Genomic DNA, 57,671 nt, shown 5'->3' on the forward strand with positions numbered 1-57,671 from the left:
TGGCGAGGCGGAAGGGACGCCGGGCCTCCTCGTCGGCCAGCTTCCGAGCCGCCGTCTCCCGCGCATCCCCGGGCAGCGAAGAGAGATCCATGAGCGGCAGCGTCCATGCCGTCGGAGCCTGGATCCGCTGCGTGGGCTGACCCTGATGCTCGTGGAAGGTGGTGCGCAGGGCCTCGTGGCGGGCGACGAGTGCCTCGAAGGCACGGCGCAGGGCTTCGACGTCCAGGTGCCCCGAGAGCTGGAGTGCAACCGGGAGATTGTAGGACGCATCCTCCGGCTGGAGTTGATCCAGGAGCCACAGCCGCTGCTGAGCGAAGGACAACGGCAGTGGGCCGTCATGCGAGACGCGGGCGAGCTTCGGGGCATGGGTGCTCGCGCTCCCATGCAGCCGCGCGGCCAGGGCTCCCACCGTGGGGGACTCGAAGAGAGCCCGCAGGGGCAGTTCGACACCCAGCTCCGCGCGCACGCGCGACACGACCTGGGTGGCCAGCAGGGAGTGCCCGCCCAGCTCGAAGAAGGAGTCCTTCACGCCCACCTGGGGCAGACGGAGGACCTCGGCCCAGATGGAGGCCAGCTTCGCTTCGACCTCCGTGCGAGGCGCTTCGTAGGTGCTGCCGGACTTGGGTGCCTCCGGCTCCGGCAGGGCCTTGCGGTCCACCTTGCCGTTGGAATTGAGGGGCAGGGCGTCCAGCACGACGAACGCGGTGGGCACCATGTACTCGGGCAGCCCCTGGCGCAGGTGCGTCTTGAGGGCTTCCACTTCCAGGGAGGCCTTGGGAGAGACGTAGGCGACGAGGCGCTTGTCGGCGGCCTCTCCCTTGGCGACGACGACCGCGTCCTTGACGCCTGGGGCACGACGGAGCGCAGCTTCGATTTCACCCAGCTCGATGCGGAAGCCGCGCACCTTCACCTGGAAGTCGACGCGGCCGAGATACTCCAGGCGCCCATCCGGGCGGTACCGGACGCGGTCACCCGTGCGGTACATGCGGCCGCCCGGAGGACCGTAGAGTTCGGGGAGGAATCGTTCGGCCGTGAGTTCCGGACGCAGCAGGTATCCACGCGCCTGGCCTTCACCCGCGAGGTACAGCTCGCCGGCGACACCCACGGGCACCGGCTGCAGTGAAGCGTCCAGCACGTAGGCCCGCGTCGCCGGCAGGGGCCTGCCGATGAGAGGCACTTCGTCACGACCAACGAGAGAGGCCGTGGAGTAGGTGGTGTCTTCGGACGGACCGTAGAGGTTGTAGAGCTTCTGCACCGTCGGGACGGCGTAGACCTGCTTCGCGAGCGTCTCGGGCAGGGCTTCACCCGCGAGGTTGATGACTCGTACGGAAGGCGGCACCGCGCCCAGGCGCAGGAGCTGCGCCATGGCGGAGGGCACCGTGTTGACCAGGGTGACGTGAGACGCGGTGGACAGCTCCGCCAGGTGCAGGGCGTTGCGTGCCACCACCACCGCGCCACCACTGCTCAACGGGGCGAAGAGCTCGAAGACGGAGAGGTCGAAGTTGAGGCTCGTCACGGCGAGCGTTCCCTTCAGCTCCTCCTGAGTGAAGGTCTCCAAGGCCCAGTGGAGGAACGTCACGGCGTTGCCATGGGAGATAGCGACGCCCTTGGGGCGGCCGGTGCTGCCGGAGGTGTAGATGAGGTAGGCGAGGTGCCCCGGGTGAATGTCCACCACGGGAGCCGTCGTCGGCTGCTTCGCCAGCTCCACGTCCGAGTCGAGGCACACGGGCATCGCGGACGTCTCGGGCAGTGCCGAGAGCAGGTGCGAATGCGCCACGAGGGCAGGGCCCTGAGCGTCCTCCAGCAGCCAGCCCAAACGCTCACGCGGGTAGCTGGGATCCAACGGCACGTAGGCGCCACCGGTCTTGAGGATGCCGAGAGCTCCGATGACGAGGTCCTCGGTGCGTTCAACGCACAGGCCGACGCGGACTTCGGGCCCGACGCCCAGGCCGCGCAGCCGGTGGGCGAGCTGATTCGCCTTCGCATCCAGCTCCCGGTACGTCAGCTGCCGCTCGGGCGTGATGACGGCCAGCGCGTCCGGCGTGCGACGTACCTGGGCCTCCACCATCGCGGGGATGCTGGACTCACGAATCGCCAGTGCCGCTTCCGGATTCCATTCAACGAGGAGCTGCCGGCGCTCCGCATCCGTGAGCAGCGGCAGGTCGCCAAGCCTCGTGTCTGGCTTCTTCGCGATGGCCTCCAGCAGGACGCCGAAGTGGCCCGCCATGCGCTGGATGGTCGCCGCGTCGAAAAGGTCCGTCGCGTACTCCAGCGTGCCGACCAACCCTGTTTGAACCTCCTGAAGGGCAAGCGAAAGGTCGAACTTGGCGAAGTGGGCTTCCAGCGGCAGGGCCTGGAATGACAGGCCCGGCAGGCGCAGTGCCTCGGTGGGCGTGTTCTGCAGGACGAACATGGCCTGGAAGAGCGGGCTGCGGCTCAGGTCACGCGCGGGCTGCACGGCTTCGACGAGCTTCTCGAAGGGCAAGTGCTGATGCTCGTAGGCTGCGAACGTCGTGCCTCGCACCTGGGCGAGCAGCTCCCGGAACGTCGCGCGCGGGTTCAAGTGGGCGCGCAGGACCAGGGTGTTGACGAAGAAGCCGATGAGGCCTTCGGTCTCCGCCTGGGTGCGGCCCGCGATGGGCGAACCCACGCTCACGTCGTCCTGTGCGGAGTAGCGCGACAGCAACACCTGGAACGCCGCCAACAGCGTCATGAACGGAGTGGCGCCTTCTCGCTGCGCCAGGGCCTTGAGCGCGCTGGCGACGGGCTCGGGGATGCGCACCTCCACCGTGGCGCCACTGTGGGACGGCACGGGTGGACGCGGCCGGTCCGTGGGCAGCTCCAACGCCGCGGGCGCTCCGGCGAGCTGCTGCTTCCAGTAGCGGATCTGCGCCTCCAGGGCTTCACCCTGGAGCCAGTTCCGCTGCAGCGTCGCGAAGTCCGCGTACTGGACGGGCAGCGGCGCGAGCGTCGGCGTGCTGCCCGTGGAGAAGGCCTCGTAGAAGGTCACCATCTCCCGGACGAGGACACCCATGGACCAGCCGTCGGAGACGATGTGGTGCATCGTCAACAGCAGCACGTGCGAGTCGCCGCCCATTCGCACCAGGGTGCTGCGCAGCAGCGGTCCCGTGGCGAGGTCGAACGGCTGTCGCGCTTCTTCATTGGCCAGCCTTCGAGCCTCTTGCCGCCGCTCATCCTCGGGCAACGAAGAGAGGTCCACGAGCGGCAGCGTCCATCCGCCAGGCGCGTGGACGGACTGGATGGGCTGGTCCTGGTACGCGTGGAAGGTGGTGCGCAGGGCCTCGTGGCGATGGACGAGTGATTCGAAGGCACGGCGCAGGGACTCCACGTCCAGGTGTCCCGAAAGCTGGAGCGCAGCCGGGAGGTTGTAGGACGCGTCCCCAGGCTGGAGTTGATCCAGGAGCCACAGCCGCTGCTGCGCGAAGGACACAGGCCGCAGGCCGTCAGGCGAGAGACGGGTGATCTTCAGCGCCTGGGAGGCAGCGCTCCCTTGCAGTCGACCCGCGAGCGCCTCCACCGTGGAGGACTCGAAGAGAGCGCGCAGGGGCAGTTCCACGCCGAACTCCGCGCGCACGCGCGACACGACCTGGGTGGCCAGCAGGGAGTGTCCGCCCAGCTCGAAGAAGGAGTCTTTCACGCCCACCTGGGGCAGACGGAGGACCTCGGCCCAGATGGCGGCCAGCTTCGCTTCGACCTCCGTTCGAGGCGCTTCGTAGGTGCTGCCGGACTTGGGGGCCTCCGGCTCCGGCAGGGCCTTGCGGTCCACCTTGCCGTTGGAGTTGAGAGGCAGCGCCTCAAGCACCACGAAGGTGGCGGGCACCATGTACTCGGGCAGGCCCTGGCGCAGGTGCGCCTTGAGGGCTTCGACCTCCAGCGAGGCATTTGCCTTGGGAGAGACGTAGGCGACGAGGCGCTTGTCGGCGGCTTCGCCCTTGGCGACGACGACCGCGTCCTTGAGGCCCGGAGCGCGGCGGAGAGCGGCTTCGATTTCGCCCAGCTCGATACGGAAGCCGCGCACCTTCACCTGGAAGTCGATGCGGCCCAGGTACTCCAGGCGCCCGTCCAGGCGGTAACGGACGCGGTCGCCCGTGCGGTACATGCGGCCACCGGGAGGACCGTAGGGTTCAGGGACGAAGCGCTCCGCGGTGAGTTCCGGGCGCAGCAGGTATCCGCGAGCCTGGCCTTCGCCCGCGAGGTACAGCTCGCCTGCGACACCGACGGGCACCGGCTGGAGTGAAGCGTCCAGCACGTAGGCCCGCGTTGCGGGCAGAGGACGGCCAATGAGAGGCACTTCGTCACGGCCGACGAGAGAGGCTGTGGAGTAGGTGGTGTCTTCGGAAGGCCCGTAGAGATTGAAGAGCTTCTCAACCGTGGGCACCGCGTAGACCTGCTTCGCCAACGTCTCGGGCAGGGCTTCGCCCGCGAGATTGATGACGCGCACGGAGGGCGGCACCGCGCCCAGGCGCAGCAGTTGCGCCATGGCGGAGGGCACCGTGTTGACCAGGGTGACGTGAGAGGCGGTGGACAGCTCCGCCAGGTGCAGGGCGTTCTTCGCCACCACCACCGCGCCACCGCTGCTCAACGGTGCGAAGAGCTCGAAGACGGAGAGGTCGAAGTTGAGGCTTGTCGCGGCGAGCGTTCCCTTCAGCTCCTCCGGTGAGAAGGTCTCCAAGGCCCAGTGGAGGAATGAGACAGCATTGCCGTGGGAGATGGCGACGCCCTTGGGCCGACCGGTGCTGCCAGAGGTGTAGATGAGGTAGGCGAGGTGACCGGCGTGGATGTCCACCACAGGTGCTGTCGTCGGCTGCTTCGCCAGTTCCGCATCCGAGTCGAGGCACACGGGCGTCGCGGACGTCTCGGGCAGTGCCGAGAGCAGATGCGAATGCGCCACGAGGGCGGGGCCCTGGGCATCCTCCAACAGCCAACCCAAACGCTCACGGGGGTAGCTGGGGTCCAGCGGCACGTAGGCGCCACCGGCCTTGAGGATGCCGAGGGCTCCGATGACGAGGTCCTCGGTGCGTTCAACGCAGAGGCCGACGCGGACTTCGGGCCCGACACCCAGGCCGCGCAGACGGTGCGCGAGCTGGTTGGCCTTCGCATCCAGCTCCCGGTACGTCAGCTGCCGCTCCGGCGTGATGACGGCCAGGGCATCCGGCGTGCGACGTACTTGCGCTTCCACCATCATGGGGATGCTGGACTCACGCGGCGCCTGCGAGGCAGGGGGATTCCATTCGACGAGGAGTTGCTGACGCTCCGTACTGGTGAGCAGCGGCAGGTCGCCAAGCTTCGTGTCCGGCTTCTTCGCGATGGCCTCCAGCAGGACGCCGAAGTGGCCGGCCATGCGCTGGATGGTCGCCGCGTCGAACAGGTCCGTCGCGTACTCCAACGTGCCCGTCATGCCCGTGGGGGCTTCTCGCAGCCCCAGGGAGAGATCGAACTTCGCGAAGCGCGTTTCCAGCGGCAGCGTCCGCATGGACAGGCCCGGCAGGCGCAGCTCTTCACCCGGCATGTTCTGCAGGACGAACATCGCCTGGAACAACGGATTGCGGCTCAGGTCGCGCGTGGGCTGCACGGCCTCCACGAGCTTCTCGAAAGGCAGGTGCTGGTGCTCGTACGCCGTGAGCGTCGTGCCCCTCACCTGGACCAGCAACTCACGGAACGTCGCGCGCGGATCCACCTGGGCCCGCAGGACCAGGGTGTTGACGAAGAAGCCGATGAGGCCTTCGGTCTCCGCCTGGGTGCGGCCCGCGATGGGCGAACCCACTGTGATGTCGTCCTGCGCGGCGTAGCGCGACAAGAGCACCTGGAACGCCGCGAGGAACACCATGAAGGGCGTGGCGCCTTCCCTCTGGGCCAGGGCCTTGAGTGCCTCCACGAGGTGGGCGGGAATCCGCACGTCCACCGTGGCCCCCCGGTGCGACTGCACGGGCGGGCGCGGCCGGTCCGTGGGCAGCTCCAGCGCCGCCGGAGCTCCGGCCAGCCGCTGCTTCCAGTAGCCCAGCTGCGCCTCCAGGACCTCTCCCTGGAGCCAGTCGCGCTGCCACGTGGCGAAGTCCGCGTACTGCACCGGCAGCGGTGGGAGGGCCGGCGTGCTTCCCGTGGAGAAGGCTTCGTAGAAGGCCGCCATCTCGCGAACGAGGACGCCCATGGACCAGCCGTCGGAGACGACGTGGTGCATGGTCACCAGCAGCAGGTGCTCTTCCTCTTCCAAGCGCACCAGCAGCCCGCGCAGCAGCGGTCCCGTGGCGAGCTGGAACGGACGGCGGGCCTCCTCGGCCACGATGCGCCGGGCTTCTTCCTCGCGCTGCTCCTGGGGCAGCGCGCCCAGGTCGACGACGGGCAGCTCCCATGCCGCTGCCGCCTGGACTCGCTGCGACGGCGCCTCGTGGGACGCGGCGAGCGTGGTGCGCAAGGACTCGTGGCGAGCGATCAGCGCTTCGAAGGCGCCTCGCAGCGCATCCGCGTCCACCCGGCCCGTCAGCCGCAGGGCCGTGGGGATGTTGTACGACGCATCCCCGGGTTGGAGTTGATCCAGCAGCCAGAGGCGCTGCTGCGCGAAGGAGAGCGGAATGTCCCCTTCACGGGTCGCGGGCCGCAGCGGCGGAGCACGCAGCGCGGAGGACGGAGCCTTCTCGAGCAGCGGCGCGAGCGCTTCGACCGTGGGTGCTCCGAATAGGGCCCGCAGTGGCAACTCGACGCCGAACGCGGCGCGCACGCGCGAGACGAGCTGGGTGGCCAGAAGGGAGTGTCCACCCAGCGCGAAGAAGTCATCCTGGAGGCCCACGCGCTCCACACGGAGCACTTCGGCGAAGAGAGTCGCGAGCTGAGTCTCGGTGGCGGTGCGCGGCGCGACGTAGGAGGCCGCGCGCGGTGCGTCTCCCGGCTCGGGCAGGGCCTTGCGGTCCACCTTGCCGTTGGCGTTGAGGGGCAGCGCGTCCAGCACCAGGAGCGAGGCGGGCACCATGTACTCCGGCAGCCGCTGCCGCAGGTGGACCCGCAGCGCCTCCATGTCCAACGCGTGGCCTTCGTGCGCGGTGAGGTAGCCGATGAGGCGCTTGTCCGCATCCGCGCCCCGGGCCACGACGATGGCCTCGTTGACGCCCGGGAAGGCGCGCAGGGCGGATTCGATTTCGCCCAGCTCGATGCGGAAGCCGCGCACCTTCACCTGGAAGTCGACGCGGCCCAGGAAGTCGAGCGTGCCGTCCTCCAGCCAGCGGGCCTTGTCACCCGTGCGGTAGAGACGCTCGCCCGGCGTGGTGGCGAAGGGGTGGGGGACGAAGCGCTCCGCGGTCAGGTCCGGGCGGTGCAGGTAGCCCCACGCGAGGCCCGGGCCACCGACGTACACCTCGCCCGCGACGCCCACGGGGACCGGGTGAAGGTGCGCGTCGAACACGTAGGCCGTGGAGTTCGGGATGGGCCGGCCGATGGGGACCGGTCCCTCCACGCGCGTGTCGCGGTGCAACGGCAGCGTGGTGGAGAACGTCGTGTTCTCCGTCGGCCCGTAGGCGTGGAACAGCGTCGCGCCCTCGGCGAGGCGGGGGAGGTGGTCGCGCAGTCGCGACCAGGGCATCACGTCTCCGCCCGTGAGGACCTGGCGCACGTTCGCAAGGGCTTCGCCCTGGTGAAGGACCATCTGCTCGAACAGCGCGGTCGTGATGAACAGCGCAGTCACGCGGTGGCGACGCAGTTGATCCGCCAGTTCTTCCAGCGACAAGGCATGAGGCGGCGCGAGGACGAGCTTCCCGCCGTGCAGCAGCGCGCCCCAGAGCTCCAGGGTGGAGGCATCGAAGGCGATGGGCGCGATCTGCAGCCACACCTCGTCGGGCCCGAAGTGCATGAAGGTGCTTCCGAGCACCAGACGGGTGATGCCACGGTGGGGCACGCTGACGCCCTTGGGGCGGCCCGTGGAGCCCGAGGTGAACATCACGTAGGCCAGGGACTCGCCCTCCACGAAGACGTCGGGCGCGTGCGTGGGCAGCCCGGCCAGGACGTCCTGCTGCGCGTCCAGCCAGACACGGGTGCCGGAGGCCGGCAGCCTGGAGGCGAAGGGCTGGTGAGTGACCACCACGTCCACGTCCGCGTCCTCCAGCAACATCGCGATGCGCTCCACGGGCGCATTGCGGTCCACGGGGACGAAGGCCGCGCCCGCCTTGAGGATGGCGAGGAGCGCCGTCACCAGCTCGAAGGAGCGCTCGAGGGCCAGGCCGACGCGCGCGCCGGGGACGATGCCCAGGGCGCGCAGGTGATGGGCGAGCTGGTTGGCGCGGGCTTCGAGCCGGGCGTACGTCAGCGTCGCATCCCCCAGCACCAGGGCCACCGCGTCGGGCGTGCGGCGGGCCTGCTGGGAGAAGTGAACGTGGACCGGGACGTCCATGGGGCTGGCGACGGTGGTGTCGTTCCAGTCCACGAGGATGCGCTGGCGCTCCTCTCGGGAGAGCAGCGGCAGCTCGGACAGGGCTTGGTCGGGCTTCGCGGCCACGGCCTCCAGCAGCGTGCGCAGATGGTGGACCATCCGCTCCACGGTGCTCCGCTCGAAGAGCGCGGTGCTGTACTCCAGCCAGCCCACGAAACCCTGACCCGAATCCTGAAGCGTCAGGGTGAGGTCGAACTTGGCGGAGCGCGCGCTGGACGCCACCTGCTGGAAGGTGAGGCCGGGGACTCGCAGGTCCTCGGTGGGCGCGTTCTGCAGGGCGAACATCACCTGGAAGAGCGGGCTGCGGCTCGTGTCCCGGACGGGCTGGAGGACCTCCACCAGCTTCTCGAAGGGCACGTGCTGATGCTCGTAGGCCGCGAGCGTCGTGCCACGCACCTGCGCGAGCAGCTCGTGGAAGGTGGCCTTCGGTTGGACGTGGGCGCGCAGGACGAGCGTGTTGACGAAGAAGCCGATGAGCCCCTCGGTCTCCGCCTGCGTGCGGCCGGCGATGGGCGTGCCCACGCTGACGTCGTCCTGGCCCGCGTAGCGCGACAGGAGGAGCTGGAAGCCCGCGAGCAGCACCATGAAGGGCGTGGCCCCTTCGCGCCGGGCCAGCACCTTGAGGGCCTGGGAGGTCTCGGGCGGAAGCTGGACGGAGAGGGCCGCGCCCGCGTGGGATTGAACGGACGGACGCGGATGATCCGTCAGCAACTCCAGCGCGGCGGGAGCTCCAGAGAGCTTCTGCTTCCAGTAACCCAGTTGCGCGTCGAGCGTTTCGCCCTGGAGCCACTGGCGCTGCCACGCCGCGAAGTCCGCGTACTGCAGCGGCAGGGGGCTGAGGGCCGGCGCGGTGCCCTGGGTGAAGGCCGCGTACAGCGTCACAAGCTCGCGCACGAGGACGCCCATGGACCAGCCGTCGGAGACGATGTGGTGCATCGTCACCAGCAGCAGGTGCTCCTCCTCACCCAGTCGCACGAGGGCCGTGCGCAGGAGCGGTCCGCGCTCCAGGTGGAACGGCTGCCGGGCATCCTCCGCGACCCGGCGCTGGGCCTCGGACTCGCGCTGTGCCGCCGGCAGGCTGGACACGTCGATGAGCGGCAGGGTCCATGCTCCGGGCGCGTGGATCCGCTGGGTGGCCTGGCCCTGATGTTCCTGGAAGGTGGTGCGCAGCGACTCGTGGCGGGCGACCAGCGCTTCAAAGGCGCGGCGCAGGGACTCCACGTCCACGTGGCCCGTCAGCCGCAGGGCGGTGGGGATGTTGTACGACGCGTCCCCCGGGGTGAGCTGATCCAGGAACCAGAGCCGCTGCTGCGCGAACGAGAGCGGCAGGTCGCCTTCATTCGAGGAAGGACGCAGTGGCGGCAGGCGGTGCTCGGAGCGTTGGGCGCTGGCGAGCTTCGTCGCGAGCGCCTCCACGGTGGGCGCTTCGAAGAACACCCGCAGCGGCAGTTCCAGGCTGAAGGTCGCACGCACGCGCGAGACAAGCTGGGTGGCCAGCAGGGAGTGGCCGCCCAGGGCGAAGAAGTCGTCCCGGATGCCCACGCGCTCCACGCGAAGGACTTCGGCGAAGAGGGCGGCGAGTTGCTCCTCAGCGTCGGTCCGTGGCGCGACGAAGTCGGACGAACGCGCGAGGTTTCCTGGCTCGGGCAGAGCCTTGCGGTCCACCTTGCCGTTGGAGTTGAGGGGCAGGGCGTCGAGGACGAGGAGCGCGGAGGGGACCATGTACTCCGGCAGCTGCTGCCGGAGGTGGACCTTGAGTGCCTCGGAGTCGAGCGAGTGTCCTTCGCGAGCGGTGACGTAGGCGACAAGGCGCTTGTCGGCGGCTTCGCCCTTGGCGACGACGACCGCGTCCTTGAGGCCCGGAGCGCGGCGGAGAGCGGCTTCAATTTCGCCCAGCTCGATGCGGAAACCGCGCACCTTCACCTGGAAGTCGATGCGGCCCAGGTACTCCAGGCGCCCGTCGAGGCGGTAACGGACACGGTCGCCCGTGCGGTACATGCGGCCGCCCGGAGGACCGTAGGGCTCGGGGACGAAGCGCTCCGCGGTGAGTTCCGGACGCAGCAGGTATCCACGCGCCTGGCCTTCACCCGCGAGGTACAGCTCACCGGCCACGCCTACGGGCACAGGCTGCAACGCGGCATCCAGCACATAGGCCCGCGTCGCGGGCAGAGGCCTGCCGATGAGGGGCACTTCGTCACGGCCGACGAGAGAGGCTGTGGAGTAGGTCGTGTCCTCGGAGGGGCCGTAGAGGTTGAAGAGCTTCTCAACCGTGGGCACCGCGTAGACCTGCTTCGCGAGCATCTCCGGCAGGGCTTCACCGGCGAGGTTGATGACTCGTACGGAGGGCGGCACCGCGCCCAGGCGCAGGAGCTGCGCCATGGCGGAGGGAACGGTGTTGACGAGGGTGACGTGGGACGCCGTAGGCAGCTCGGCCAGGTGCAGGGCGTTCTTCGCCACCACCACCGCGCCACCGCTGCTCAACGGGGCGAAGAGCTCGAAGACGGAGAGGTCGAAGTTGAGGCTTGTCGCGGCGAGCGTTCCCTTCAGCTCCTCCGGGGTGAATGTCTCCAGGGCCCAGTGGAGGAAGGAGACGGCGTTGCCATGGGAGATGGCGACGCCCTTGGGGCGGCCTGTGGAGCCCGAGGTGTAGATGAGGTAGGCGAGGTGGCCGGCGTGGATGTCCACCGAGGGCGCCGTCGTCGGCTGCTTCGCCAGCTCCACGTCCGAGTCGAGGCACACCGGTGTGGCGCTGGTTTCGGGTAGCGCCTGCAAGAGGTGCGAGTGGGCGACGAGGGCGGGACCCTGGGCGTCCTCCAGCAGCCATCCCAGGCGCTCACGCGGGTAGCTGGGATCCAGCGGCACGTAGGCGCCACCGGCCTTGAGGATGCCGAGGGCTCCGATGACCAGATCCTCAGTGCGTTCAACGCACAGGCCGACGCGGACTTCAGGCCCGACACCCAGGCTACGCAGTCGGTGGGCGAGCTGGTTGGCCTTCGCATCCAGCTCCCGGTACGTCAGCTGCCGCTCCGGCGTGATGACGGCCAGCGCACCCGGCGTGCGACGCACCTGGGCTTCCACCATCGAGGAGATGCTGGACTCACGCGGCGCCTGCGAGGCAGGGGGATTCCATTCGACGAGGAGCTGCTGCCGCTCTGTGTCGGTGAGCAGCGGGAGGTCCCCGAGCCGTGACTCAGGCTTCTTCGCGATGGCCTCCAGCAGCACTCCGAAGTGTCCGGCCATGCGCTGGATGGTCGCCGCGTCGAACAGGTCCGTCGCGTACTCCAGCGTGCCGACCAGCCCCTCCTGGACCTCCTGCAAGGAGAGCGTGAGATCGAACTTCGCGAAGTGGGTCTCCAGGGGCAGAGGCCGCAGGGAGAGGCCCGGGAGCTGGAGCGCCTCGGTGGGCGTGTTCTGCAGGACGAACATCACCTGGAAGAGCGGGCTGCGGCTCGTGTCCCGAACGGGCTGGAGGACTTCCACCAGCTTCTCGAACGGCACGTGCTGGTGCTCGTAGGCCGTGAGCGTCGTGCCTCGTAGCTGGGCGAGCAGTTCGCGGAAGGTCGCCTTCGGTTCGACATGGGCGCGCAGGACGAGCGTGTTGACGAAGAAGCCGATGAGGCCCTCGGTCTCCGCCTGCGTGCGGCCGGCGATGGGCGTACCCACGCTGATGTCGTCCTGCGCGGCGTAGCGCGAGAGGAGCACCTGGAAGGCGGCCAGCAGCACCATGAAGGGCGTGGCGCCCTCGCGTCCCGCCAGTGCCTTGAGCCGTTGGGCGATGTCCGAAGGGATGCGCACGTCCACCGTGGCGCCTCGGTGGGACTGCACGGGCGGGCGAGGGCGGTCCGTGGGCAGCTCCAGCGCTGCCGGTGCACCCACGAGCTGCTGCTTCCAGTAACCGAGGTGCGTCTCCAACGTCTCGCCCTGGAGCCACTGGCGCTGCCAGGTCGAGAAGTCCGCGTACTGCATCGGCAGTGGCGGGAGCGAAGGGCTGCGGCCCGCATGGAAGGCTTCGTAGAAGGCCACCAGCTCACGGACGAGGACGCCCATGGACCAGCCGTCGGAGACGATGTGATGCATCGTCACCAGCAGCAGGTGCTCGTCCGCGCCAAGGCGCACGAGGGCGGTACGCAGGAGCGGCCCGTCCTCCAGTTGGAATGGATGGCGGGCGTCCTCGGTGACGAGGCGTCGCGCTTCGGCTTCGCGCTGAGCCACCGGCAGGGCGGACACGTCATGCAGCGGCAGGGTCCACGCGACAGAAGGATGGATGGACTGGAGGGCCTGACCCTCGTGCTCGCGGAAGGTGGTCCGCAGGGCTTCGTGACGGGCGACGAGTGCCTCGAAGGCACGGCGCAGGGACTCCACGTCCACGTGGCCCTTCAGGCTGAGCGCGCTGGAGATGTTGTAGGACGCATCTCCCGGGGTGAGCTGATCCAGGAACCAGAGTCGCTGCTGCGCGAAGGAGAGGGGCGCGGTGGTGGCGCGCACCCTGGGAATGCTCGGAGGCGGCTGCACCGCGGAGGCGTGGGTGGCGTCGATGCGCAGGGCAAGGCCCGCGACGGTGGGGGCCTCGAACAGCGCACGCACGGGCAGCTCGCGCCGGAAGGTGGCCCGGACCCGGGACATGAGCTGGGTGGCCAGCAGGGAGTGGCCACCCAAGGCGAAGAAGTCGTCGTGGATGCCCACGCGCTCCACGCGCAGGACCTGGGCGAAGACGTCCGCGAGCTTCTCCTCGGTGGGATTGCGCGGGCCGACGAAGTCCACGAGCGGCGAGGCGTCCGGAACGGGAAGGGCCTTGCGATCCACCTTCCCGTTGGACGTCAGGGGCAGCGCCTCCAAGGAGACGAAGGCGGAGGGCACCATGTACTCGGGCAGCCGCTCCTTGAGGAAGGTGCGCACCGCAGAGGTGTCCCACTGCTGGCCCTGAGCGGGCACGACGTAGGCAACGAGCCGCTTGTCACCGGGAGAGTCCTCGCGGGCGAGGACAACGGCTTCGTGCACGGAGGCGTGAGCGAGGAGGGAGGCCTCGATTTCACCCAGCTCGATGCGGAAGCCGCGCACCTTCACCTGGAAGTCGAGCCGCTGGAGGTAGTCCAGCTGGCCATCGGCACGCCAGCGCACGACGTCGCCGGTGCGGTAGAGGCGGGCACCCGGCGTGGAGGAGAAGGGGTGCGGAATGAAGCGCTCGGCACTCAGCGCGGGCTGACCCAGGTAGCCCCAGGCCAGGCCCTCGCTGGCGAGGAAGAGCTCACCGGGGACGCCCACGGGTACTGGCTGGAGTTGAGCGTCGAGGACGTAGGTGCGGGTGTTGGCGATGGGGCGGCCAATGGGGGGCCGCGTGCCGTCGTCGCGCACGACGGGGGTGAAGGTGGCGACGACGGTGCTCTCGGTGGGCCCGTAGTGGTTGAAGAGGGTGGCGGGGACTGAAGGCGGCGGACCGTGGTGCAGGGCGTCTCCGCCCGTCAGCAGGGCGCGCAGGGCCATGGGGCGGGGCCACTCCTCGCGCAGCACCGCTTCAGCCAGAGGCGTGGGCATGAAGCAGGTGGTGATGGCTTCGCGGGCCAGCCACTGAAGCAACTGGGAGGGCTCCGCGCGCACGGCGTCAGGCGGGATGACGAGGCTGGCGCCGGAGGCCAGCGAGGGCCACACCTCCCAGGTGGAAGCGTCGAAGGCAACGCCCGCGGTGAGGGCGGTGGAGTCCTGGGGCGTCAGCGCGTAGGTGCGCTGGTGCCAGGAGACGAGGTTCATCAACGCGCGGTGGTGGACGGCGACGCCCTTGGGGCGGCCGGTGCTGCCGGAGGTGTAGATGACGTAGGCCAGGTCCTCCGGACCCACGGGCGTCACCGGCAGCGGCTGCTGCGTTGCACTCGTTTCCATCTCCAGCGAGAGGACGCGCGAAGAGAGGGAGGGCAGCGAGTCACGCAGGTGCTGCTGGGTGAGGAGGACCGAAGCGCCGCAGTCCTCCAGCATGAAGGCCAGTCGCTCCGGCGGGACACCGGGCGCGATGGGGACGTAGGCGGCGCCCACCTTGAGGGTGGCGAGGAGGCCCGCCACCAACTCCGGGGAGCGCTCCGCGAGGACGGCGACGCGGCTGCCCCGAGTGACACCGGCAGTGTGCAACTGAGTGGCAAGGCCATGAGCCCAGGCGTTGAGGCTCGCGTAACTGACGCTTCTCTCCCCCATGCGCACAGCAACCGCGTCCGGAGCGCGACGGGCATTCTCAGCGACGACATGGTGGATGCAGGTGTCGCGCGGGAAGGCGACGTCCGTCTCATTCCACTTGAGGAGGAGCTGCTTGCGCTCCTCCGCCGTCATCAACTCCAGCGAGGCCACGCGAGCATCCGGCTGGGCAGCGAGGGAGGAGAGAAGGACGCCGAAGTGGCCCATGAGGCGCTGGACGGTGGAGGCGTCGAAGAGGTCGGAGCTGTACTCGAGGAAGCCGGTGAGGCCCTGGGGCACCTCGAAGAGGGTGAGGGCCAAGTCGAAGCGGGAGGAGTTGCCCTCCAGGGGAATGGGCTGGAAGGCCATGCCCGGCACGCGCAGCGCTTCGGCGGGTGCATTCTGCAGGACGAGCATGACTTGGAAGAGGGGGCTGCGGCTCAAGTCACGCGAGGGCTGGAGGACCTCGACCAGCTTCTCGAAGGGGACGTGCTGGTGCTCGTAGGCGGCGAGGGTGGTGGCCTTCACCTGGGCCAGCAATTCGCGGAACGTCGCACGCGAATCCACGTGGGCGCGCAGGACGAGCGTGTTGACGAAGAAGCCGATGAGGCTTTCGGCCTCGGCGTGGGTGCGGCCGGCGATGGGGGAGCCGACGGAGATGTCGTCCTGGCCGGAGTAGCGCGAGAGAAGCAGCTGGAAGGCGGAGAGCAGCAGCATGAAGGGCGTGGCGCCCTCACGCTGGGCAAGGCTTCGCAGCGAGTCCGTCAGCTGCGAGGGGAAGTGCACGGGCACCGTGGCGCCGCGGCGGGACTGCACGGCCGGCCGCGGCCGGTCGGTGGGCAGCTCCAGCGCGGCGGGCGCACCGGCCAACTGGCGCTTCCAGTAGCCGAGCTGCGACTCCAGCGTCTCACCCTGCAACCACTGGCGCTGCCAGAGGGCGAAGTCCGCGTACTGCACCGGTAGCGGCGGCAGAGAAGGAGCCCGGCCGCCACTGAAGGACTCATAGAGGCTCGCCAGCTCACGGATGAGGACGCCCATGGACCAGCCATCGGAGACGATGTGATGCATCGTCACGAGGAGGACGTGCGTCTCCTCGGCCAATCGCAGAAGTGAGGTGCGCAGTAGCGGCCCTCGGACGAGGTTGAAGGGCTGCCGGGCCTCACGGGTCGCTCGCCGCAGCGTCTCGGCGTCGCGCGTGGACTCGTCCAATCCGGACAGATCCTCCACGGGAAGAACCCACTCGGCCGGAGGATGGATGCGCTGGAAGGGCTGACCCTCTTCCTCGAAGAAGGTGGTGCGCAGGGCCTCATGGCGCGCCACGAGTGCCTCGAACGCGCGGCGCAGGGCCTCCACGTCCAGGCGGCCCAGGAGGCGCAGCGCGACAGGGAGGTTATAGGAGGCGTCGTCCGGCGCCAGTTGGTCCAGGAACCAGAGGCGCTGCTGGGCGAAGGACAGTGGCTGGGGGCCTTCGGTACGCGTGCGCGTCAGGGAGGGCAGGCGCGTGCCGGTCGCGGCGCGCTGGAGGCGTTCCGCCAGTGCGGCAATGGTGGGAGCCTCGAAGAGGGCACGAAGCGGCAGCTCCATGTCGAGCGCCGCGCGCACGCGCGCCACGAGTTGCGTGGCGAGCAGCGAGTGGCCGCCCAGTTCGAAGAAGTTGTCGGTGCGGCCCACGGTGGGGACGCGCAGCACTTCGCTCCAGAGGGCCGCGAGCTTCTCCTCCAGCGGTGTGGCCGGGGCCTCGTAGGCGTGTGAAGCCCGGAGTGCGCCCGCATCCGGAGCGGGAAGGGCCTTGCGGTCCACCTTGCCGTTGGACGTCAGCGGCAGCGTCTCCATGGAGACGAAAGCGGCAGGCACCATGTATTCGGGCAGGTGCTGCTTGAGATACGCGCGCAGGGCCGTGACGTCGAGAGCGTCACCCACGACGTATGCCACCAACCGCTTGTCGCCCGGAGCATCCTCGCGGGCCAGCACGACGGCGTCCTTCACGGCAGGGGCTGCGCGCAGGGCGTTCTCGACTTCGCCCAGCTCGATGCGGAAGCCGCGCACCTTCACCTGGGCATCGATGCGGCCGACGAAGTCCAACTGACCATCCGCGCGCCAGCGTACGACGTCGCCCGTACGGTAGAGACGGTCGCCCGGAGTAGAGGAGAACGCGTCGGGGATGAAGCGCTCAGCGGTAAGGCCCGGACGTCCCGCGTACCCGCGTGCCACGCCGACGCCACCAATGTGCAGTTCACCGCGCACACCCACGGGGACCGGCTGCCCGTGCGGGTCCAGCACGTAGACGCGCACGTTCGCCAGGGGCTTGCCAATGGACGGCACTTCTCCATCCGCCACCACCTCTCCGAAGGTGGCGATGACGGTGGCTTCGGTGGGGCCGTAGGTGTTGAGGAGCCGCCGTCCCGGGGCCCAGCGCGCGACGACGTCCGCGGGCAGGGCTTCACCGCCGGAGATGACGGTGCGCACCATGGGCAGGCCTTCGGAGGACGTCGCTGCCAGGGCCGCGGGGGTGAGGCTGACGACGCTCAACTCCTGCTCACGCAGCAGCACGGGCAGGGGCGCGCCCGGCATCAGCTTCTCCAATGGCGCGAGCACCAGCGTGGCGCCGTTGCAGAGCGTGGTGAAAATCTCCTCCACGGAGAGGTCGAAGCTGAGGCTGGCGAACTGAAGCACCCGGCTGCCAGGGCCGATGCCGTACGCCACCGCTTCGTGGGTGACGAGGTTGGCGACGCTGCGGTGCTCCACCGCCGTGCCCTTGGGCGTCCCCGTGCTGCCCGAGGTGTAGAGCAGGTACGCCATGTTCGCGGGCGTCACACCCGTCGCGGGCGCATCCATCGGCTGCTGCGCCAGTGCCTCCCGCTCCGTATCCAGGCAGAGCGCGCGCGCATGCAGTGCTTCCGGGAAGCGGTCCACCAGCGGCTGCTGGGTGACGAGCACCTGGGCCGCACTGTCCTCCAGCATGAAGGCCAGGCGCTCGCGGGGCAGGAGCGGATCCACGGGCACCCAGGCGCCACCGGCCTTCAGAATGCCGAGCAGGCCGATGACGATGTCGAGGGAGCGCTCGACGCTGAGGGCGACGCGGATCTCCGGGCCCACGCCACGGCGGCGCAGCGCATGGGCGAGCTGATTGGCGCGCGCGTCCAGTTGCGCGTACGTCAGCTGCGTCCCTTCGAAGACCGCGGCCACCGCCTCCGGAGCGCGGCGCACCTGTGCTTCGAAGAGGGAGTGCATGCACGCTTCGGGGAACGGCGCATGCGTCGCATTCCACTCCACCAGCACTTGCTGGCGCTCATCCCCCGCGAGCAACTGCAGCGACGACACGCGCTGATCCGGCTTCGCGACAGCTTCCCGCAGGAGCACGCGCAGGTGCTCGGCCATGCGTGCGGCGGTGGAGGGGGTGAAGATATCCGTCGTGTACTCAAGGTAGCCCTTGAGGCCGGCGTCCGTCTCCAGCACCTGAAGGGTGAGGTCGAACTTGGCGGAGAAGGTGTCGAGCTCCAGGGCCTCCAGCTTGACGCCTTCAACAGTGGCGGCGCCGCGGAAGGAGGCCTGGTAGGTGAGCATCACCTGGAAGAAGGGAGTGCGGCCCGGAATGCGCTCGGGCTTCAACTCCTCCACGAGCCGCTCGATGGGAAGCTCCTGGTGCTCCTGGGCTCCCAGCACCGTCTCGCGCACCTGACGCAGCAGGGTGCGGAAGGAGGCGCTCCCCGTCACGCGGGTGCGAAGCACCTGGGCGTTGACGAAGAGGCCGATGAGGCCCTCCACCTCGCCTCTCGTACGGCCCGCCATGGGAGAGCCGACGGTGACGTCCTCCTGGCCGGAGTAGCGGGCCATCAACATCTGCCAGCCCGTCAGCAGAGCCATGTAGAGGGAGGCGCCTTCCTGCTGCGCCACGGCCTTCAATGCGTCCGTCAATTCGCGCGGCAGCAGCACGTCGTGCCGGGCGCCTCGGCCGTCTCGGGTGGCGGGGCGGGGGAAGTCGGTGGGCAGCTCCAGCGCGGAAGGCACTCCGGCCAACTGGCGCTTCCAGTAGTCGAGCTGCTTCTCCAGCCGGGGGCCCTGCATCCACTCGCGCTGCCAGACACCGAAGTCCGCGTACTGGATGCCCAGCGGCGGCAGGGGCGCTGCCTGGCCTCGCGCGAAGGCGCCGTAGAGGAGCGCCACCTCGCGCACCAGCAGCGTCATGGACCAGCCGTCGGAGATGATGTGGTGCACCACCACGACGAGCAGGTGCTCTGCCGGGGCCGACGTCAGCAGCAGCGCGCGCAGCAGAGGGCCCTTCGCGAGGTCGAAGGGCTGCGCGGCCTCTTCACGCGCCAGACGCCACACTTCTTCCTGCGGCGCGCCCGTGAGGTCCTTGCGCTCCAGGGTGAGCACCGGCTCCGGCGACACCACCTGCACGGGGCCGGACGCGCCCTCACGGAAGGTGGTGCGCAGCACTTCATGACGGCGCACGACTTCGCGCAGCGCGCGCTCCAGCACGGCCACGTCGAGCGCACCCTCCAGGCGTACCGCCATGGGTACGTTGAAGAGCGAGGTGCCGGGCTGCAGCTGATCAATGAACCAGAGGCGCTGCTGAGCGAAGGACAGGGGCAGGGGACGCGAGCGGTCCTGCACCGGGATGAGGCCCTGGACGGAGTTGCCCGCGGTGGCCTTCTGCGCGGCCATCTTCTTGAGCAGCTCGGCGCGCTTCTCGGGTGAGAGGTTGGCGATCCGCTTCGACAGCTCGTGGCTCATCTCGTGTACTCCGCACTGGGGGCCGCCACTGCGTACGAGCACCACCGGGGACAGTGGTGCTCACGGGAACTCGGGCGTGTTGCTGGTGCCGGAATGACTCCCCTGCGCCGCTCTTTCCAAGGAAGCGCGAGGGTGGGTCAAATTCATATGGGTGAGATTATTCCGTCTACGCCGACCCTGTCATGAGGGCGGATAAATACCCACTCGAATGAATCCAGGTATTTGCGGGATTGTGCTGGTTCCCTGAAGGCAGGGAGGGAAGGACGTCAGATGTCCTCCAGAGTGAGACCTGCTCCCAGCGTCTCCTCCCTGCTCGGGGATGGAGGAGGGGCCTGGTCTCTCGCCTCAGGGAGCACGGGCCACCGTCGCGATGATCCGCGACGGTGGGTCGCCTCACTTCACTCCAACCCCGGCGTCAGCTCCCCGTGGAGTGCCGGGACGCGGTGTTGGACACCCGCGCGAGCGCCTCCCGCAGGCATTCGATGATGGATCCGAGGTGCGGGTCCTGCATCAACGCGTGATGGCTGCCGGGCACGTCGTGCACCTCCAGGCCACCTCGCACCAGGGGCTCCCAGCCGCGGTGACGCGGAGTCCCGGCGGCGGCTTCGCTAGCGCTCAGGAGCAGTGCGGTGCCGTCGTACGGCTGGGGCACGTACTTCTCGTGGGCGAAGAGGTTGGCCCGGAAGACGTTGAAGAGGGCACGCAACTGGGCCGGGCCGGACTGCGCGTCGAGGATGCGCGCCCGGAGTCCTTCCTGAAGCAGGTGGCTCAGCATTGCATCGTCGCTCTGTGCCAGCGCTTCGTCCGGGACGGAGAGCTCCTGGCCGAAGGCAGTGGCGGTGGCATGGGCGAAGGCGAGCCGTGCGCGGGACTCGGAGTCGAGCTGCGTCTCGGACTGAGCAGGCTTCGTTAGGCCGTAGAGGTGGGCATCGATGAGGGCGAGCAGATCCACGGCCTCACCCGCCTCGCGCAGGCGACGGGCCATCTCGTAAGCGATGACGCCGCCGAGCGACCAGCCTCCCAGTTGGTAGGGGCCGTGGGGCTGCACGGTGCGGATGGCTTCGATGTAGAGGCTGGCCATCTCCTCGATGGACTCGGCGACGGGCCGTCCGTCGAGGCCGCGCGACTGGAGGCCGAAGACGGGCAGCGAGGGGCCCAGCCGGCGCGCCAGCTCCGAGTAGGCCAGGACGTTGCCGCCGCCCGGGTGGACGAGGAAGAGCGGCCGCTGGCCCGGTTCTCCGCGCTCCAGCGGGACGAGGGGTGTCCAGGCCTGCGAGTCGTCGCGGAGCACCTGGGCGAGCTGCTCGACAGTAACCTGCTGGAAGAGGACGGAGAGGGGAAGGCTGAGACCGAGACGTTCGCGGATGGAAGCGAGCATGCGCACGGCGAGCAGGGAGTGGCCACCCAACTCGAAGAAGCTGGATCGGACGCCGACGGAGCGGACGTTGAGGAGGTCCTCCCAGATGCGGACGAGCTGCATTTCGAGCGCGTCACGGGGCGCGACGAAGTCCCGGGCCTCGACGGCGTCGGGTTCCGGAAGTGCCTTGCGGTCCACCTTGCCGTTGGCGTTGAGGGGCAGCGTGTCCAGCACGACGATGGCTGACGGCACCATGTACTCCGGCAGGTGCTGCTTGAGGCTCGCTTTGATTGAATCAGCATTCAGCGAGTGGCCGTCACTCGCAGTGACATAGCCGATGAGGCGCTTGTCCGCGTCCGAGCCCCGAGCCACGACGATGGCCTCGTTGACGCCGGTGGCGGAGCGCAGGGCCGCTTCGATTTCGCCCAGCTCGATGCGGAAGCCACGCACCTTCACCTGGAAGTCGACGCGGCCCAGGAAGTCGAGCGTGCCGTCCTCCTTCCAACGGGCCTGGTCGCCCGTGCGGTAGAGGCGCTCACCCGGCGTGGAGGCGAAGGGATGAGGGGCGAAGCGTTCCGCGGTGAGCTCGGGACGGTTCAGGTAGCCCCAGGCCAGGCCCTGGCCGCCGACGTACACCTCACCGGCCACGCCCACGGGCACCGGGTGCAGGTGAGCGTCGAGGATGTAGACGGTGGAGTTGGAGAGCGGCCGGCCAATGGGGATGGTGCCTTCCACGCGAGTGCCGTGCCGCATGGCGAAGGTGGTGGAGAAGGTGGTGTTCTCCGTGGGGCCGTAGCCATTGAGGAACGTCGCGCCTTCCGGAATGCGCGCGAGGTGCTCGCGCACACGGGCGGCAGGCAGCACATCGCCACCGGCGAGGACCTGACGCACGCCCGCGAGCGCTTCACCCTGGTGCAGGGCCATCTGCTCGAAGAGGGCGGCGGTGAGCCAGAGAGACGTCACGCGGTGGTGACGCAGCTGGGCGGCCAATTCCTCCAGAGAGAGGGAGTGCGGCGGAGCGAGGACGAGCTTCGCGCCGTGCAGCAGCGCGCCCCAGATTTCGAGCGTGGAGGCGTCGAAGGCCACAGGGGCGAACTGGAGCCAGACTTCGTCGGGCCCGAAGCGCATGAAGGTGCTGCCAAGCACCAGGCGGGTGATGCCCCGGTGGGGCACGCTGACGCCCTTGGGGCGGCCCGTGGAGCCCGAGGTGAACATGACGTAGGCGAGGGCTTCACCGTCCACGCGGACGTCCGGCGCATGCGTGGGCTGCGTAGCAATCTCCGCGGACTGGGCATCCAGCCAGACGCGGGTGCCGGAGGCGGGCAGCAGTGAGGCGAAGGGCTGATGTGTGACGACCACGCCCACGTCCGCGTCCTCCAGCAACATTGCGATGCGTTCGACAGGCGCATTGCGGTCCACGGGGACGAAGGCCGCACCCACCTTGAGGATGGCGAGGAGCGCCGTCACCAGCTCGAAGGAGCGCTCGACGGCGAGGCCGACGCGCGCACCCGGGACGATGCCCAGGGCCCGCAGGTGATGGGCCAGTTGGTTCGCGCGTGAATCCAATTGGGCGTACGTCAGCGAATCATCCCCCAACACGAGAGCGACTGCGTGAGGCGTGCGCTGGGCCTGCCGCGCGAAGTGGACGTGGACCGGCACGTCCGTCGGGCTGACGGCGGCCGTGTCATTCCACTCCACGAGGAGGCGCTGACGCTCGTCGTTGGAGAGGAGCGGCAGGTGGGCCAAGGCCTGCTCGGGCTTCGCGGCCACGGCCTCCAGCAGCGTGCGCAGGTGGCGGGCCATCCGCTCCACGGTGCTCTGCTGGAAGAGCGCGGTGCTGTACTCCAGGGTGCCTCGCAGCACTTCGGATGTCTCCGTGAAGAAGACGCTCACGTCGAACTTCGACGTCGAGTGGGTGGCCTCAAGCCTTCGCAGCCGTAGCTCTGGCAGCCGCACGTCCTCCGTGGGCACGTTCTGGAGCGCGAGCAGCGTCTGGAAGAGGGGCGTATGGCTGAGGCTGCGCGCGGGTTGGAGGACTTCCACCAGCTTCTCGAACGGCACCTCCTGGTGCTCGTAGGCCTCCAGCACCGTGGTGCGCACCTGCTGGAGCAGTGAACGGAAGGACTGGTCCTCGTCCACCTGCGCGCGCAAGACGAGCGTGTTGACGAAGAAGCCGATGAGGCCCTCCGTCTCCGCGCGCGTACGGCCCGCGATGGGCGAGCCCACGCTGATGTCCTGCTGGCCCGTGTAGCGCGACAGCAGACCCTGCCAGGCCGCGAGCAGCACCATGAAGAGTGAACCGCCTTCACGGTGGCCCAGGCTCCGCAAGGCTTCCGTCAACTCACGCGACAGGGTGAAGCCAAGGGTCGCGCCCGCGTTGCTCCGGACGGCCGGGCGGGGGAAGTCGGTGGGCAGTTCCAGGACGGCAGGAGCGCCGGAGAGCTTCCCCTCCCAGTAAGCCATTTCCTGCCGCAGCGTCTCACCCGAGAGCGTGCGGCGCTGCCAATCGGCGTAGTCCGCGTACTGGACAGGAAGAGCAGGAAGCGGTGACGGCTGTCCCGCGGAGAAGGCCGCGTAGAGGGCCGTGACTTCGCGCACGAGCACACCCAGCGACCAGCCGTCGGAGACGATGTGGTGCAGGGTGACGACAAGCACGTGCTCGTGTTCTGCCAGCTTGAAGAGCAGCGTGCGGAGGAGCGGGCCGGTGCGCAGGTCGAAGGGCCGGCGCATCTCCTGTTCCACACGGGCCCGCGTCTCGGGCTTGCGCTGGGATTCAGGCACGTCCGAGAGGTCAACAAGGGCCAGGGGCGGGTGGCTGTCGGGATGGATGTACTGGACCGGCTCTCCGTCCACCTGGGCGAAGGTGGTGCGCAGGGCGTCGTGTCGGCGCACGACTTCCTGGAGGGCACGCTCCAGCACGTCCGTGCGCAGGTGGCCCTCCAGCCGGACGGCGACGGGCACGTTGTAGAGAGGGCTGCCCGGTTCGAGCTGATCAATGAGCCACAACCGCAGCTGGGCGAAGGACAGCGGCAGCGGACCGTCGTGCGAAACGCGAGTGATCGGCGAAGTTTTCGTGCGGGAGAGTCCCGAGAGACGAACCGCGAGCGCCTCCACGGTGGGGGACTCGAAGAGCGCCCGCAGGGGGAGCTCCACGCTGAACGCCGAGCGAATGCGTGACACCACCTGCGTGGCCAGCAGCGAGTGGCCACCCAGCTCGAAGAAGGAGTCCTTCACGCCCACCTGGGGCAGGCGCAGGACCGCCGCCCAGATGGATGCGAGCCGCTCCTCGGTCGAGGTCCGCGGCGCGACGTAGGTGGAGGCGAGCGCATCGCTGTGGGGTGCGGGCAGGGCCTTGCGGTCCACCTTGCCATTGGTGTTGAGCGGCAATGCTTCCAGCACGAGGAGCGCGGAAGGGCGCATGTGCTCAGGCAGGAGCTGCTTGAGCCAATCCTTGAGGACTTCGGGCGTGGGGGCCGTCTCCGTGCCTTCCGGAGGCACCACGTAGGCGACAAGCCGCTTGTCACCGGGCACGTCCTCGCGAGCGAGCACCACGGCGGCGTGCACCTGGGGATGCTTGAGGAGAGCCGCTTCGATTTCCCCCAGCTCGATGCGGAAGCCGCGGACCTTCACCTGGAAGTCCGCACGGCCCAGGTAGTCAAGCATGCCGTCGGCACGCCAGCGCACCACGTCGCCGGTGCGGTAGAGGCGGGCACCGGGCGTGGAGGAGAAGGCGTCGGGGATGAAGCGGTCCGCCGTCAGCTCGGGGCGGTTGAGGTAGCCACGAGCGACGCCCGCCCCGCCGATGAAGAGCTCACCCGCGACGCCCACGGGCACGGGACGCAGTGTGCGGTCGAGCACGTAGACGCGGACGTTGGGCAGAGGCCGACCGATGGTGGGAGTGGGAGAAGCATCGAAGGCGCAGGCGGTGGCGTCGACGGTGCACTCGGTAGGGCCGTAGACGTTGAAAACGCGAGGACGTGGAGCCTGGGCCAGGTGACGCCAGGTGGCGGGGTCCACGGCTTCGCCGCCCACGAGGACGCGGTGGGGGATGGCCGTGCGCTCCAGGAGGCCTTCATCCACCAGCAGGCGCAGGTGGGCCGGGGAGCAGTCGAGGACGTCCAGCGCGTCGTGGCCAATGCGATTGACGAGTTCGCTGACGTCAGCGCGGGCTTCGTCGGGGACGATGCAGAGGGTGTGGCCGTCGAGCACCTGGATGAGCTGCTTGACGGAGGCGTCGAAGGAGAGCGGTGCGTTGACGCTGACACGCTCCCCAGGCTGAGAGTCCGCATGCACCGTAGCGGCAAGCGCGACGCGCAGATTGAGCACGGAGCGGTGCTGAATCATCACGCCCTTGGGACGGCCGGTGCTGCCCGAGGTGTAGATGATGTAGGCGAGGTGTTCCGGCGTGACCGCTGTCACGGGAGCGTCCGAAGGCTCACGGGAGAGTGAGTCCGCATCGGAGTCCAGGCAGAGGGTATGCGCGGAGTGCGGAGGCAGCGAGTCGCGCAGGCGCTGCTGGGTGAGCACCACCGGAGCACCCGTGTCCTGGAGGACGTGGGCAAGCCACTCGCGCGGGTAGCTGGGGTCGATGGGCACGTAGGCGCCCCCGGCCTTGAGAGCGCCGAGGATGCCGACGAGCGCCTCCACGGAGCGCTCCACGCACAGCACGACGCGCACGTCGGGGCCAACGCCCAGCTTCACCAGCCGGTGGGCGAGCTGATTGGCGCGGACTTCCAGCTCATGGAAGGTGAGTCGCTCCTCACGGCAGATGACGGCCAGGGCGTCGGGCGTGCGAAGGGCCTGGGCGCTGAAGGCCTCATGGAGGCAGAGGTCGCGGGGGAACTCCGCGCTGGGGCCATTCCAATCGACGAGGAGTTGCTGGCGCTCCGGCGCGGTGAGCAGCGGCAAGCTCGCGAGCGTCGCATCCGGCTGGGCGGCGATGGCCTCCAGCAGCACGCCCAGGTGGCCCACCATGCGCTGCATGGTCGAGGCGTCGAAGAGGTCCGTGGCGTACGTCAGTGTTCCGCCGAAGCCCTGGGGCGACTCCTGCAACGTCAGCGTGAGATCGAACTTGGAGGACCGCGTGTCCACCGGGACGGTCTGGAAGGACAGTCCAGGCAACCGGAGCGTCTCCATGGGCGTGTTCTGCAGGGAGAACATCGCCTGGAAGAGCGCGCTGCGGCTCAGGTCTCGCGAGGGCTGGAGGACCTCCACCAGCTTCTCGAAAGGCACGTGCTGGTGCTCGTAGGCCGCGAGCGTCGTGGCCTTCATCTGGGAGAGCAGTTGGCGGAACGAGTCCTGAGTCTGCAGCCGGGCGCGCAACACCAGGGTGTTGACGAAGAAGCCGATGAGGCCTTCGGTCTCCGCCTGCGTGCGGCCCGCGATGGGCGTGCCCACGCTGATGTCGTCCTGGCCGGAGTAGCGGGACAACAGCAACTGCCAGGCCGCCAGCAGCACCATGAAGGGCGTCGAGCCTTCGCGCTGAGCCAGGGCCTTGAGTGCCTGGGAGACCTGCGATGGGACGCGCACGTCCACCGTGGCACCCCGGCGGGACTGCACGGGCGGACGCGGACGATCCGTGGGCAGGTCCAGCGCGGACGGAGCACCCGCGAGCTGCTGCTTCCAATAGCCCAGCTGCGCGTCCAGGGCCTCGCCCTGGAGCCAGCCTCGCTGCCACATGGCGAAGTCCGCGTACTGCACGGGCAGTGGCGGGAGGACGGGAGCGCGGCCGGTGCTGAAGGCTTCGTAGAAAGCCGCCACCTCCCGGACGAGCACACCCATGGACCAGCCGTCGGAGACGATGTGGTGCATCGTCACCAGCAACAGGTGCGAGTCCTGCCCCAGCCGCACCAGCGTGCTTCGCAGCAGCGGGCCCGTGGTGAGATGGAAGGGACGCCGGGCCTCCTCGGCCACGATGCGCTGGGCCTCCTCCTCACGCTGCGACTCGGGGAGGGACGTCAGGTCGATGACGGGCAGCTCCCAACCGTAAGGAGTCTGGATGCATTGCGACGGTTCTTCGTGCTCGGCGGAGAGCGTGGTGCGCAGCGATTCGTGGCGGGCCACCAACGCCTCGAAGGCGTGGCGCAAGGACTCCACGTCCACCTGGCCCGTCAGCCGCAGGGCGGTGGGGATGTTGTACGCGATGTCACCCGGCTGGAGTTGATCCAGCAGCCAGAGGCGCTGCTGCGCGAAGGACAGCGGAATGGTGCCTTCGCGCGGCGAGGATCGCAGCGGCGGTGCGCCGAGCGCGGCGGACCGGGCGCTCGCGAGCTTCGGTGCGAGCCCTTCAACCGTGGGCGCTTCAAAGAGGGCTCGCAGCGGCAGTTCCACCGCGAACGTCGCCCGCACGCGCGAGACGAGCTGGGTGGCCAGCAGGGAGTGGCCGCCCAGGGCGAAGAAGTCGTCCCGGATGCCCACACGCTCTACGCGGAGGACTTCGGCGAAGAGGGCCGCGAGCTGCTCCTCGGTGCCGGTCCGTGGCGCGATGAAGTCGGAGGAGCGCGCGAGGTTTCCCGGCTCGGGCAGGGCCTTGCGGTCCACCTTGCCGTTGGAGTTGAGGGGCAGGGCGTCGAGGACGAGGAGCGCGGAGGGGACCATGTACTCCGGCAGCTGCTGCCGGAGGTGGACCTTGAGTGCCTCGGAGTCGAGCGAGTGTCCTTCGCGAGCGGTGACGTAGGCGACAAGGCGCTTGTCGGCGGCTTCGCCCTTGGCGACGACGACAGCGTCCTTGAGGCCCGGAGCGCGGCGGAGCGCGGCTTCAATTTCGCCCAGTTCGATGCGGAAGCCGCGCACCTTCACCTGGAAGTCGATGCGGCCCAGGTACTCCAGGCGCCCGTCGAGGCGGTAACGGACGCGGTCACCCGTGCGGTACATGCGGCCACCGGGAGGACCGTAGGGCTCGGGGACGAAGCGCTCGGCCGTGAGTTCCGGACGCAGCAGGTAGCCACGCGCCTGGCCTTCGCCCGCGAGGTACAGCTCACCGGCCACGCCCACGGGCACCGGTTGCAGCGAAGCGTCCAGCACGTAAGCGCGCGTCGCGGGCAGAGGACGGCCAATGAGGGGCACTTCGTTACGGCCGACGAGGGAGGCCGTTGAGTAGGTGGTGTCTTCGGACGGGCCGTAGAGGTTGTAGAGCTTCTGCACCGTCGGGACGGCGTAGACCTGCTTCGCCAACGTCTCAGGGAGGGCTTCGCCCGCAAGATTGATGACACGCACGGAGGGCGGTACCGCGCCCAGGCGCAGCAGTTGCGCCATGGCGGAGGGCACGGTGTTGACCAGGGTGACGTGGGACGCCGTAGGCAGCTCGGCCAGGTGCAGGGCGTTCTTCGCCACCACCACCGCGCCGCCGCTGGAGAGCGGAGCGAAGAGTTCGAAGACGGAGAGGTCGAAGTTGAGGCTCGTCGCGGCGAGCGTTCCCTTCAGCTCCTCCTGAGTGAAGGTCTCCAAGGCCCAGTGGAGGAACGTCACGGCGTTGCTATGGGAGATGGCGACGCCCTTGGGACGGCCGGTGCTGCCGGAGGTGTAGATGAGGTAGGCGAGGTGGCCGGGGTGGATGTCCACCACGGGCGCCATCGTCGGCTGCTTCGCCAACTCCACGTCCGAGTCGAGGCACACCGGTGTGGCGCTGGTTTCGGGCAGCGCCTGCAAGAGGTGTGAGTGGGCAACGAGGGCGGGGCCCTGGGCATCCTCCAGCAGCCAACCCAAACGCTCACGCGGGTAGCTGGGGTCCAGCGGCACGTAGGCGCCACCGGCCTTGAGGATGCCGAGGGCTCCGATGACGAGGTCCTCGGTGCGCTCGACGCACAGGCCGACACGGACTTCGGGGCCGACCCCCAGTCCGCGCAGACGGTGGGCAAGCTGGTTGGCCTTCGCATCCAGCTCCCGGTACGTCAGCTGCCGCTCGGGCGTGATGACGGCCAGCGCCTCCGGCGTGCGGCGCACCTGGGCTTCCACCATCGCGGGGATGCTGGGTTCACGAATCGCCGGTGCCACTTCCGGATTCCACTCGATGAGAATCTGTCGACGCTCGGACTCGGTGAGCAGCGGCAGGTCGCCAAGCCTCGTATCCGGCTTCTTCGCGATGGCCTCCAGCAGGACGCCGAAGTGGCCCGCCATGCGCTGGATGGTCGCCGCGTCGAAAAGGTCCGTCGCGTACTCCAGCGTGCCGACGAATCCATCCCGGTCTTCACCCAGCCCCAGGGAGAGATCGAACTTGGCGAAGTGGGCCTCCAGCGGCAGTGCCTGGAAGGACAGGCCCGGCAGGCGCAGTGCCTCCGCGGGCGTGTTCTGCAGAACGAACATGGCCTGGTACAGCGGGCTGCGGCTCATGTCGCGCGTGGGTTGCACCGCCTCCACGAGTTTCTCGAAGGGCACGTGCTGGTACTCGTACGCCGCGAACGTCGTCCCGCGCACCTGGGCCAGCAGGTCCCGGAACGTAGCCCGGGGTTCCACGCGAGCACGCAGGACGAGCGTGTTGACGAAGAAGCCGATGAGGCCCTCGGTCTCCGCCTGCGTACGGCCCGCGATGGGCGAGCCCACGCTGATGTCGTCCTGCGCGGAGTAGCGCGACAGCAGCACCTGGAAGGCCGCCAGCAGCGTCATGAAGGGCGTTGCGCCTTCACGCTGCGCCAGCGCCTTGAGCGCGTGCGAAACCTCCGAGGGAATGCGCACGTCCACCGTGGCGCCCCGGTGCGACTGCACGGGCGGCCGAGGCCGGTCCGTGGGCAGCTCCAACGCCGCGGGCGCTCCGGAGAGCTGCTGCTTCCAGAAGTGGATCTGCGCGTCCAGCGCCTCCCCCTGGAGCCAGTTCCGCTGCCAAGCCGCGAAGTCCGCGTACTGCACGGGCAGGGGCGCGAAGGCCGGCGTGCCGTCCGTGGCGAAGGCCTTGTAGAAGGCCACCATCTCCCGGACTAGGACGCCCATGGACCAGCCGTCGGAGACGATGTGGTGCATCGTCACGAGCAGCAGGTGGGAGTCCTCGGTCAGACGCACCAGCGTGCTGCGCAGCAGCGGACCCTTTGCAAGGTCGAACGGCCGACGCGCTTCCTCGTTGGCCAGTCGCCGCGCTTGCTCCTCCCGAAGCACCTCGGAATGGGTGGAGAGGTCCACGAGCGGCAGCGTCCATCCATTGGCGGCGTGGATGGTCTGGATGGGCTGGTCCTGATGCGCATGGAAGGTGGTGCGCAGGGCTTCGTGACGGGCAACGAGTGCCTCGAAGGCACGGCGCAGGGCCTCGACGTCCAACTGTCCCGAGAGCTGAAGCGCGGTGGGAAGGTTGTATGACGCATCCCCCGGCTGGAGTTGATCCAAGAGCCACAGCCGCTGCTGAGCGAAGGACAGCGGCAGCGGACCGTCATGCGAGACGCGGGTGAGCTTCGGGGCCTGGGAACTCGCGCCCCCGTGCAGACGCCCGGCGAGTGCCTCCACCGTGGGGGATTCGAAGAGCGCGCGCAGCGGGAGTTCGACGTTGAACTCGGCGCGTACGCGGGACACCACCTGCGTGGCCAGCAGGGAGTGTCCTCCCAGTTCGAAGAAGGAGTCCTTCACGCCCACCTGGGGCAGGCGCAGGACTTCAGCCCAGATGGAGGCCAGCTTCGCTTCGGCTTCCGTCCGAGGTGCTTCGTAGGTGTTGCCGGACTGAGGCGCCTCCGGCTCCGGCAAGGCTTTTCGGTCCACCTTGCCGTTGGAGTTGAGAGGCAGGGCCTCAAGCACCACGAAGGTGGCGGGCACCATGTACTCGGGGAGCCCCTGGCGCAGGTGCGTCTTGAGGGCTTCCACTTCCAGGGAGGCCTCTGCCTTGGGAGAGACGTAGGCGACAAGGCGCTTGTCGGCGGCTTCGCCCTTGGCGACGACGACGACGTCCTTGAGGCCCGGAGCGCGGCGGAGGGCGGCTTCGATTTCGCCCAGCTCGATACGGAAGCCGCGCACCTTCACCTGGAAGTCGATGCGGCCCAGGTACTCCAGGCGCCCGTCGAGGCGGTACCGGACACGGTCGCCCGTGCGGTACATGCGGCCACCGGGAGGACCGTAGGGTTCAGGGACGAAGCGCTCCGCGGTGAGTTCCGGGCGCAGCAGGTATCCGCGAGCCTGGCCTTCGCCCGCGAGGTACAGCTCGCCTGCGACACCGACGGGCACCGGCTGGAGTGAAGCGTCCAGCACGTAGGCCCGCGTTGCGGGCAGAGGACGGCCAATGAGAGGCACTTCGTCACGGCCGACGAGTGACGCGGTGGAGTAGGTGGTGTCCTCCGACGGGCCGTAGAGGTTGAAGAGCTTCTCAACCGTAGGCACCGCGTAGACCTGCTTCGCGAGCGTCTCCGGCAGGGCTTCGCCCGCGAGGTTGATGACTTGTACGGAGGGCGGCACCGCGCCCATGCGCAGGAGCTGCGCCATGGCGGAGGGCACCGTGTTGACCAGGGTGACGTGAGACGCGGTAGACAGCTCCGCCAGGTGCAGGGCGTTCTTCGCCACCACCACCGCGCCACCGCCGCTCAACGGGGCGAAGAGCTCGAAGACGGAGAGGTCGAAGTTGAGGCTCGTCGCGGCGAGCGTGCCCTTCAGCTCCTCGGGCGAGAAGGTCTCCAGGGCCCAGTGGAGGAACGCCACGGCATTGCCATGCGAGATGGCGACACCCTTGGGGCGGCCGGTGCTGCCCGAAGTGTAGATGAGGTAGGCGAGGTGCCCCAGGTGAATGTCCACCACAGGCGTCGTCGTCGGCTGCTTCGCCAGTTCCGCATCCGAGTCGAGGCACACGGGCGTCGCGGACGTCTCGGGCAGTGCCGAGAGCAGATGCGAGTGGGCGACGAGGGCAGGGCCCTGAGCGTCCTCCAACAGCCAACCCAGGCGCTCACGGGGGTAGCTGGGATCCAGGGGCACGTAGGCGCCACCAGCCTTGAGGATGCCGAGCGCTCCGATGACGAGGTCTTCAGTGCGTTCGACACAGAGGCCGACGCGGACTTCGGGCCCGACGCCCAGGCCTTGCAGGCGGTGGGCGAGTTGGTTGGCCTTCGCGTCCAGCTCCCGGTACGTCAGCTGCCGCTCGGGCGTGATGACGGCCAGGGCATCCGGTGTGCGGCGCACCTGAGCCTCCACCATCGCGGGGATGCTGGACTCACGCGGCGCCTGCGAGGCCGGGGGATTCCATTCGACGAGGAGTTGCTGCCGCTCCGCGTTGGAGAGCAGTGGCAGGTCGCCAAGCTTCGTGTCTGGCTTCTGTGCGATGGCCTCCAGCAGGACGCCGAAGTGGCCCGCCATGCGCTGGATGGTCGCCGCGTCGAAAAGGTCCGTCGCGTACTCCAGTGAACCGACCAGCCCTCCCTGGACCTCTTGCAGCGAGAGGGAGAGATCGAACATCGCGGAGTGCGCTTCTTGCGGCACGGCCTGGAACGACAGGCCCGGCAGGTGCAGCGCTCGGGCAGGCGTGTTCTGCAGGACGAACATGGCCTGGAAGAGCGGACTGCGGCTCAGGTCCCGTGTGGGCTGCACGGCTTCGACGAGCTTCTCGAAAGGCAGGTGCTGGTGGTCGTACGCCGCGAGCGTCGTGGCGCGCACCTGGGCGAGCAACTCGCGGAACGTCGCGCGCGGATTCAGCCGGGCACGCAGCACGAGGGTGTTGATGAAGAAGCCGATGAGACCTTCGGTCTCCGCCTGGGTGCGGCCGGCGATGGGCGAACCCACGCTGACATCGTCCTGCGCGGAGTAGCGAGACAGCAGCACCTGGAAGGCCGCCAGCAGCGTCATGAAGGGCGTTGCGCCTTCACGCTGTGCCAGGGACTTGAGCGCGTCAGAGACCTGCGCGGGGATCCGTACCTCCACGGTGGCGCCCCGGTGTGACTGAACGGGCGGACGCGGGTGGTCCGTGGGCAGCTCCAGCGCGGCGGGGGCTCCAGCCAGTTGCTGCTTCCAGTAGCCCAGCTGCGCGTCGAGCACCTCGCCCTGAAGCCAGTCGCGCTGCCACGTGGCGAAGTCCGCGTACTGCACCGGCAGCGGCGGGAGGGCCGGCGTGCTGCCCGTGGTGAAGGCCTCGTAGAAGGCCACCATCTCGCGCACGAGGACGCCCATGGACCAGCCGTCGGAGACGATGTGGTGCATCGTCACCAACAGCAGGTGGTCATTCTCCTCCAAGCGCACCAGCGTGCTGCGCAGCAGCGGGCCCCTGGCGAGGTCGAACGGCCGTCGCGCTTCTTCGTCGGCCAGCCGCCGGGACTCCTCCTTTCGTTGGGCCTCCGGCAGGGAGGAGAGGTCCACTTGAGACAGCGTCCAATCCTCGGGCGCATGGATGCGCTGGGTGGGTTGGCCCTGGTGTTCGTGGAAGGTGGTGCGCAGGGCCTCATGGCGCTGGACGAGCGATTCGAACGCGCGGCGCAAGGCCTCCACGTCCAGGTGTCCGGAGAGCCGGAGCGCGGTGGGAAGGTTGTAGGAAGCATCCCCCGGCTGGAGCTGATCCAGCAGCCACAGCCGCTGCTGCGCGAAGGACAGCGGCTCCGAGGCGCCGCGGGTCGCGGCCCTCCGAAGGGGAACCGACGGCGCGGGGGCTCTCTCGGAGTCGATGCGTCGGGCGAGGGCGGCGACGGTGGGCGCCTCGAACAGCGCTCGCAGGGGCAATTCCCTGCGGAAGGTAGTGCGCACACGCGAGACGAGCTGGGTGGCCAGCAGGGAGTGGCCTCCCAGGGCGAAGAAGTCGTCGTGGATGCCCACGCGCTCTACGTGCAACACCTGGGTGAAGAGGGCCGTGAGCTGCTCCTCTGCGGAAGTGCGCGGCGCGACGTAGGTGGAGGCGAGCGCGGTGCCTTGGGGCGCGGGCAAGGCCTTGCGGTCCACCTTGCCGTTGGTGTTCAGCGGCAGCGCTTCCAGCACGAGGAATGCGGAGGGCCGCATGTGCTCGGGCAGGAGCTGCTTGAGCCAGTCCTTGAGGACTTCGGGCGTGGGGGCCGTCTCCGTGCCTTCCGGAGGCACCACGTAGGCGACAAGCCGCTTGTCACCGGGCACGTCCTCGCGAGCGAGCACCACGGCGGCGTGCACCTGGGGATGCTTGAGGAGAGCCGCTTCGATTTCCCCCAGCTCGATGCGGAAGCCGCGGACCTTCACCTGGAAGTCCGCACGGCCCAGGTAGTCAAGCATGCCGTCGGCACGCCAGCGCACCACGTCGCCGGTGCGGTAGAGGCGGGCACCGGGCGTGGAGGAGAAGGCATCCGGGATGAAGCGGTCCGCCGTCAACTCAGGACGGTTGAGGTAGCCACGAGCGACGCCCGCCCCGCCGATGAAGAGCTCACCTGCGACTCCCACGGGAACGGGGCGCAGCGTGCGGTCGAGCACGTAGACGCGGACGTTGGGCAGCGGCCTGCCGATGGTGGGAGTGGGAGAAGCGTCGAAGGCGCAGGCGGTGGCGTCGACGGTGCACTCGGTGGGGCCGTAGACGTTGAAGACGCGAGGACGTGGAGCCTGGGCCAGGTGACGCCAGGTGGCGGGGTCCACCGCTTCACCACCCACGAGGACGCGGTGGGGGATGGCCGTGCGCTCCAGGAGGCCCTCATCCACCAGCAGGCGCAGGTGGGCCGGGGAGCAGTCGAGGACGTCCAGCGCGTCCTTCTCGATGCGATTGACGAGTTCACCGACGTCCGCGCGGGCTTCGTCAGGGACGATGCAGAGGGTGTGGCCGTCGAGCACCTGGATGAGCTGCTTGACGGAGGCGTCGAAGGAGAGCGGCGCATTGACGCTGACACGCTCCCCAGGCTGAGAGTCCGCATGCACCGTAGCGGCGAGCGCGACGCGCAGATTGAGCACGGAGCGGTGCTGAATCATCACGCCCTTGGGACGGCCGGTGCTGCCCGAGGTGTAGATGATGTAGGCGAGGTGTTCCGGCGTGACCGACGTCACCGGAGCCCCCTGCGCCTCAAGAGCAAGGTCCGCGGCGTCGGAGTCCAGGCAGAGGGTGTGGGCGGAGTGCGGGGGCAGCGAGTCGCGCAGGCGCTGCTGGGTGAGGACGACGGGAGCGCCGGTGTCCTGGAGGACGTGGGCAAGCCACTCGCGAGGGTAGCTGGGGTCGATGGGCACGTAGGCGCCCCCGGCCTTGAGTGCGCCGAGGATGCCGACGAGGGCCTCCACGGAGCGCTCCACGCACAGCACCACGCGCACGTCGGGACCAACGCCCAGTTTCACCAGGCGGTGCGCGAGCTGATTGGCGCGCGTGTCCAGTTCACGGAAGGTGAGTTGCTCCTCGCGGCAGATGACGGCCAGGGCGTCAGGCGAGCGAAGGGCCTGGGCGCTGAAGGCCTCATGGAGGCAGAGGTCGCGGGGGAACTCCGCGCTGGGGCCATTCCAATCGACGAGGAGCTGCTGGCGCTCCGGCGCGGTGAGCAGCGGCAGGCTCGCGAGCGTCGCATCAGGCTGGGCGGCGATGGCCTCCAGAAGCACGCCCAGGTGGCCCACCAGGCGCTGCATGGTCGACGCGTCGAAGAGGTCGCTGCTGTACTCCAGGACACCCACGAAGCCCTGGGGCGAGTCCTGCAGCGTCAGCGTCAGGTCGAACTTCGCGGAGTTCGATTCGAGCGGGAGTTGCTCGAAGGACAGGCCCGGCACGCGCAGCGCTTCCATGGGCGTGTTCTGCAGGGAGAACATCGCCTGGAAGAGCGCGCTGCGGCTCAGGTCGCGCACGGGCTGGAGGACTTCCACCAGCTTTTCGAAGGGCACGTGCTGGTGCTCATAGGCCGCGAGCGTCGTCCCTCGCACCTGGGCCAGCAGCTCGCGGAACGTCGCCCGGGGCTCCACTCGCGCGCGCAGGACCAGGGTGTTGATGAAGAAGCCGATGAGGCCTTCGGTCTCCGCCTGCGTGCGGCCCGCGATGGGCGAACCCACGCTGATGTCGTCCTGGCCGGAGTAGCGCGACAGGAGCAACTGCCATGCGGCGAGCAGCAGCATGAAGGGCGTGGCGCCTTCCCGCTGGGCCAGGGTCTTGAGGGCTTGCGAGACCCCCGGAGGGAGGCGCACCTCCACCGAGGCGCCACGGTGGGACTGCACAGGAGGACGCGGGCGGTCCGTGGGCAGGTCCAGCGCGGCGGGCGCTCCCGCGAGCTTCTCCTTCCAGTAGGCGAGCTGGGTCTCCAGTGTTTCGCCCTGAAGCCAGTCCTGCTGCCAGACGGAGAAGTCCGCGTACTGCACGGGCAGCGGCGCGAGGGTCGGCACCTGATCCGCGTGGAACGCCGCGTACAGCGCCGTGAGCTCACGGACGAGGACGCCCATGGACCAACCGTCGGAGACGATGTGGTGCATCGTCACGAGGAGCAGGTGCTCCTCCGCACCCAGGCGCACCAGGGACGTGCGCAGGAGCGGACCGGCCTCCAGGTCGAAGGGGCGGCGGGCCTCCTCGTTCGCGAGGCGCCGCGCTTCTTCGTCCCGCTGGGACTCGGGCAGGGAGGAGACATCAAGCAGATGCAGCGCCCACGTCCCGGGCGAGTGGATGCGCTGCGCGGGCTGGCCCTGGTGCTGGATGAGCGTGGTGCGCAGCGTCTCGTGACGGGCGACGAGTGCCTCGAAGGCGCGGCGCAGGGACTCGATGTCCACCTGGCCCTTCAGCCGAAGGGCCGCGGGGATGTTGTACGCGGCGCTGCCGGGCTGGAGTTGGTCCAACAGCCACAGCCGCTGCTGTGCGAAGGACAAAGGCGGCGGACCTGCGTGCGCGACGCGGGTGAGCGGTGGCAGCCGCAAGCCGGACGTCGCGGTGCGCAGGCGCTCCGCGAGCGCGGCGACGGTGGGGGCTTCGAAGAGGGAGCGCAGGGGCAGCTCCGCATCGAAGGTTGCGCGGATCCGGGAGACGAGCTGGGTGGCCAGCAGGGAGTGGCCACCCAAGGCGAAGAAGTCGTCGTGGATGCCCACGCGCTCCACGCGCAGGACCTGGGCGAAGACGTCCGCGAGCTTCTCCTCGGTGGGATTTCGCGGGGCGACGAAGTCCGCGAGAGGCGAGGCGTCCGGAACCGGAAGGGCCTTGCGGTCCACCTTCCCGTTGGACGTCAGGGGCAGCGCCTCCAGGGGGACGAAGGCGGAGGGCAGCATGTACTCGGGTAGGTGCTGCTTGAGGTGGGCGCGGAGGACGGAGGCATCGAGGGCTTCGCCCACGACGTAGGCGACGAGGCGCTTGTCACCGGGAGAGTCCTCACGGGCGAGGACAACGGCTTCGTGAACGGAAGCATGGGCGAGAAGGGAGGCCTCGATTTCACCCAGCTCGATGCGGAAGCCGCGCACCTTCACCTGGAAGTCGAGCCGCTGGAGGTAGTCCAGCTGGCCATCGGCACGCCAGCGCACGACGTCGCCGGTGCGGTAGAGGCGGGCACCCGGCGTGGAGGAGAAGGGGTGCGGGATGAAGCGCTCGGCACTCAGCGCGGGCTGACCCAGGTAGCCCCAGGCCAGGCCCTCGCTGGCGAGGAAGAGCTCACCGGGGACACCCACCGGCACCGGCTGGAGTTGAGCGTCGAGGACGTAGGTGCGGGTGTTGGCGATGGGGCGGCCAATGGGGGGCCGCGTGCCGTCGTCGCGTACGACGGGGGTGAAGGTGGCGACGACGGTGCTCTCGGTGGGCCCGTAGTGGTTGAAGAGGGGGGCGGGGACTGAAGGCGGCGGACCGTGGTGCAGGGCGTCTCCGCCCGTCAGCAGGGCACGGAGGGCCATGGGGCGGGGCCACTCCTCACGCAGCACGGCCTCGGCCAGAGGCGTGGGCATGAAGCAGGTGGTGATGGCTTCGCGGGCCAGCCACTGAAGCAACTGGGAGGGCTCGGCGCGCACGGCGTCGGGCGGGATGACGAGGCTGGCGCCGGAGGCCAGCGAGGGCCACACCTCCCAGGTGGAAGCGTCGAAGGCAACGCCCGCGGTGAGGGCGGTGGAGTCCTGGGGCGTCAGCGCGTAGGTGCGCTGGTGCCAGGAGACGAGGTTCATCAACGCGCGGTGGTGGACGGCGACGCCCTTGGGGCGGCCGGTGCTGCCAGAGGTGTAGATGACGTAGGCCAGGTCCTCCGGGCCCACGGGCGTCACCGGCAGCGGCTGCTGCGTTGCACCCGTTTCCACCTCCAGCGAGAGGACGCGCGAAGAGAGGGAGGGCAGTGAGTCGCGCAGGCGCTGCTGGGTGAGGAGGACCGAGGCGCCGCAGTCCTCCAGCATGAAGGCCAGCCGCTCCGGCGGGACACCGGGCGCGATGGGGACGTAGGCGGCGCCCACCTTGAGGGTGGCGAGGAGGCCCGCCACCAACTCGGGAGAACGCTCCGCGAGGACGGCGACGCGGCTGCCACGGGTGACACCGGCAGTGTGCAACTGGACGGCAAGCCCGTGAGCCCAGGCGTTGAGGGCTGAGTAGGTGACGCTTCGCTCTCCCATGCGCACGGCGACCGCGTCCGGAGCGCGACGGGCATTCTCAGCGACGACATGGTGGATGCAGGTGTCGCGCGGGAAGGCGACGTCCGTCTCATTCCACTCGAGGAGGAGCTGCTTGCGCTCCTCCGCCGTCATCACCTCCAGCGAGGCCACGCGAGCATTCGGCTGGGCAGCGAGGGAGGAGAGAAGGACGCCGAAGTGGCCCATGAGGCGCTGGACGGTGGAGGCGTCGAAGAGGTCGGAGCTGTACTCGAGGAAGCCGGTGAGGCCCTGGGGCACCTCGAAGAGGGTGAGGGCCAAGTCGAAGCGGGAGGAGTTGCCCTCCAGGGGAATGGGCTGGAAGGCCATGCCCGGCACGCGCAGCGCTTCGGCGGGTGCATTCTGCAGGACGAGCATGACCTGGAAGAGGGGGCTGCGGCTCAAGTCACGCGAGGGCTGGAGGACCTCGACCAGCTTCTCGAAGGGGACGTGCTGGTGCTCGTAGGCGGCGAGGGTGGTGGCCTTCACCTGGGCCAGCAATTCGCGGAACGTCGCACGCGAATCCACGTGGGCACGCAGGACGAGCGTGTTGACGAAGAAGCCGATGAGGCTTTCGGCCTCGGCGTGGGTGCGGCCGGCGATGGGGGAGCCGACGGAGATGTCGTCCTGGCCGGAGTAGCGCGAGAGAAGCAGCTGGAAGGCGGAGAGCAGCAGCATGAAGGGCGTGGCGCCCTCACGCTGAGCAAGGCTGCGCAGCGAGTCCGTCAGCTGCGAGGGGAAGTGCACGGGCACCGTGGCGCCGCGGCGAGACTGCACGGCCGGACGCGGCCGGTCGGTGGGCAACTCCAGCGCGGCGGGCGCACCCGCCAACTGACGCTTCCAGTAGCGGAGCTGGGACTCCAGCGTCTCGCCCTGCAACCACTGGCGCTGCCAGAGGGCGAAGTCCGCGTACTGCACCGGCAGCGGTGCGAACGACGGCTCACGGTGCGCGGAGAAGGCGGCGTAGCTCGTGGCCAGCTCCTTCACGAGGACGCCCATGGACCAGCCGTCGGAGACGATGTGGTGCATCGTCACGAGGAGGACGTGCGTCTCCTCTGCCAGCCGCAGGAGGGAGGTGCGCAGCAGTGGCCCATGGACGAGATGGAAGGGCTGCCGGGCTTCACGAATGGCAAGCCGCAGCGTCTCCGTCTCGCGCACAGACTCATCGAGGGACGAGAGGTCCTGAACGGGAAGTGCCCAGGAAGTCGGGGCATGGATGCGCTGGAAGGGCTGGCCCTCTTCCTCGAAGAAGGTGGTGCGCAGCGCTTCATGGCGCGCCACGAGCGCTTCGAAGGCCCGGCGCAGGGCCTCGACATCCAGGCGGCCCAGGAGGCGCAGCGCGACGGGGAGGTTGTAGGAGGCATCGTCCGGCGCCAGTTGGTCCAGGAACCAGAGACGCTGCTGGGCGAAGGAGAGCGGCTGCGGGCCTTCGGTGCGCGTGCGCGTCAGAGGCGGCAGGCGCGTACTGGTAGAGGTCCGCTGCAACTTCTCCGCGAGCGCAGCGATGGTGGGGGACTCGAAAAGGGCGCGGAGAGGCATCTCCACGTCGAACGCGGAACGCACGCGCGCCACCAACTGCGTGGCGAGCAGGGAGTGGCCGCCCAGCTCGAAGAAGTTGTCCGTGCGGCCCACGGTGGGCACGCGAAGCACTTCGCTCCAGAGGGCCGCGAGCTTCTCCTCCAGCGGTGTGGCCGGGGCCTCGTAGGCGTGTGACGCCCGGAGCGCGCCCGCATCCGGAGCGGGAAGTGCCTTGCGGTCCACCTTGCCGTTGGACGTCAGCGGCAGCACCTCCATGGAGACGAAGGCGGCAGGCACCATGTACTCGGGCAGGTGCTGCTTGAGGTGGGCGCGCAGGGCCGTGACGTCGAGAGCGTCACCGACGACGTAGGCGACGAGTCGCTTGTCGCCCGGAGCATCCTCTCGGGCGAGCACGACGGCATCCTTCACGGCAGGGGCCGCGCGCAGGGCGTTCTCGACTTCACCCAGCTCGATGCGGAAGCCGCGCACCTTCACCTGGGCGTCGATGCGGCCAACGAAGTCCAGTTGGCCATCCGCACGCCAGCGCACCACGTCGCCCGTGCGGTAGAGGCGAGCCCCCTCCTCACCGGAGAAGGCATCCGGCACGAATCGCTCGGCGGTGAGGCCCGGCCGTCCCGCGTACCCACGCGCGACGCCCACGCCGCCAATGTGCAACTCACCGCGCACACCCACGGGCACCGGCTGCCCGTGCGCGTCCAGCACGTAGACGCGCACGTTCGCCAGCGGCTTGCCGATGGACGGTACGTCCCCATCCGCCACCACCTCACCGAAGGTGGCGATGACGGTGGCTTCGGTGGGGCCGTAGGTATTGAGCAAGCGCCGTCCCGGGGCCCAGCGCGCGACGACGTCCGCGGGCAGGGCTTCGCCGCCGGAAATGACGGTGCGCACCTTGGGCAGGCCTTCGGAGGACGTCGCTGCCAGGGCCGCGGGGGTGAGGCTGACGACGCTCAACTCCTGCTCACGCAGCAGCACGGGCAGCGGCGCGCCCGGCATCAACTTCTCCAATGGCGCGAGCACCAGCGTGGCGCCGTTGCAGAGCGTGGTGAAAATCTCCTCCACGGAGAGGTCGAAGCTGAGGCTGGCGAACTGAAGCACCCGGCTGCCAGGGCCGATGCCGTAGGCCACCGCCTCATGGGTGACGAGGTTGGCGACGCTGCGGTGCTCCACCGCCGTGCCCTTGGGCGTCCCCGTGCTGCCCGAGGTGTAGAGCAGGTACGCCATGTTCGCGGGCGTCACACCCGTCACGGGCGCATCCGTCGGCTGCTGCGCCAGTGCCTCCCGCTCCGTATCCAGGCAGAGCGCGCGCGCATGCAGTGCTTCGGGGAAGCGGTCCACCAGGGGCTGCTGGGTGACGAGCACCTGGGCCGCGCTGTCCTCCAGCATGAAGGCCAGACGCTCCCGGGGCAGGAGCGGATCCACGGGCACCCAGGCGCCACCGGCCTTCAGGATGCCAAGCAGTCCGATGACGATGTCGAGTGAGCGCTCGACGCTGAGGGCGACGCGGACCTCCGGGCCCACGCCACGGCGGCGCAGCGCATGGGCGAGCTGATTGGCTCTCGCGTCCAGTTGCGCGTACGTCAACTGCGTCCCTTCGAAGACAGCGGCCACCGCGTCCGGATCACGGCGCACCTGGGCTTCGAAGAGCGAGTGCATGCACGCTTCCGGGAACGGTGCCCGCGTGGCGTTCCACTCCACCAGCACCTGCTGGCGCTCCTCTCCAGCAAGCAGTTGCAGCGACGACACGCGCTGCTCCGGATGCGCGACGAAGCCCTCCACGAGCAGCCGCAGGTGCCGCATCATCCGCACGACGGTCGACCTGTCGAAGAGGTCGGTGTCGTACTCCAGCTCTCCCGTGAAGCCGCCCTCGCTCCTCGTGAGCGACAGCGTGAGCTCGAACTTCGCGGAGGCGCCCATGCGCTCCTCGACCCGCACCTTCACGCCCGCGAGCGAGAGGTCCACCTCCGGGATGTTCTGCATGAGGAACAGCACGTTGAACAATGGCGACCCGCGCAGGTCGCGCATCGGCTGGAGCTCTTCGAACGGCACGTGCTGGTTCGCGAGCCCCCCCAGCGTGGTGGTGCGCACGCGGCCCAGGAACTCCCGCACGGTGGTCCCGCCGCCCATCCGGGTGCGCAGCACGAGCGTGTTGATGAAGAACCCGAGCAGCCCCTCCAGCTGTGCGTCGTTCCGGCCCGCCACGGAGGAGCCGATGCTCACGTCGTCCTGGCCGGAGTAGCGGCCAATCAACACCTGGAGCGCGCCGAGCAGGAACATGAAGGGCGTGATGCCCTCGCGCACGCAGAGGGCCTCCACGGCCCGCGTCAGCTCCAGGGGAAACGCGACCTGCATCAGGGCGCCGGGATGCGCCTCGCGGAGGCCACGGGGACGGTCGGTGGGCAGCTCCAGCACGGACGGCATGCCCTCGAGCTGCTGGCGCCACCAGCCGAGCTGCCGCTCCTTCTCCGCGCCCGACAGCCACTGGCGCTGCCACACCGCGAAGTCCGCGTACTGGAAGGGCAGCGCGGGCAAGACGGGCTGCGTCCCCGCCACCAGGGCCCGGTAGGCCTCCGACAGCTCCCGCATCAGGATGCTCATGGACCAGCCGTCGAAGACGGCGTGGTGGATGGTCAGCAGCAGCAGGTGCTCCTGCGCATCCAGCACCAGCGCCGACACGCGCAGCAGCGGGCCCACCTCCAGGTTGAAGGGGAGCCGCACCTCCAGCTCCGAGCGCCGTTTCACCTCCGCGTCGCGCTGCTCCGGCGACAGGGCGCGCAGGTCCACCACCGGAAGCACCAGCGGCTCGGGCGGTGCGATGACCTGCACGGGCGCGTCGGTGTCCGGCTTGAAGGTGGTGCGCAGCGCCTCATGCCGGTGCACCACCAGCTCCAGGGCCAGGCGCAGGGCCTCCAGGTTCAGCGCCCCGGTCAGCCGCAGGGAGAACGGCATGTTGTACGCGGCCGAGCCCGGATCGAGCTGATCCAGCACCCAGAGGCGCTGCTGCGCGAAGGACGCGGGCAGCTTCTGGGTGCGCGGCACCGGCACCACCGGGGGCGGAGCCGCGATGCTCGCATCCTTCGCCGTGGCCGCGATGCGCGCCGCCAGCTCCGCCACGGTGGGGGACTCGAACAGCGCCTGCAGGGGCAGGTCCACCTGGTACGCCGTGCGCAACCGCGACGTCAGCCGCGTGGCCAGCAGCGAGTGCCCGCCCAGCTCGAAGAAGCTGTCGGTGGCACCCACCCGCTGCACCTGGAGGAGCGACGCGTAGAGCTCCGCGACCTGGGCCTCCATCGGCGTGCGCGGCGCGACGAACTCGCGCGCGGCTTCCGTGGACACGTCCGGCGCGGGCAGCGCCTTGCGGTCCACCTTGCCGTTGGGCGTCAGGGGCATCGCGTCCAGCACGACCAGCGCGGACGGCACCATGTACTCGGGCAGCCGCTCCTTCATGAGCGCACGCAGGGCCTGCGACTCCAGCGTCTGTCCGGGCCTTGCCACCACGTAGCCCACGAGCCGCGCGTCGGCCCCGCTGCCTCGCACCACCACGGCGGCGTCGCGCACGCCCGGAGCCTGGCTCAGCACCGCTTCAATCTCACCCAGCTCGATGCGGTAGCCGCGCAGCTTCACCTGGTTGTCGACGCGGTTGAGGTACTCCAGCACGCCGTCAGCGGCCCACCGCACGCGGTCGCCCGTGCGGTACACGCGCAGGCCCGGCACGCCGCCGTACGCGTCCGGGATGAAGCGCTCCGCCGTCTGGTCCGGCCGGTGGAGGTAGCCCCGGGTGACGCCCTCGCCGCCGATGAACAGCTCACCCGGCACGCCGCGCGGCACCGGGTTCAGCCCGCTGTCCAGCACGTACACCCGCGTGCCGGAGATGGGCCGGCCAATCGGCACACTGCCCGAGCCCGAGGTCACCGCGTGCGCGGTGGACCACACCGTCGTCTCCGTGGGGCCGTACACGTTCCACAGCACGCGGCAGCGCTGGAGCAGCGACTCGGCCAGCTCGCGCGGCAGGGCCTCGCCGCCGGTGAGCGCCGTCAGCCCCGGTCCCTGCCAGTCCGTCTCCAGCAGCAGCCGCCAGGTGCTGGGCGTGGCCTGGAGCACCGTCGCCCCGCACTGCCGCAGCAGGCCCGCCAGCCGCGAGCCGTCCACCGCGATGTCCCGCGACGCGATGACGACCTGCCCGCCCACCGACAGCGGCAGGAACAGCTCCAGCACCGCGATGTCGAACGACAGCGTGGTGACGGCCACCAGCACGTCCTTCGCGGACATGCCGGTCGTTTCACACAACGCCGCCAGGAAGCGCGCCACCGCGCCGTGCGGCACCTGCACGCCCTTGGGACGGCCGGTGCTGCCGGAGGTGAAGAGCACATACGCCACGGCCTCCGGGGGCACCGCGTCGCGCAGCGGCGAGCCGTCCTCCGCCGCGATGGCCTCCGCGTCGCCGTCCAGCAGCACCACGCGCGCCGAGTGCGGCGGCAGGATGGACTCCAGCGAGCGCTGCGACACCAGCACCGGCATCCCGCTCGCTTCCACCATGTACGCCAGGCGGTCCGTGGGGAACGCCGGGTCCAGCGGCACGTAGGTGCCCCCAGCCTTCAGCACGGCGAGCACCGCCACCAGCATGTCGAGCGAGCGCTCCACGCACAGGCCCACCCTCGCTTCCGTGCCCACGCCCAGCCGGCGCAGGTGCCGCGCCAGGCGCGACGCGCGGCCCTCCAACTGCGCGTACGTGAGCGACTCGTCTCCGAAGGTGGCGGCGACCGCGTCCGGCGTGAGGTCCACCTGCGCTTCGAAAGCCCCGTGCTGCGTGCTCCACGGCAGCGGGGCGGGGCGGGGCGGCTGCCAGGCGAGGAGCACCTCGTGGCGCTCGGCGTCGGTGAGCAGCGGCAGGCGGGAGACGGCCTCGTGCGGACGGCGGACGGCGCCCTCCAGCAGCACGCGCAGGTGCTCCGCCATGCGCGCCATCGTGGGCGCGGTGAAGAGGTCGGTGTCGTACTCGAGGAAGCCCTTGAGGCCGTTCTCCGTCTCCAGCACCTGGAGCAGCAGGTCGAACTTCGACGTGAGCGTGTCCAGCTCCATCGCCTCCAGCTTCACGCCCTCCACGGACGCCGCGCCGCGGAAGGAGGCCTGGAGCGTGAGCATCACCTGGAAGAGCGGCGTGCGCCCCTGGGTGCGCTCCGGACGCAGCTCCTCCACCAGCCGCTCGAAGGGGAACTCCTGGTGCTCATGGGCCGCGAGCACCGTCTCGCGCACCTGGTGCAGCAGTGTGCGGAAGGACGCGGAGGGCTCCACCTGCGTGCGCAGCACCACCGTGTTGACGAACAGGCCGATGAGGCCCTCCACCTCGCCGCGCGTGCGGCCCGCAACCGGCGAGCCCACCGTCACGTCCTCCTGCCCCGCGTAGCGCGACAGCAGCACCTGCCAGCCCGTCAGCAGCACCATGAAGAGCGAGGCGCCCTCCTGCTGCGCCAGGGCCTTCAGCGCGTCCATCAGCCCGCGCGACAGCAGGAGCTCATGCCGGGCACCCCGTCCGCCGCGGGCCGCGGGACGGGAGAAGTCGGTGGGCAGCTCCAGCGCGGAGGGCACTCCGGCCAGCTGCCGCTTCCAGTATCCGAGCTGCTTCTCCAGCCGGGCGCCCTGCATCCACTCGCGCTGCCAGACGCCGAAGTCCGCGTATTGCACGCCCAGGGGAGGCAGGGGCACGGCCTGTCCCCGCGCGAAGGCGCCGTAGAGAAGCGCCACCTCTCGCACCAGCAGCGTCATGGACCAGCCATCGGAGACGATGTGGTGGACCACCACCACGAGCAGGTGCTCCTTCGGCGCGGACGTCAGCAGCAGCGCGCGCAGTAGCGGGCCCTTCGCGAGGTCGAAGGGCCGGGCCGCGGCCTCACGCGCCAGCTGCCAGGCCTTCTCCGGCGCGGAGCCCTGGAGATCGCGGTGCTCCAGCGTGAGCACCGGCTCCGGAGACACCACCTGCACGGGGCCGGACGAGTCCTCGTGGAAGGTGGTGCGCAGCACTTCATGACGGCGCACCACTTCGCGCAGCGCGCGCTCCAGCACGGCCACGTCGAGCTCACCCTCCAGGCGCACCGCCATGGGCACGTTGAAGAGAGAGGTGCCGGGCTGCAGCTGCTCAATGAACCAGAGGCGCTGCTGGGCGAAGGACAGGGGCAGGGGACGCGAGCGGTCCTGCACCGGAATGAGGCCTTGGACGGAGTTGCCAGCGACGGCCTTCTGCGCGGCCATCTTCTTGAGCAGCTCCGCGCGCTTCTCCGGTGAGAGGTTCGCGATCCGCTTCGACAGCTCCTGGCTCATCTCATGTACTCCGCGCTCGGGGACGCCATCGCGAGCGCCACTCGGGGCAGTGGCATTCGCGAAAAGTCAGGCCTGCTGATGATTCTGGATTGCCCCCCTGCGCTGCTCTCTCTCGGGAAGCAGAGGGTGGGTCAAATCCACACTGACCACAGTATTCCGTGGGCAGCCGAGCTGTCATGGGGGCGCCCACCCGGAAGTCCGAGTGAATTCGCGTATCTAGAGGAAGACTTGGGATCCCCGAACAGGCCACCGGAAGGACTCACGGTGTCGCTCAGAGGGGAACCTGCTCGCGGGGTCGTCCCCCCGCCTGGAGGGAGAGCAGGCCGGACGCGGGCCTGCCCTCCACCCGTCACTGACTGCGTTTCAGCCCGCCCTCGCCAGCGGCGGCGGCGGCGCGACCAGCATGGCCGGCGTGGGCACGGTGTAGCCCGCGACCAGGAGGATCTCCGCGATGGCGTCGCTCACGTTGGCCTGCGTGTCGTTGTACTCGGTGGGCTTGCAGAAGATGCACACGGCCAGGACGGGCCCCTGGAGCGTGAACTCCGCGATCTCCACCTGCGGCACGGGCTTCTCCTGGACGCCCTTCACCGAAGCCATGCGATCCACCAGCGCCTGCTGAAGCACCCGCACGTCCACGCCGTGCATCAGCGGCACCTTGACCGTCATCTTGCGGTACGGATGGTGGCTGTAGTTGATGATGTTGTCGCTGAACATCTGGTTGTTGCCCACGGCGATCCGCACGTTGTCCGACGTGTCGAGCGTGGTGACGAACAGGCCGATCTCCTGGACGACGCCCACGACGCCGCCGGCTTCGATCTCCTCGCCCACGCGGAAGGGGCGCAGCACCAGCAGGAAGATGCCCGCGGCGAAGTTGGCCAGCAGCCCGGACCAGGCCGCGCCGATGGCGATACCCGCGGCGGCGATCAGCGCGGCGAAGGACGTGGTCTCCACGCCCATCAGCCCCAGGATGCCGACGATGAGCATCAGCGTGAGCGTGCCGGTGAACAGCGAGCCGACGTAGCGGATCAGCGTGGCGTCCAGCTGCCGCCGCTGCAGGCCCATGTCCAGCACCTTGCGGAAGCCGGCGATGACCGTCCGCCCAATGAACCAGATGAACAGCGCCCCGATGACCTTGAGCAGCAGCGGGAGCGCTTCGGTCAGGGCCATTGACTTCAATTGAACGATGACTTCATCCATGACTCGAACTCCCTTGACCCGGACCGCGTGTGCGCCGTGCCTTTTGCACGGGACCGGCCGGGACATGCAAGTCGGGTTGCCTTGAATCCACACCTGTCCGGGAGGGCAGTCCTGACCCGCCCGGGGTCGTGGTGCCCGGGCCTTGCGTGGAGAGGCCTCCCGGCGGACGTTGCGGCCCATGCGTCTCTTCCCGGTCACGGTCTCGTTGTTGCTGAGCGCCTGCACGGCCTCGCGCGTCGCGGTGCCTCCAGCCACGGGCGAGGAGGTGACGGTCTTCATCCATGGGTACCGCGGGTCGTTCCTCACGACGGCGGACGGCGAGCGCGAGCGGACCTGGGTGTCCGTGGGCGACGTGCTGACGCGCGGGGAGCGTTCGCTGGCGCTGCCGTTTCCCGGTCAGCGGGCGATGCCGGGCTTCGGGCCCCTGGAGGTCGACGGCCCGATGACGCGCTTCACGGTGCTGCCGTGGGTGGCGCGCTACGACATCTACAAGGGCTTCCTGGAGTTCGCGCGCGAGCGGCTGCCGGGCTTCGTCGTCTTCGACTACGACTGGCGGCAGGACAACCGCGTGACGGCGAAGCAGCTGTGCGCGCTGCTGGATTCGCTCGCGGAGGCGCGCGGCGGCCGGGTGAAGGTGAACCTGGTGGCCCACAGCATGGGCGGGCTCGTCACGCTGCACTGCCTGCGCTACGGCACGGGCGACGACACGGGCGAGCCCACGTGGGCGGGGGCGCGGCACGTGAAGCGCGTGGTGTTCCTGGGCACGCCGTTCCGGGGCGCGCCGGGCATGTTCGACGACTTCACCCTGGGCACGCCGGTGGGGCGCAACCGGGCGCTGCTGTCACCGGAGGCGCTCTTCACCTTCGCGTCCGCGTTCCAACTGCTGCCCGCGGAGAGCGACTTCTTCGTGGACGCGAGCGGCCAGCTGGTGACGTTCGATGCCTACCGGCCGGACGCGTGGGTCGACGGCGGGTGGGGCGTGTTCCAGGATCCGGCGGTGCAGAAGCTGCCCGCGTATCGCCAGTGGCTGGAGCGCATGCTGGCGGCGCGCTCGGAGCTGGCGCGGGCGCTCTCCGAGAACGATGGGCCGCCGCCGCCCTTCCGCACGCTGGCGGTGGTGGGCGTGGGGCATCCGTTGATCAAGTCGTTCCGGATCATCAACGGGAAGCCCACGTTCGAGGACCCGGTGCTCGCGGACGGAGATGGTTCGGTCCTGACGACGCGGGCCCTGCCGCCGCAGCCGCTCCACGTGGACCGGCTGGAAACGCAGGCGGACCACGTGGGGATGATGGGCGACGAGGAGGTCCAGGAGGCCGTCGCGCGCTTCGTCACCGGCGACTGAAGCGGGGCGGCTCAGTCGCCCTGGATGGCGGCCTGCCAGTCGCCGTCCACGGAGATGCCCACGCGCATGCCGATGTAGCTCTTCTCCTTGCGCATGTCGGTGATCATCTCGTCCGGGTAGATGCCCTTGAGCAGCGCGAAGTCCGCGTCGGTGGCGCCTTCACGGAAGGCGGTGGGCCACCAGTAGAGGTTGCCCTCCTGGTAGAAGGGGAGGTTGAGGACGTGGACCAGCCGCGCCAGCACCGGCTGCGGGCTGTCCTTCCACTCCTCCTGGATGCGCCAGGTGGTGGCCATGTCCTGGTCGGGGTCGTAGGAGAAGCGCACGCTCTTGCCCTTCTCGTCCCCCAGCTTCTGGAGCCCCGCGTAGTCGCACGCCACGGCGGCCTTGATGATGCGCTCGCGCATGGACGCCACGGCCGGCGGCAGGGGCGTGGCGGTGGGCTTGGGGATGGGGCTCAGCCGGCTCGCCGAGCACGACGCCGCAGCCGGGGCGCTCGGCTTGGCGGCAGGCGGGGCAGGGGGAGGGGCGGGCTTGGGCGGGGTGGGCATGGTCGGGCTCGGGGCGGGGGACGCCGCGGGCGTCCGGGGTGACTCCGTGCAGGCCAGGCAGGCGACGAGGAGACAGGCGGATAGCAGGGGAGCGCGGTTCATGTCGCCGGGTCTAGTCCATGGCAGGTCAGGATTGCGTGCTTGCGTCGTCTGGGGACTTCGGTTACTCCTCCCACACCGGAAAGCGGTTCTGCGCGATTAGCTCAGCTGGATAGAGCGTTGGCCTCCGGAGCCAAAGGCCGCAGGTTCGAATCCTGCATCGCGCGCAGACGTAAGGGCCCGGAATCACTGGGGAAATCCCAGGGGTTCCGGGCCTTTGCCTTTGGGCCCCTCCCAGCTCCGTCCGAAGCGGGCCAGGCAATGCCAGACCTTCTTGAGGGCCTGGGGATCGACCGACGCGTCCGCGCGTGCCCGTCCAAGAATGAACGGTGTGAGGCGTTCATCGTCCGCGAGCTGCTCCGCGAGCCGGAGGATGTCGTCACCCCGGTAGCTCGTGTGAGGCCGCAGCTCATCCAGCGTGACGGCGTAGCCCGGATGCCACTCCACGCGGACGCCCAGCGCGCGCGCTTCGTCCTCGATGAGGGTCCCCTCGTAGCTGGGGTCGAGCACCAGGGCCTCGATGTCCTCTGGAATCCGGAGGTCGCCATGGACGTGGGCCTCGACGTAGCCGTCCAGCGGATCCTCGAACGGCGTGGCCTCCGCCAGGCCAATCAGCGCCATCCGCTCGGAGGTCCCGAAGGACGTGGGCTCGAAGACGCTGTCCGGGAAGCAGAAGCTGGAGCGGTCCAGCGCCGCCTCCGTCAGCCGGAAGTAGCTGGAGCCGAAGCGGGGTGAACCGCCGTAAGCATCGCCGCGGAAGTTCAGCGAGCCGTACTTGGGGCGCTCGCTGCCGTGGCGCGCGTCGTAGAAGCCATTGAAGAGACGGCTCTCCCACCGCCAGCGGGCTCCGTCGGGAAACGCCGTGAGCCCGCCGTTGCTCGTGCGCGTCTCGAACTGGGAGCGGTACCGGCCGTCACGCCGCATCGCGGTCAGGATGCCGGCTCCCTCGAAGAGGACATCCGGGTGGAAGTGCAGGGTGACCCGAAGCCGGCGATCCATGGGGCCGCCCCGGGCCTGTTGGTGGACATGCTCCAGGGCGGGATGACGCGAGCGCATGGCCGGCTCAGACGCCCGTCACCTGGCGGATGAACGCGAGCATCCGCGAACACGTCGTGTCCAGGTCCATGTGCGCCTCGGCCATGCGGCGCGACTCGCTCCCCATGGCCGCGAGCGTCTCCGGGTGCTGCACCAGCGTGTCCAGCGTGTTCGCCAGCGCCGCGTAGTCGCCCACCGGCACGATGCGCCCGTCCACGCCGTCGCGCACCAGCTCGCCCACGCCGCCCGCGGGCGTCGACACCACCGCCAGGCCCGCGGCCTTGGCTTCCGCGATGGCCCAGGACGACATGTCCGCCATCGTCGGCAGCACGAAGAGGTCCGCCGCCTGCGCCAGGCCAATCAGCTCCGGTGAGTTCGGCTGCACGCCCACGTGGACGCGCACCCCCGGCGGCGCTTCGAAGGGCGTGGACGTCACCAGGTCCAGGTGCCAGCCCCTACGCCGCGTCTCCCGCGCCCAGCGCAGGAGCAGCTTGCCGCCCTTGCGCCCCAGGTCGCCTCCCACGAAGAGCAGCCGCACCACGCCGTCCCGGGGCTTCTTCTCCGGCGCGGGCCGCCACAGCGCCGTGTCCACGCTGGGCCAGACGACGTGCACGCTCTCGTCGGGCACGCCGTACTCCTCCACCAGCGAGCGCTTGGTGAACCGCGAGAAGGACAGCATCCCCTTCGCGATGGCGTACGTGCGCCGGTGCAGCGCGTTCTTCGCCCGGCCCACCCAGCCCCCGTGCTGCGTGCGCAGGCCGTAGTAGCGCAGGTAGTCCTCCAGCCCGCTCGGCGTGGCGTCCGTGGAGATGACGCTGGGCACGCGGCGCATGAAGTCGTGCGCCAGGTGCGCCAGCCGCTGCGTGTGCACCACCGCGGCCCGCACCGGCTCCCGCGCGGAGGCCTGGTTCAGCGCGCTGCGTGCCCGCAGCCCTCCGCGCACCGACAGCCGCGAGCGCACCAGCGGCAGCTGCTCCCAGACGTCATCCGCGTGCTCGTCGATGGGCAGCCACACCGGGACGATGTCGTTGCGCCGCGCCATTGCGCGCTTGAGGTTGTCCAGGAACACCGCGTTGCCGAGCGTCGTCTCGATGGCGAACGCGATGCGTGGGGGCGATGACGACATCCGCTGCGCAATCCTCCCGGGGCCGGGGTGTCCCATCCGGGGTTATAACGACCCGGTGCGTCATCACCAATAGCCTGGCGGGGTGCGCGTCTGGATTCACACGGAGGAGGTAGTCCCTGACGTCACGCCTCCGGCTGCACGGGCTGCTCCGGCAGGTGGAAGCGCACCTCGTGCACGCGGCGCGGTGACGCCTCCAGCACCTCCAGCACCGTGCCGTCCGGCATGGACAGCTTCGTGCCCGGCTCCGGGATGGCGCCTCCCGCGAGCGCGATGCACAGGCCCGCGACGGTGGAGTAGTCCTCGCTCTCCTCCAGCTCCAGCCCCAGCGCGCGGTTCACCTCGCGCAGGCTCGCCTCGCCCTGCACCACCGCGACGGTGGGGCCCTCGCGCCGCACCAGCACCTCTGGTGTCTCGGACTCGCTGAGGATGTCCCCCACGAGCTCCTCCACCAGGTCCTCCACCGTCACCAGCCCCACCACGCCGCCGTGCTCATCCACCACCACGGCCAACTGCATCCGCCGGCGCTGTAGCTCCTTCATCGCCGCGATGGCGCGCATGGACTCCACCAGGAACAGCGGTGGGCGCAGCACGTCCTCCAGCACGATGAGGTGGCCCTCCCAGGCCACGCCCAGCAGGTCCTTGGCCACGATGTAGCCCACCACGTTGTCGATGGTGCCCTCGTACACCGGCATCCGTGAGTGCCCGTGCTCCAGCAGCACCTGGCGGATCTCCTCGTTGCTGGCGTGCCGGCGCAACGCGACGATGTGCTCGCGCGTCACCATCACCTCGCCCAGCGTCAAATCCCCCAGCTCGAAGGCTCGCGACGCAATCTCCCCCGCGCGCGGATCCAACGTGCCCTGCTTCGACGCCTCCTCCACCAGCTGCATCAACTCATCGGGAGACAGGCGCGACTCGGAGAAGTTCGTCTTGTCCCCGAAGAGCTTCAGCACCACGTTGGAGCTCGCGGTGAGGAACCACACCAGGGGCCGCATCACCCACGCCAATGCCTTGAGCGGCCGGCCCAGGGTCAGCGCGTACTGCTCGGAGAAGCGCAGCGCCAGGGACTTGGGCACCAGCTCTCCCAGCACCAGCGACAGGTACGACACCAGCGCGACCACCAGCGCGAACGCCACCTGGCTCGCCGTGGCCTCCGGCACGCCCATTCCGGCCAGCACCCCGGAAAGCCGCTGCGCGATGCTCGCGCCGCCGAAGGCCGCCGCCGTGGAGCCAATCACCGTGATGCCAATCTGCACCGTGGCGAGCAGCCGCTCCGGATCATCCCGCAGCGCCGCCACCGCCTTCGCGGACTTGCTGCCCTGATCCAGCAGCTCCTTCAGCCGCGTCTTGCGCACGGACAGCAGTCCCAGCTCGGCGCCCGCGAAGACGCCATTGGCCAGGACCAGCAAGAGGATGATGACGAGCTCCGTGACGATGGCGGACCTCCCGGCTGGACCCACCCCGCCTCATGGCGGCGGGTGACGCCTCCCGTCCTACACCCCCAGCGATTGCAGGAGGAGCGACAATTGGTCGCGACTCGCTCCCTTGGGCAGGTAGTAGTGGGGACCGGACATGAGTGCGCTACCCACATCCTGCGCCGCCGCGGAGGTGAGGAAGACGATGCGCGGGTTGGTGGCCGCGCGAGGCAGCTTCTCCACCACCTCCAGGCCGCTCATCCCCGGCATGTTCAGGTCCAGCAGCATGACCCCGAAGCGCTCGCCCCGCTTGAGCGAGTCGAGCGCCTCCTGTCCGTCCGCTGCCTCGGTCGTCTCATAGCCGAGGTCCTCCAGGCTCACCCGGAGGAACTCCCTCCAGTCCGCGTCGTCGTCCACGACCAGGACCTTCCGAGCCCCATCATCCAGCGCGAGTCTCCCCAAGCATCCTCCTGACCTGGGGAGAACCTTCCGGGGACCCGCTGGCATTCGCGGGACATGTACTCAGGGACAGGCTCCAGCAGGCAGCCAGGCAGGCCCTAGAACAGCGCCATGCCCAGCTGGCCCACCAGGTACTGGAGGGCAGGCCTGACGTTGTGGACCGCCGTGCGCGGCTTCGCCGGCTCCGACGCCTGGCACCACGCGGGCTCGCCCACCAGCCGGCCAGCCATGTGGCTGAAGACGCGGAAGCGGCCCAGGTCCGTGCTGCTGCCCGAGTTGTAGACGCGCAAGGAGCGTTCGCCCGGGGTGCCCAGGTCCGCTTCGCTGGGGATGTGCCGGTGGCCGTGCAGCACCAGGTCGGCCCGGCCGCCCACGCGCTCCAGCAGTCGGCTTCCCAACGCGAGCTCCGACGCGTGGGGCAGTCCGAACTTCGTGGCGATCCACTCCGGGAAGCTCTCCAGCGGCAGCGGCATCACGTGGTGGTGCAGCAGCACCGCGACCAGCGCGTCCTTCGGTGCGTGCTCCAGCGCGCGGTCCACTTCGTCCACGACGCCTTCCGTCAGTTCGCCATGGCTGTGGAAATAGTTGCGGTTGTGCTCACCGGTGGAGTCCACGCAGACCAGGAAGAGGCCCGCCTTCTCCACCGTGTGGACCTTGCGACCCTCCATGAACCCGCTGCCCACATCCTCGCCGGGCCGGTCATGGTTGCCGGGGATGAAGGTGAGGCGTCCGGTCTCCATCCAGGGAGAGAAGTGTTCACGGAAGCGCTGGAACTCGGCGTGGGATCCGCGGTGCGTGAGGTCTCCCGTCACCACCACATGATCCACCTCCTGCGCCGCCAGGGCCTTCACCAAGGACGACGCCGACGCGTCGCTCTCGCGGCTCATGTCCAGGTGAAGATCCGAAAGATGCGCCAGCTTCAGGGAGGGCATGCTGAAGGAGATAGGCATCGGTTCTTCGAGCGGCGAGGGTTGCTGTACGAAGGTTCGTCAAAAGTTGGGCCAGCGTCGTTCACCCCACCCCGTTGCTGGGGATCCACTCCGTCGCGGGAGTGCCACGAGCGCGCATCGGCACCAGGCGCGTGCCTGACACCACGCGCAAACGCGTGCCGCGCCAGTCCACCGTGCGCCGGAACGCTCCGTGCCACCACGCGGCGAAGAGCAGCGCGTCCTTCACCAGCACCGCGGGCGCGGCGCGCCAGGACACCGGCTGGGGCCGCAGCGAGCGGAACACCGCCACGTCCACCCAGACCTTGCCCAGCACCACCGCCAGCGCCGCCAGCCCCGTGAGCGCGGACGGGTGGATCAACGCGCCCAGCACCGCGAGCGGAACCGGGTTGAGGAGCGCCTGCGCCACGTACGTCGAAGGCGATACCGCTGTGCGGTGGATGACGCTCCAGCGCAGGTAGCGCTGGAAGAAGGCGTCCACGCTCTTGCGAAGGGACACGTTGAAGACAGGGGCGTGCGCCAGCACCACGCGCTTGCCCAGCTTGCGCGTCACCCACTGGCCGATGACGTAGTCCTCCGCCAGCACGTCCTTCACGGAGAAGAAGCCGCCCAGCGCCTCCACGTCCTCGCGGCGCAGCGCCATGGACTTGCCCACCACGATGTCCCGGTCCGCCACGTGCTTCGCGGCGATCATCCCCGCCGCCGCGCTGGAGGACAGGTGCAGGTTGTCCAGGAGCGAACCGAAGGTCTTCTCACCCAGTCCCGCCACCGGGTGCGTGACGCAGCCCACCGTGGGGTCCTCGAAGGCCGCGGCGATCTCCTCCAGGTAGTTGTCCCCCACGCGGGTGTTGCTGTCGCTCACCACCCACAGGTCGAAGCGGACCTCGGACGACAGCGTCACCAGCTGGTTCACCTTGGGGTTGAGGCCGGGCTCGCCCTCCTGGAGCACCACGCGCATGACGTGGGGCCACTTCGCCTGCGCGGCCCGCGCCACGGCCCAGGCCGGGTCCCGTGCGTCCTTCACGCCCAGCAGCACCTCGTAGTGGGGGTAGGGCAGCCGCGCGAACTGGGCCAGGTTCGCTTCCAGGTCGTCATCCACGCCACACAGCGGCTTGAGGATGGACAGGCCGGGCTGGTGCGTGGGGGCTTGGGGGACGGTGCGGCGGTGGCGGCGCACGAACAGCGCCTGGAGGAGGAGGGCGACGAGGCCCACTGCGGACGCGGCCAGGAGGAGGCTGGAGGCGATGAGCATGTCGCCACCCTAGAAGCCTCACAAGGCGGGACCGGGGCGGCGGGGCGGCGGGACGGCCAACTCGCCGTGACACCCCGGTGAAGCCGCCTACTCCAGGTCGCGGCTGCGCGGGTGGCGCACGTCCTTGCCGCGCACCATGTAGATGACCATCTCCGCCACGTTGAGCGCGTGGTCGCCAATGCGCTCCAGGTGCTTCGCGATGAACATCAACGCCGTGGCCCGGCGGATGTTGCGCGAGTCCTCCATCATGTACGCCAGCAGCTCGTTGAAGATCTTGAGGAAGAGGGCATCCAGCAGGTCATCCCCCTTGAGGACGTCCTCCGCCTTGGCCGCGTCTCCGGACACGAACGCGTCCAGGGCCTTCTTCACCTGCTGCTGCGCCAATTCCGCCAGCTTCGGCGTGTCCACGTAGGGCGCCAGGGGCGGCACCTGGTTCAGGTCCATGGCGCGCTCGGCGATGTTCACCGCCAGGTCGCCAATGCGCTCCAGGTCGGTGACGATCTTCAGCGCCGTGGTGATGAGGCGCAGGTCGGACGCGGCCGGCTGGCGCAGCGCGAGGATGCGGCGGCACAGGTCGTCGATGTCGACCTCCAGCCGGTTCACCTCTCGGTCGGCGCCCACGACCTGCTCCGCCAGCGCCGAGTCGCGGTCGGTGAGGGCGCGGGTGCTCTGCGAGATGAGGGCCTCCACCTTGGCCCCCATGGCGAGCAGCTTCTCGCGCAGGTTGCGCAGGTCCTGCTCGAATGCCTTGTCGGTGTGCGTGGCCGCCATGTCGTCCTGTTCCGCCTTCCGGGGGCTCAGCCGAACTTCCCGGTGACGTAGTCCTCCGTGCGCTTCTCTTGGGGGTTGGTGAAGATCTGCTCCGTGGGGCCGCACTCCACCAATTCGCCCATGTAGAAGAAAGCCGTGCGGTCGCTCACGCGCGCGGCCTGCTGCATGTTGTGGGTCACGATGGCGATGGTGTACGTGGCCTTGAGCTCGTGGATGAGCTCCTCGATCTTCGCCGTGGCGATGGGGTCCAGCGCGGACGCGGGCTCGTCCATCAGCAGCACCTCCGGCTCCACCGCCAGGGCGCGCGCGATGCACAGGCGCTGCTGCTGGCCGCCGGACAGGCCCAGGGCGCTCTCATCCAGCCGGTCCTTCACCTCGTCCCACAGCGCGGCGCCGCGCAGGGACTTCTCCACGCGCGCGGCGAGCTTCGCCTTGTCCTTGAGGCCGCCCACGCGCAGGCCGTAGGCGACGTTCTCGAAGATGGACTTGGGGAAGGGGTTGGACTTCTGGAACACCATGCCCACGCGCCGGCGCAGGTCCACCACGTCCAGGGCGCGGTCGTGGATGCTGCGGCCGTCCAGGAACACGCTGCCGTCGTGGCTGGCCCCCGGGATGAGGTCGTTCATCCGGTTGAGCGAGCGCAGGAAGGTGGACTTGCCGCAGCCGGACGGGCCGATGAGCGCCGTCACCTTGTGCTCGGGGATGGCCAGGCTCACCTGCTTGATGGCCACCTTGCTGCCGTAGCGCAGGGTGAGCTCGCGGGCTTCCATCTTGTTGCGCGGCGTGGCGGAGGAGAGGGGCATGGGATGAAGAGCGTCAGTGTCCGGCCGCGGCCTTGCGGCGCGTGCGCGTGCGGATGAGGACCGCGACCAGGTTCAGGGCGAAGGTGAGCAGCAGCAGCACCAGCACCGTCGCATAGAGCAGCGGGCGGGTGGCCTCCACGTCCGGCGACTGCGTGGCTAGCACGTAGGTGTGGTAGCCCAGGTGCATGAACTGCGAGTTCAGGCTCGTGGGCAGGTCCGGCAGGAAGTACGCCGCGCCGGTGAAGAGGATGGGGGCCACCTCCCCCGCGCCTCGGGAGACGGCCAGCACCGCGCCGGTGAGGATGCCCGGCAGCGCGCCCGGCAGCACCACCCGCGCCAGCGTCTGCGACTGGGTGGCCCCCAGCGCGAGGCTCGCGGTGCGCTGCTCCTGGGGCACGGCGCGCAGCGCCTCCTCCGTGGAGACGATGACGACGGGCAGGGTGAGCACCGCCAGCGTGAGCGACGCCCAGAGGATGCCCGGCTGGGCCCAGTGCAGCTCCTCGTAGCCCAGCGCGTGGTCCAGGCCCTTGCCCACGAAGAGGATGAAGAAGCCCAGGCCGAAGAGGCCGAACACGATGGAGGGCACGCCCGCCAGGTTCGCCACCGCCACGCGCACCGCGCGGGCCAGGAGGCTGGAGGGCGGCGCGTACTCGTGCAGGTACACCGCCGTCAGCACGCCCACCGGCATCACCGCCAGGGTCATCAGCAGCGTGAGCGCCGCGGTGCCGAAGAGGGCGGGGAAGATGCCGCCGCCCATCATCCCGTCCGTGGGCGA

General features: G+C 69.5%; 14 protein-coding genes and 1 tRNA gene (2 of these 15 running past the window's edge). 2 read left to right on the forward strand and 13 right to left on the reverse strand.

The features are described from left to right. The 3 genes from ACX114_RS12870 to ACX114_RS12880 form a co-directional block, all read right to left on the reverse strand. Positions 1-19,327, reverse strand: the 5' portion of a protein-coding gene (locus ACX114_RS12870) for a non-ribosomal peptide synthase/polyketide synthase (RefSeq protein WP_459297994.1). Its footprint begins 3,614 nt before the window's first position; the window shows 19,327 of its 22,941 coding nt (coding positions 1-19,327); the start codon lies at positions 19,325-19,327; the stop codon falls past the left edge of the window. 415 nt (positions 19,328-19,742) lie between these two features. Next, positions 19,743-45,905 (reverse strand): non-ribosomal peptide synthase/polyketide synthase, encoded by a 26,163-nt coding sequence (locus ACX114_RS12875; RefSeq protein WP_459297996.1) that lies wholly within the window; start codon positions 45,903-45,905, stop codon positions 19,743-19,745. Between the two features lie 363 nt (positions 45,906-46,268). Continuing rightward, positions 46,269-47,102: a mechanosensitive ion channel family protein gene (locus ACX114_RS12880; RefSeq protein ID WP_459297998.1), complete on the reverse strand. Its 834-nt coding sequence runs from the start codon at positions 47,100-47,102 to the stop codon at positions 46,269-46,271. A gap of 178 nt (positions 47,103-47,280) precedes the next feature. Between ACX114_RS12880 and ACX114_RS12885 the strand changes: the two genes are divergently transcribed. Continuing rightward, a complete protein-coding gene (locus ACX114_RS12885; protein WP_459298000.1) occupies positions 47,281-48,444 on the forward strand; it encodes a lipase family alpha/beta hydrolase in 1,164 nt (387 codons plus the stop codon). A gap of 11 nt (positions 48,445-48,455) precedes the next feature. On the opposite strand, the gene ACX114_RS12890 is transcribed toward ACX114_RS12885, so the two are convergent. Continuing rightward, positions 48,456-48,992 (reverse strand): hypothetical protein, encoded by a 537-nt coding sequence (locus ACX114_RS12890; RefSeq protein ID WP_459298002.1) that lies wholly within the window; start codon positions 48,990-48,992, stop codon positions 48,456-48,458. A 192-nt stretch (positions 48,993-49,184) separates the two neighbouring features. On the opposite strand from ACX114_RS12890, the gene ACX114_RS12895 reads away from it, so the two are divergent. Continuing rightward, positions 49,185-49,258: transfer RNA gene (locus ACX114_RS12895), tRNA-Arg, on the forward strand. 19 nt (positions 49,259-49,277) lie between these two features. Here the strand turns inward: ACX114_RS12895 and ACX114_RS12900 are convergent. From ACX114_RS12900 to pstA, 9 genes are all read right to left on the reverse strand, one after another. Next, entirely contained in the window at positions 49,278-50,090 is an 813-nt protein-coding gene (locus tag ACX114_RS12900; protein ID WP_459298004.1) for a DUF3626 domain-containing protein, read from the reverse strand. A gap of 64 nt (positions 50,091-50,154) precedes the next feature. Further along, entirely contained in the window at positions 50,155-51,252 is a 1,098-nt protein-coding gene (locus ACX114_RS12905; RefSeq protein WP_459298006.1) for a glycosyltransferase family 4 protein, read from the reverse strand. A 122-nt stretch (positions 51,253-51,374) separates the two neighbouring features. Beyond that, on the reverse strand, positions 51,375-52,658 hold the full coding sequence (locus tag ACX114_RS12910; RefSeq protein ID WP_459300148.1) for a hemolysin family protein: 1,284 nt from the start codon (positions 52,656-52,658) through the stop codon (positions 51,375-51,377). An 84-nt stretch (positions 52,659-52,742) separates the two neighbouring features. Next, complete coding sequence (locus ACX114_RS12915) at positions 52,743-53,171, reverse strand: response regulator (RefSeq protein WP_373692153.1); 429 nt, start codon at positions 53,169-53,171, stop codon at positions 52,743-52,745. A 50-nt stretch (positions 53,172-53,221) separates the two neighbouring features. Beyond that, on the reverse strand, positions 53,222-54,073 hold the full coding sequence (locus tag ACX114_RS12920; protein ID WP_459298008.1) for a metallophosphoesterase family protein: 852 nt from the start codon (positions 54,071-54,073) through the stop codon (positions 53,222-53,224). 61 nt (positions 54,074-54,134) lie between these two features. After that, on the reverse strand, positions 54,135-55,322 hold the full coding sequence (locus ACX114_RS12925) for a ceramide glucosyltransferase (RefSeq protein ID WP_459298010.1): 1,188 nt from the start codon (positions 55,320-55,322) through the stop codon (positions 54,135-54,137). Positions 55,323-55,409: 87 nt separating this feature from the next. Beyond that, the gene (phoU, locus tag ACX114_RS12930) at positions 55,410-56,093 is read right to left on the reverse strand and encodes a phosphate signaling complex protein PhoU (protein ID WP_223743795.1); all 684 of its coding nucleotides are present in this window, start codon (positions 56,091-56,093) and stop codon (positions 55,410-55,412) included. Positions 56,094-56,119: 26 nt separating this feature from the next. After that, the gene (gene pstB, locus ACX114_RS12935; protein ID WP_120618959.1) at positions 56,120-56,863 is read right to left on the reverse strand and encodes a phosphate ABC transporter ATP-binding protein PstB; all 744 of its coding nucleotides are present in this window, start codon (positions 56,861-56,863) and stop codon (positions 56,120-56,122) included. A 46-nt stretch (positions 56,864-56,909) separates the two neighbouring features. Next, positions 56,910-57,671, reverse strand: the 3' portion of a protein-coding gene (gene pstA / locus ACX114_RS12940) for a phosphate ABC transporter permease PstA (RefSeq protein ID WP_459298013.1). 150 nt of this gene lie beyond the right edge of the window; the window shows 762 of its 912 coding nt (coding positions 151-912); the start codon falls outside the window, past its right edge; it ends in the stop codon at positions 56,910-56,912.

The organism is Corallococcus sp. M7 (assembly GCF_054512695.1).

What these genes read in the sequence shown, in the direction of transcription:
- ACX114_RS12875 (WP_459297996.1), bottom strand. Translation starts at nt 45,905, where the DNA reads ATGAGCCAGGAGCTGTCGAAGCGGATCGCGAACCTCTCACCGGAGAAG.
- ACX114_RS12880 (WP_459297998.1), bottom strand. Translation starts at nt 47,102, where the DNA reads ATGGATGAAGTCATCGTTCAATTGAAGTCAATGGCCCTGACCGAAGCG.
- ACX114_RS12885 (WP_459298000.1), top strand. Translation starts at nt 47,281, where the DNA reads ATGCGTCTCTTCCCGGTCACGGTCTCGTTGTTGCTGAGCGCCTGCACG.
- ACX114_RS12890 (WP_459298002.1), bottom strand. Translation starts at nt 48,992, where the DNA reads ATGCCCACCCCGCCCAAGCCCGCCCCTCCCCCTGCCCCGCCTGCCGCC.
- ACX114_RS12900 (WP_459298004.1), bottom strand. Translation starts at nt 50,090, where the DNA reads ATGGATCGCCGGCTTCGGGTCACCCTGCACTTCCACCCGGATGTCCTC.
- ACX114_RS12905 (WP_459298006.1), bottom strand. Translation starts at nt 51,252, where the DNA reads ATGTCGTCATCGCCCCCACGCATCGCGTTCGCCATCGAGACGACGCTC.
- ACX114_RS12915 (WP_373692153.1), bottom strand. Translation starts at nt 53,171, where the DNA reads ATGCCAGCGGGTCCCCGGAAGGTTCTCCCCAGGTCAGGAGGATGCTTG.
- ACX114_RS12920 (WP_459298008.1), bottom strand. Translation starts at nt 54,073, where the DNA reads ATGCCTATCTCCTTCAGCATGCCCTCCCTGAAGCTGGCGCATCTTTCG.
- ACX114_RS12925 (WP_459298010.1), bottom strand. Translation starts at nt 55,322, where the DNA reads ATGCTCATCGCCTCCAGCCTCCTCCTGGCCGCGTCCGCAGTGGGCCTC.
- phoU (WP_223743795.1), bottom strand. Translation starts at nt 56,093, where the DNA reads ATGGCGGCCACGCACACCGACAAGGCATTCGAGCAGGACCTGCGCAAC.
- pstB (WP_120618959.1), bottom strand. Translation starts at nt 56,863, where the DNA reads ATGGAAGCCCGCGAGCTCACCCTGCGCTACGGCAGCAAGGTGGCCATC.